General features: G+C 66.9%; 57 protein-coding genes, 1 tRNA gene and 1 pseudogene. 28 read left to right on the top strand and 31 right to left on the bottom strand.

What is annotated here, in order from left to right:
* The first annotated feature begins 61 nt into the window (after nt 1–61).
* A complete protein-coding gene (locus ACH0AE_RS12205) occupies nt 62–871 on the top strand; it encodes a SirB1 family protein (protein WP_294442791.1) in 810 nt (269 codons plus the stop codon).
* Nucleotides 872–880: 9 nt separating this feature from the next.
* On the opposite strand, the gene ACH0AE_RS12200 is transcribed toward ACH0AE_RS12205, so the two are convergent.
* The gene (locus tag ACH0AE_RS12200; RefSeq protein ID WP_294442792.1) at nt 881–1,654 is read right to left on the bottom strand and encodes an SDR family NAD(P)-dependent oxidoreductase; all 774 of its coding nucleotides are present in this window, start codon (nt 1,652–1,654) and stop codon (nt 881–883) included.
* 168 nt (nt 1,655–1,822) lie between these two features.
* On the opposite strand from ACH0AE_RS12200, the gene ACH0AE_RS12195 reads away from it, so the two are divergent.
* Nucleotides 1,823–3,034 (top strand): MFS transporter, encoded by a 1,212-nt coding sequence (locus tag ACH0AE_RS12195; protein WP_294442793.1) that lies wholly within the window; start codon nt 1,823–1,825, stop codon nt 3,032–3,034.
* 10 nt (nt 3,035–3,044) lie between these two features.
* Here ACH0AE_RS12195 and ACH0AE_RS12190 read toward each other — a convergent pair whose 3' ends face one another.
* Both ACH0AE_RS12190 and ACH0AE_RS12185 read right to left on the bottom strand, forming a co-directional pair.
* Nucleotides 3,045–3,866 (bottom strand): glycoside hydrolase family 16 protein, encoded by an 822-nt coding sequence (locus ACH0AE_RS12190; protein WP_294442794.1) that lies wholly within the window; start codon nt 3,864–3,866, stop codon nt 3,045–3,047.
* 1 nt (nt 3,867) lies between these two features.
* Entirely contained in the window at nt 3,868–4,161 is a 294-nt protein-coding gene (locus ACH0AE_RS12185; protein WP_294442795.1) for a 4a-hydroxytetrahydrobiopterin dehydratase, read from the bottom strand.
* Between the two features lie 61 nt (nt 4,162–4,222).
* Between ACH0AE_RS12185 and ACH0AE_RS12180 the strand changes: the two genes are divergently transcribed.
* Genes ACH0AE_RS12180 through ACH0AE_RS12170 form a run of 3 tightly spaced genes read left to right on the top strand, consistent with a single transcriptional unit; the run spans nt 4,223 to nt 5,864 of the window.
* Nucleotides 4,223–4,633 carry a metallopeptidase family protein gene (locus ACH0AE_RS12180; RefSeq protein WP_294442796.1) on the top strand — a complete coding sequence of 137 codons (411 nt, stop codon included), beginning with the start codon at nt 4,223–4,225 and terminating at the stop codon, nt 4,631–4,633.
* Nucleotides 4,630–5,232, top strand: a complete 603-nt coding sequence (gene ccmA, locus ACH0AE_RS12175) for a heme ABC exporter ATP-binding protein CcmA (protein ID WP_294442797.1) — start codon at nt 4,630–4,632, stop codon at nt 5,230–5,232. Before ACH0AE_RS12180 ends, ccmA begins: the two co-directional genes overlap by 4 nt.
* Nucleotides 5,229–5,864, top strand: a complete 636-nt coding sequence (locus tag ACH0AE_RS12170) for a heme exporter protein CcmB (protein WP_294442798.1) — start codon at nt 5,229–5,231, stop codon at nt 5,862–5,864. The genes ccmA and ACH0AE_RS12170 overlap by 4 nt, the downstream gene beginning before the upstream one ends.
* 9 nt (nt 5,865–5,873) lie before the next feature.
* Here the strand turns inward: ACH0AE_RS12170 and ACH0AE_RS12165 are convergent, their stop codons facing one another.
* The 8 genes from ACH0AE_RS12165 to ACH0AE_RS12130 all read right to left on the bottom strand — a co-directional run bounded on the left by ACH0AE_RS12165 (nt 5,874) and on the right by ACH0AE_RS12130 (nt 12,474).
* Complete coding sequence (locus tag ACH0AE_RS12165) at nt 5,874–6,782, bottom strand: cell wall hydrolase (protein WP_294442799.1); 909 nt, start codon at nt 6,780–6,782, stop codon at nt 5,874–5,876.
* Between the two features lie 236 nt (nt 6,783–7,018).
* Nucleotides 7,019–7,240 carry a hypothetical protein gene (locus tag ACH0AE_RS12160; RefSeq protein WP_294442800.1) on the bottom strand — a complete coding sequence of 74 codons (222 nt, stop codon included), beginning with the start codon at nt 7,238–7,240 and terminating at the stop codon, nt 7,019–7,021.
* A 454-nt stretch (nt 7,241–7,694) separates the two neighbouring features.
* Nucleotides 7,695–7,991, bottom strand: coding sequence for a hypothetical protein (locus ACH0AE_RS12155; RefSeq protein WP_406875764.1), 297 nt, complete (start codon nt 7,989–7,991; stop codon nt 7,695–7,697).
* 171 nt (nt 7,992–8,162) lie between these two features.
* Nucleotides 8,163–9,230 carry a chorismate synthase gene (aroC, locus tag ACH0AE_RS12150; protein WP_294442802.1) on the bottom strand — a complete coding sequence of 356 codons (1,068 nt, stop codon included), beginning with the start codon at nt 9,228–9,230 and terminating at the stop codon, nt 8,163–8,165.
* Nucleotides 9,227–9,751, bottom strand: a complete 525-nt coding sequence (locus ACH0AE_RS12145; protein WP_294442803.1) for a GNAT family N-acetyltransferase — start codon at nt 9,749–9,751, stop codon at nt 9,227–9,229. Before ACH0AE_RS12145 ends, aroC begins: the two co-directional genes overlap by 4 nt.
* Nucleotides 9,752–9,756: 5 nt before the next feature.
* On the bottom strand, nt 9,757–10,548 hold the full coding sequence (gene fabI, locus ACH0AE_RS12140; protein ID WP_406875763.1) for an enoyl-ACP reductase FabI: 792 nt from the start codon (nt 10,546–10,548) through the stop codon (nt 9,757–9,759).
* A gap of 8 nt (nt 10,549–10,556) precedes the next feature.
* Nucleotides 10,557–11,528, bottom strand: a complete 972-nt coding sequence (locus tag ACH0AE_RS12135; RefSeq protein ID WP_294442805.1) for a YihY/virulence factor BrkB family protein — start codon at nt 11,526–11,528, stop codon at nt 10,557–10,559.
* Nucleotides 11,529–11,559: 31 nt separating this feature from the next.
* Nucleotides 11,560–12,474: a J domain-containing protein gene (locus ACH0AE_RS12130; protein ID WP_294442806.1), complete on the bottom strand. Its 915-nt coding sequence runs from the start codon at nt 12,472–12,474 to the stop codon at nt 11,560–11,562.
* A 552-nt stretch (nt 12,475–13,026) separates the two neighbouring features.
* Between ACH0AE_RS12130 and dnaA the strand changes: the two genes are divergently transcribed.
* On the top strand, nt 13,027–14,403 hold the full coding sequence (gene dnaA / locus ACH0AE_RS12125) for a chromosomal replication initiator protein DnaA (protein WP_294442854.1): 1,377 nt from the start codon (nt 13,027–13,029) through the stop codon (nt 14,401–14,403).
* 89 nt (nt 14,404–14,492) lie between these two features.
* Here the strand turns inward: dnaA and ychF are convergent, their stop codons facing one another.
* The 4 genes from ychF to obgE all read right to left on the bottom strand — a co-directional run bounded on the left by ychF (nt 14,493) and on the right by obgE (nt 17,594).
* Nucleotides 14,493–15,593, bottom strand: a complete 1,101-nt coding sequence (ychF, locus tag ACH0AE_RS12120) for a redox-regulated ATPase YchF (RefSeq protein ID WP_294442807.1) — start codon at nt 15,591–15,593, stop codon at nt 14,493–14,495.
* A 74-nt stretch (nt 15,594–15,667) separates the two neighbouring features.
* Nucleotides 15,668–16,252, bottom strand: a complete 585-nt coding sequence (locus ACH0AE_RS12115) for a TIGR02466 family protein (RefSeq protein ID WP_294442808.1) — start codon at nt 16,250–16,252, stop codon at nt 15,668–15,670.
* Nucleotides 16,253–16,296: 44 nt separating this feature from the next.
* Nucleotides 16,297–16,560 carry a hypothetical protein gene (locus ACH0AE_RS12110; RefSeq protein ID WP_294442809.1) on the bottom strand — a complete coding sequence of 88 codons (264 nt, stop codon included), beginning with the start codon at nt 16,558–16,560 and terminating at the stop codon, nt 16,297–16,299.
* Nucleotides 16,545–17,594 carry a GTPase ObgE gene (obgE, locus tag ACH0AE_RS12105; RefSeq protein WP_294442811.1) on the bottom strand — a complete coding sequence of 350 codons (1,050 nt, stop codon included), beginning with the start codon at nt 17,592–17,594 and terminating at the stop codon, nt 16,545–16,547. The genes ACH0AE_RS12110 and obgE overlap by 16 nt, the downstream gene beginning before the upstream one ends.
* A gap of 413 nt (nt 17,595–18,007) precedes the next feature.
* On the opposite strand from obgE, the gene ACH0AE_RS12100 reads away from it, so the two are divergent.
* The 4 genes from ACH0AE_RS12100 to ACH0AE_RS12085 are packed head-to-tail and all read left to right on the top strand — an operon-like array spanning nt 18,008 to nt 22,053.
* The gene (locus tag ACH0AE_RS12100; RefSeq protein WP_406875762.1) at nt 18,008–19,876 is read left to right on the top strand and encodes a hypothetical protein; all 1,869 of its coding nucleotides are present in this window, start codon (nt 18,008–18,010) and stop codon (nt 19,874–19,876) included.
* A gap of 31 nt (nt 19,877–19,907) precedes the next feature.
* Entirely contained in the window at nt 19,908–20,222 is a 315-nt protein-coding gene (locus ACH0AE_RS12095; RefSeq protein ID WP_294442813.1) for a hypothetical protein, read from the top strand.
* A gap of 4 nt (nt 20,223–20,226) precedes the next feature.
* Nucleotides 20,227–20,976 (top strand): SDR family oxidoreductase, encoded by a 750-nt coding sequence (locus tag ACH0AE_RS12090; RefSeq protein WP_294442814.1) that lies wholly within the window; start codon nt 20,227–20,229, stop codon nt 20,974–20,976.
* 21 nt (nt 20,977–20,997) lie between these two features.
* Nucleotides 20,998–22,053 carry a zinc-binding dehydrogenase gene (locus ACH0AE_RS12085; RefSeq protein WP_294442815.1) on the top strand — a complete coding sequence of 352 codons (1,056 nt, stop codon included), beginning with the start codon at nt 20,998–21,000 and terminating at the stop codon, nt 22,051–22,053.
* A gap of 55 nt (nt 22,054–22,108) precedes the next feature.
* On the opposite strand, the gene ACH0AE_RS12080 is transcribed toward ACH0AE_RS12085, so the two are convergent.
* Together ACH0AE_RS12080 and ACH0AE_RS12075 are read right to left on the bottom strand one after the other, a co-directional pair.
* Complete coding sequence (locus ACH0AE_RS12080; RefSeq protein WP_294442816.1) at nt 22,109–23,101, bottom strand: beta-propeller fold lactonase family protein; 993 nt, start codon at nt 23,099–23,101, stop codon at nt 22,109–22,111.
* 61 nt (nt 23,102–23,162) lie between these two features.
* Nucleotides 23,163–24,056, bottom strand: coding sequence for a LysR family transcriptional regulator (locus ACH0AE_RS12075; protein ID WP_294442817.1), 894 nt, complete (start codon nt 24,054–24,056; stop codon nt 23,163–23,165).
* A gap of 172 nt (nt 24,057–24,228) precedes the next feature.
* Here ACH0AE_RS12075 and ACH0AE_RS12070 point away from each other — a divergent pair, with 172 nt between their 5' ends.
* The 7 genes from ACH0AE_RS12070 (at nt 24,229) to ACH0AE_RS12040 (ending at nt 31,291) form a co-directional block, all read left to right on the top strand.
* Complete coding sequence (locus ACH0AE_RS12070) at nt 24,229–25,281, top strand: NAD(P)-dependent alcohol dehydrogenase (RefSeq protein WP_294442818.1); 1,053 nt, start codon at nt 24,229–24,231, stop codon at nt 25,279–25,281.
* Nucleotides 25,282–25,500: 219 nt separating this feature from the next.
* A complete protein-coding gene (locus tag ACH0AE_RS12065) occupies nt 25,501–27,033 on the top strand; it encodes a fatty acid--CoA ligase (protein ID WP_406875761.1) in 1,533 nt (510 codons plus the stop codon).
* A complete protein-coding gene (locus ACH0AE_RS12060; RefSeq protein WP_294442820.1) occupies nt 27,033–27,770 on the top strand; it encodes an acyl-CoA dehydrogenase family protein in 738 nt (245 codons plus the stop codon). Before ACH0AE_RS12065 ends, ACH0AE_RS12060 begins: the two co-directional genes overlap by 1 nt.
* A 92-nt stretch (nt 27,771–27,862) precedes the next feature.
* The gene (locus ACH0AE_RS12055) at nt 27,863–28,348 is read left to right on the top strand and encodes an asparaginase domain-containing protein (RefSeq protein WP_294442821.1); all 486 of its coding nucleotides are present in this window, start codon (nt 27,863–27,865) and stop codon (nt 28,346–28,348) included.
* A 72-nt stretch (nt 28,349–28,420) separates the two neighbouring features.
* A complete protein-coding gene (gene sppA / locus ACH0AE_RS12050) occupies nt 28,421–30,292 on the top strand; it encodes a signal peptide peptidase SppA (RefSeq protein ID WP_294442822.1) in 1,872 nt (623 codons plus the stop codon).
* Between the two features lie 7 nt (nt 30,293–30,299).
* The gene (locus ACH0AE_RS12045; protein ID WP_294442823.1) at nt 30,300–30,725 is read left to right on the top strand and encodes a hypothetical protein; all 426 of its coding nucleotides are present in this window, start codon (nt 30,300–30,302) and stop codon (nt 30,723–30,725) included.
* Entirely contained in the window at nt 30,722–31,291 is a 570-nt protein-coding gene (locus ACH0AE_RS12040) for a GNAT family N-acetyltransferase (RefSeq protein ID WP_294442825.1), read from the top strand. The genes ACH0AE_RS12045 and ACH0AE_RS12040 overlap by 4 nt, the downstream gene beginning before the upstream one ends.
* A 73-nt stretch (nt 31,292–31,364) precedes the next feature.
* Here the strand turns inward: ACH0AE_RS12040 and ACH0AE_RS12035 are convergent, their stop codons facing one another.
* The 3 genes from ACH0AE_RS12035 to ACH0AE_RS12025 all read right to left on the bottom strand — a co-directional run bounded on the left by ACH0AE_RS12035 (nt 31,365) and on the right by ACH0AE_RS12025 (nt 34,767).
* The gene (locus tag ACH0AE_RS12035) at nt 31,365–31,991 is read right to left on the bottom strand and encodes a trimeric intracellular cation channel family protein (protein ID WP_294442826.1); all 627 of its coding nucleotides are present in this window, start codon (nt 31,989–31,991) and stop codon (nt 31,365–31,367) included.
* A gap of 43 nt (nt 31,992–32,034) precedes the next feature.
* Nucleotides 32,035–34,083, bottom strand: coding sequence for a TonB-dependent receptor domain-containing protein (locus ACH0AE_RS12030; RefSeq protein ID WP_294442827.1), 2,049 nt, complete (start codon nt 34,081–34,083; stop codon nt 32,035–32,037).
* A 150-nt stretch (nt 34,084–34,233) separates the two neighbouring features.
* Nucleotides 34,234–34,767 (bottom strand): hypothetical protein, encoded by a 534-nt coding sequence (locus tag ACH0AE_RS12025; protein WP_294442828.1) that lies wholly within the window; start codon nt 34,765–34,767, stop codon nt 34,234–34,236.
* Nucleotides 34,768–34,870: 103 nt separating this feature from the next.
* Between ACH0AE_RS12025 and glpX the strand changes: the two genes are divergently transcribed.
* The gene (glpX, locus tag ACH0AE_RS12020) at nt 34,871–35,842 is read left to right on the top strand and encodes a class II fructose-bisphosphatase (RefSeq protein WP_294442829.1); all 972 of its coding nucleotides are present in this window, start codon (nt 34,871–34,873) and stop codon (nt 35,840–35,842) included.
* Nucleotides 35,842–36,576, top strand: a complete 735-nt coding sequence (locus ACH0AE_RS12015; RefSeq protein ID WP_294442831.1) for a CPBP family intramembrane glutamic endopeptidase — start codon at nt 35,842–35,844, stop codon at nt 36,574–36,576. The genes glpX and ACH0AE_RS12015 overlap by 1 nt, the downstream gene beginning before the upstream one ends.
* 105 nt (nt 36,577–36,681) lie before the next feature.
* Here ACH0AE_RS12015 and nusG read toward each other — a convergent pair whose 3' ends face one another.
* The 6 genes from nusG to ACH0AE_RS11985 all read right to left on the bottom strand — a co-directional run bounded on the left by nusG (nt 36,682) and on the right by ACH0AE_RS11985 (nt 42,966).
* Complete coding sequence (gene nusG / locus ACH0AE_RS12010; RefSeq protein WP_294442832.1) at nt 36,682–37,218, bottom strand: transcription termination/antitermination protein NusG; 537 nt, start codon at nt 37,216–37,218, stop codon at nt 36,682–36,684.
* Between the two features lie 20 nt (nt 37,219–37,238).
* Entirely contained in the window at nt 37,239–37,436 is a 198-nt protein-coding gene (secE, locus tag ACH0AE_RS12005) for a preprotein translocase subunit SecE (RefSeq protein ID WP_294442834.1), read from the bottom strand.
* Between the two features lie 220 nt (nt 37,437–37,656).
* Nucleotides 37,657–37,733: transfer RNA gene (locus ACH0AE_RS12000), tRNA-Trp, on the bottom strand.
* A 37-nt stretch (nt 37,734–37,770) separates the two neighbouring features.
* On the bottom strand, nt 37,771–40,125 hold the full coding sequence (locus ACH0AE_RS11995; RefSeq protein WP_294442835.1) for a bifunctional diguanylate cyclase/phosphodiesterase: 2,355 nt from the start codon (nt 40,123–40,125) through the stop codon (nt 37,771–37,773).
* Nucleotides 40,126–40,217: 92 nt separating this feature from the next.
* On the bottom strand, nt 40,218–41,132 hold the full coding sequence (locus tag ACH0AE_RS11990) for a glutathione S-transferase family protein (RefSeq protein ID WP_294442837.1): 915 nt from the start codon (nt 41,130–41,132) through the stop codon (nt 40,218–40,220).
* A gap of 100 nt (nt 41,133–41,232) precedes the next feature.
* On the bottom strand, nt 41,233–42,966 hold the full coding sequence (locus ACH0AE_RS11985; protein ID WP_294442838.1) for a fatty acyl-AMP ligase: 1,734 nt from the start codon (nt 42,964–42,966) through the stop codon (nt 41,233–41,235).
* 109 nt (nt 42,967–43,075) lie between these two features.
* Between ACH0AE_RS11985 and ACH0AE_RS11980 the strand changes: the two genes are divergently transcribed.
* From ACH0AE_RS11980 to ACH0AE_RS11970, 3 genes are all read left to right on the top strand, one after another.
* On the top strand, nt 43,076–43,600 hold the full coding sequence (locus ACH0AE_RS11980) for a regulatory protein RecX (RefSeq protein WP_294442839.1): 525 nt from the start codon (nt 43,076–43,078) through the stop codon (nt 43,598–43,600).
* Between the two features lie 87 nt (nt 43,601–43,687).
* Nucleotides 43,688–44,260 carry a cold-shock protein gene (locus tag ACH0AE_RS11975; protein ID WP_294442840.1) on the top strand — a complete coding sequence of 191 codons (573 nt, stop codon included), beginning with the start codon at nt 43,688–43,690 and terminating at the stop codon, nt 44,258–44,260.
* 1 nt (nt 44,261) lies between these two features.
* Nucleotides 44,262–44,744, top strand: coding sequence for a DUF192 domain-containing protein (locus ACH0AE_RS11970; RefSeq protein ID WP_294442841.1), 483 nt, complete (start codon nt 44,262–44,264; stop codon nt 44,742–44,744).
* A 122-nt stretch (nt 44,745–44,866) separates the two neighbouring features.
* Here the strand turns inward: ACH0AE_RS11970 and ACH0AE_RS11965 are convergent, their stop codons facing one another.
* Entirely contained in the window at nt 44,867–45,136 is a 270-nt protein-coding gene (locus ACH0AE_RS11965; protein WP_294442842.1) for a hypothetical protein, read from the bottom strand.
* A 147-nt stretch (nt 45,137–45,283) separates the two neighbouring features.
* On the opposite strand from ACH0AE_RS11965, the gene ACH0AE_RS11960 reads away from it, so the two are divergent.
* Nucleotides 45,284–45,676 carry an NADH:ubiquinone oxidoreductase subunit NDUFA12 gene (locus tag ACH0AE_RS11960; RefSeq protein WP_294442843.1) on the top strand — a complete coding sequence of 131 codons (393 nt, stop codon included), beginning with the start codon at nt 45,284–45,286 and terminating at the stop codon, nt 45,674–45,676.
* 203 nt (nt 45,677–45,879) lie between these two features.
* Nucleotides 45,880–46,113 (top strand): annotated as a pseudogene (locus ACH0AE_RS11955) (DUF2155 domain-containing protein); the annotation flags it as partial.
* A gap of 35 nt (nt 46,114–46,148) precedes the next feature.
* Here the strand turns inward: ACH0AE_RS11955 and aat are convergent.
* Both aat and ACH0AE_RS11945 read right to left on the bottom strand, forming a co-directional pair.
* A complete protein-coding gene (aat, locus tag ACH0AE_RS11950; protein WP_294442844.1) occupies nt 46,149–46,883 on the bottom strand; it encodes a leucyl/phenylalanyl-tRNA--protein transferase in 735 nt (244 codons plus the stop codon).
* 68 nt (nt 46,884–46,951) lie between these two features.
* A complete protein-coding gene (locus ACH0AE_RS11945; RefSeq protein WP_294442845.1) occupies nt 46,952–47,335 on the bottom strand; it encodes a hypothetical protein in 384 nt (127 codons plus the stop codon).
* Between the two features lie 159 nt (nt 47,336–47,494).
* Here ACH0AE_RS11945 and radA point away from each other — a divergent pair, with 159 nt between their 5' ends.
* The 3 genes from radA to ACH0AE_RS11930 all read left to right on the top strand — a co-directional run bounded on the left by radA (nt 47,495) and on the right by ACH0AE_RS11930 (nt 52,011).
* Nucleotides 47,495–48,868 carry a DNA repair protein RadA gene (gene radA, locus ACH0AE_RS11940; RefSeq protein ID WP_294442846.1) on the top strand — a complete coding sequence of 458 codons (1,374 nt, stop codon included), beginning with the start codon at nt 47,495–47,497 and terminating at the stop codon, nt 48,866–48,868.
* A gap of 73 nt (nt 48,869–48,941) precedes the next feature.
* Nucleotides 48,942–50,438 carry a DUF4139 domain-containing protein gene (locus ACH0AE_RS11935; protein WP_294442847.1) on the top strand — a complete coding sequence of 499 codons (1,497 nt, stop codon included), beginning with the start codon at nt 48,942–48,944 and terminating at the stop codon, nt 50,436–50,438.
* 7 nt (nt 50,439–50,445) lie between these two features.
* Entirely contained in the window at nt 50,446–52,011 is a 1,566-nt protein-coding gene (locus ACH0AE_RS11930; protein ID WP_294442848.1) for a DUF4139 domain-containing protein, read from the top strand.
* Here the strand turns inward: ACH0AE_RS11930 and ACH0AE_RS11925 are convergent.
* Nucleotides 51,987–52,298, bottom strand: a complete 312-nt coding sequence (locus ACH0AE_RS11925; RefSeq protein WP_365927895.1) for a hypothetical protein — start codon at nt 52,296–52,298, stop codon at nt 51,987–51,989. The two genes, ACH0AE_RS11930 and ACH0AE_RS11925, sit on opposite strands and share 25 nt — an antisense overlap.
* A 67-nt stretch (nt 52,299–52,365) precedes the next feature.
* Between ACH0AE_RS11925 and ACH0AE_RS11920 the strand changes: the two genes are divergently transcribed.
* Entirely contained in the window at nt 52,366–52,794 is a 429-nt protein-coding gene (locus tag ACH0AE_RS11920) for a CBS domain-containing protein (RefSeq protein WP_294442850.1), read from the top strand.
* A 4-nt stretch (nt 52,795–52,798) separates the two neighbouring features.
* On the opposite strand, the gene ACH0AE_RS11915 is transcribed toward ACH0AE_RS11920, so the two are convergent.
* Nucleotides 52,799–54,262, bottom strand: coding sequence for a lipopolysaccharide biosynthesis protein (locus tag ACH0AE_RS11915; RefSeq protein WP_294442852.1), 1,464 nt, complete (start codon nt 54,260–54,262; stop codon nt 52,799–52,801).
* Nucleotides 54,263–54,399: the final 137 nt, after the last annotated feature.

Below are 54,399 nucleotides of genomic sequence, written 5' to 3'. Positions count from 1 at the left end.
CCTGCGTCAACGTCATTAGGGGTGGCCGGGAACTCGTCGGGGCGGCACACGTCTGCCCATCATGGAAGACGCGATTGCTCATCTTGGGCTGCTCGACGACGAAGCGATCCTGCTCGATGCCGACGCCCTGAAACTGGCCAAGCTCGATCACCCGGACGTATCGCTGACGCCTTACGTCGATCTGCTCACGGAGATGACGGAGCGACTGGTCATCACGGGCGGGGACGCGGAGACGGCGGCGCATCGTGCCGCGATCCTCGCTCAGGTGATTGCCGACGAATATGGCTTCATTGGGGATTCGGAGAGCTACGATGATCCGGACAATGCCGATCTGATCCGTGTCATTGATCGTCGGCGCGGCCTGCCGGTCAGCCTGTCGATCCTCTATGTCGCGGCGGCGCGGCGGCTCAGCTGGGCTGCGGATGTGCTGAACACGCCCGGCCATGTCCTGCTGAGGATCGGCTCGGGCGTGGAGTCGGTGCTGGTGGATGCCTTCGCTGGTGGCGTCATCGTCGACCCGGATCACCTCTCTGCCCTGCTTGAACGCGCGCTTGGCCCCGGCGTGAGCCCGACGAGCGAGCATCTGGCGGCGATGACGAACCGGGCGGTGCTGGTGCGCCTGCTGATGAACCAGGCAACGCGCGCGGAGGGGGCAGGCAATCTGGAGCGCGCCCTGACGGTCTATCGGCGCATCACCACAATCGCCCCGTCCTACGGCCATGGCTGGTGGGAGCGGGCGCGGCTGGAGTTGCTGCGCGGGAACGTCGCCGATGCGCGCTCCAGCCTCAGCGCAATGCTGGAGATGACGCGCGAGCCGAGCCTGCGCGCTCACATCTTCGCCGCACTGGACGCGCTATCTCACCGTATGTGAGGCAGCGCGCTAACGATCCTGACCACCGTCGACCGGAATCACCGCGCCGGTGACGAAGCTTGCCATCGGACTTAGGAGGAAGGAAGCGACGCGGCCGATCTCCTCCGGTCGTCCGAAGCGGTTCATCGGCACCTCGCGCTTGATCCAGCGGAGCCAGGTTTCCGACCGTGGGCCGTTGGCACGTTCCTCCCATTCGCCGCCCGGGAAAATGATGTTGCCGGGCGCGATTGCGTTGACGCGCACGCCAGACGGCCCGGCGATGACCGCCAATTCCTTCGACAGATGGTTCATCGCTGCCTTCGCGGTGCCGTAGGTGAGCGGTGTGCCCTTCGCGGCCAGCCCGGCGATCGAGCTGATCATCAGTACTGCGCCTTCCTGCCGCTGGGTCATGCCGCGTAGTGCCGCGCGGGCAAGGAAGAAGGCGGAATCGAGGTTCTGGGCGAAGCCGCCGCGCCACGTGGCGTCATCGACGTCGAAGCCCGGTGGGCAGGGGTGGAGTCCGACATTGGCGACCGCACCCCAGAGAGGCCCAAAAGCCGCTTCAGCGTCCGCCAGGGCTTCGTCGATCGTGGCGGAAAGCGTCATGTCGCCGGCGAAGCTGCGGATGCTGTCGGCACCATAGCGGTTCGCCAGATCGGCGTGGGTGGCCGCCAGTGCCTCCGCGCCCCGAGCGGTGATCGCAACGCGGGCGCCTTCGGTCATGCACGCCTCCACGATCCCGAGCCCGATGCCGCGGCTGCCCCCGGCGACGAAAATTGCCTTTCCGGCGAGCTGCAGGTCCATCCTCTTTCCCCTTCGTCTCGTTCGTTCACACAGCGATCGCCTGCGATGTCGGCGCTGTCCAGCCTTACCCGCGCGGTCGTCGTGTCCTCCGCTAGCACCGAGCGCCAAATTGCTTGTGTTCGGAGGCGGTTGTCGAACCTGCCCGGCGGGCGCACAACAAGGCAGTTCATGCCAGCTTCCCCCGCCCGTATCAGCCAAGACCGACATCGGTCGACGGGCTTTCTGCTACTCTATGCGCTGGCCTACACCGGCGGTGTCGTCGCTTATCTTCCGCTGCTCACGCTCCTCCTGCCGCTCAAGATCGAGGCGCTCGCCGGAGAGGCACGGATCGGGGTGTTCAGCGCGACGATCATTGCCGGCGCGTTGGCCGCGAGCGGTGCGAACGTGCTGTTCGGCTGGCTGAGCGACCGCAGCGTGGCGCGGGGACAAGGCCGGCGAAGGTGGCTGTGCTTCGGGCTGATCGCGACCGTCCTGTCCTATGCCGCTGTCGCCGCTGCGGCGTCTTCGGCAGCGATCATCCTCGCGGTAACGCTGTTCCAGGTGGCGGTGAACGCCATGCTCGCCCCGCTTCTTGCGATCATGGCCGACGAAGTGCCTGACGCGCAAAAGGGCGTGGCAGGAGGACTGCTCGCCGCCGCGGTGCCGGTTGCGTCCGGCGTTTCGGCGGCACTTGTCGGTATGCGTCTGCTGCCGGAGGCGGAACGGCTGACGATTGTGGCGGCGGCCGTATTCGTCTGTGTGACCCCGCTGCTGGCGACACGAGCGCGCAAGGCCATCGTTTCCGCGCCGCAGCCGACCGAGATGGAGCAGCGTCGGCGGGATTTGGTCGTCACCTGGGCGGCGCGGCTCTTGGCGCAAGTGGCGGGCAACGCGCTGTCGCTTTACCTGCTCTATTATTTCGAGAGCATCGTGCCGGACGCTGAGCCGGAAGATCTTGCGCCGCGCGTCGGGCATCTCCTGACGATCGTCTACGTCCTGTCGCTGCCGGCCGCTGTGGCTGCCGGCCGGATGTCGGATCATTTCGGCCGGCGCAAGCCGACGCTGGTGGCTGGCGCGTCGCTGGCGTCGGTCGGCCTGGTGATGATGGCATTCGCGGCAGACTGGCGGTGGGCGGCGCTGGGCTTTGCCGCTTATGCGATCGGGTCGGCAGTGTTCCTGACGCTTCACGCTGCGTTCGCGATGCAATTGCTGCCGGATCCCGCGCACCGCGGGCGAGATCTTGGCCTGCTCAACCTCACCAACACTTTGCCCGCGTTGCTCGGCCCGCTGCTGACCTGGTCACTCGCGACGCCGCAGGACTTCGGGGCCGTGCTGCTGACGCTGGCGCTGCTGACCTTTGCCGGTGGCGCCGCCATGACGAGCGTCCGCAGCCGGCGCTGAAGATCAGTCGTTATTTGCGCTGCCAGTAGCGAACGTAGTCCACGGTCATCCGCTGCGGGAAGGCGGCGGCGTCTACGCCTTGCTTTCCGCCCCAGTCACCGCCCACGGCTAAGTTGAGGATCAGATCGTAAGGCTTGGTGAACGGCCATGCGGCCTTGCCACCGGGCTGATCATTGACGACGCGCATGACCGCGCGGTCGTCGATGCCGATGGTGATCGTGTCCGGTTGCCAATCCAGCTGGTACCGGTGGAACGCCGTGCACGCGTCCGGCACGGTGCGTTGCGCGCCGCGTTGCGTCCCCTTCGCATGGTTGAAGGCATCGGTGTGAAGCGTCGCGTGGATCACGTTGGGGTCCCAGCCGACCATCTCCATCACATCTATCTCGCCGCCGCCCGGCCATTTGTCGCCGATCGGAAGCAGCCAGATCGCCGGCCAGCTGCCGCGCCCGCATGGCAGCTTCGCGCGTACTTCGTAGAAGCCGTAGCCGTGCCGCTGCTGCGTCACGAGCTTCGCTGAGGTGTACCGCTGGCCACCGGTATCGGGAAACTGCGCCTTGTCCGCTACTTCGGCATGCGCCTCGATTACCAGATGGCCGTCCTCGATCCGGGCATTCTTCGGACGATCGGCCGAGTAATATTGAAGTTCGTTGTTGAACCAGCCCTTGGCGTTGAACGCGGTGTCGTAGCGCCATTTGCTCTTGTCGATGGCCGGGCCTTCGAACTCATCGGCGAAGCTGGGCGTTGCTACGGGCGCCTTCATCGGTGCGTCGGCGGCGTAGTTGGTGGCACCAAGCGTCGCCGCCTGCAGCGCGAGCGTGAGGAAGATCCCCATGTCAGCCGTCGAGGATCGAATCGATTGCGCCGGCGAGATCGATATCGCGTTCGGACAAGCCGCCCGCGTCGTGCGTCGTCAGTGTGATTTCGACCCGGTTCCAGACATTGGTCCACTCCGGGTGGTGGTCGGCCTTTTCGGCGATCAGCGCGACCTGCGTCATGAAGCCGAATGCCTCGGCGAAATCGGTGAAGACGATGGTCCGCGTGATCGCGTCTCGCCCTTCGTCATAGTCCCAGTCCGGCAGGCTATCGAGCGCATCGGCGCGTTCCGCCTCGCTCAGCTGATCTACCATCGCGCGCTCCCCTTCAGACAAGCTTGTCCTGTGTGAAGCTCAACGCCTATGGCCAAAGGCGATGAGCGGACAAGACCTTCCGGGCGAACCGCCCTCGCTCGATGCGATCGAGCGCCATGCGCGGCATGTCATCGAGCGGCTTCCGGCGGAATTTCGCGCGCATCTCGGCGACGTCGTTCTGATCGTCGAGGAAGAAGCAGATGCGGAGACGCTCGCGAACCTTGGGATTGAGCATCCGCTTGACCTGAGCGGTGTATATCATGGCCGCCCGATCGGTGACAAATCCGCCTTTGAGTCCGGCGCGCTTCCCGATCGCATACACCTCTATCGCCAGGCGATCCTCGCCGAATGGTGCGAGACCGGCGTGCGGCTCGATGATTTGGTGGCGCACGTGACGATCCACGAGATCGGCCACCACTTCGGCCTCAGCGATGACGACATGCACGCGCTCGAGGACGCGGTGGGCGATTGAGCGGGGGGCTCGACGTACGCGATCTTGCCTGTCGGCGCAGCGGGCGCCTGCTGTTCGATCACGTCAGCTTCTCGCTGGCCGCCGGAGATGCGCTGATCATCAGCGGGCCGAATGGCTGCGGCAAATCGAGCCTCTTGCGTGTGATCGCCGGCCTGTTGCTGCCGTTCGCTGGCGATGTAACGGCGAGCGGCAGCATCGCTTTGATGGGCGAGGCGAGCGCTCTCGACAATGATCGGCTGCTCGCCGCGGCGCTACATTTCTGGGCGACGTTCGACGCGGCTGATGACCCCCGCAAACGGGTGGCGAAGGCACTTGCCGATGTGGGGCTGTCCGCGCTTGCCGATGTGCCCGTCAGGCTGTTGTCGACCGGGCAGCGGCGGCGGGCGGCACTGGCGCGGGTGATCGCTGGCGGCGCTGCGATCTGGTTGCTGGATGAACCCGCCACAGGGCTTGATGCGGGATCGATCCAGCTGCTGGAGGCGGCGATCGCAGCGCATCGCGCGAGGGGCGGAATTGCCATCGTCGCGACGCATCAGCCGATCGCCTCACCCGGCGCGCAGGCGGTCGATCTCAGCCACTTTGCGTCGGTGGACGCATGATCGCGCTCGTACGGCGCGAGGTTCGGCGGGGCTACGCGGGCGGCGGCGCGACGTTGATCGTCAGCTTTTTCCTTCTCGTCTCGGTGCTGTTCCCGTTCGCGATCGGGCCGGATGCCCGCGTGCTGGCGCGGGTCGGTGGCGGCGTGATTTGGGCAGCGGCCCTGCTAGCCGCGCTTCTGCCGGTGGAGCGTCTGATCGGGCCGGATCTGGACGCAGGCGTGTTCGACCAGCTGGTCGTGCGTCGCCACTCGCTCGTTGCGGCTGCAGCGGCGAAGATGATGGGCCATTGGCTGGTCTTTGCGCCGCCGGTGATGATGGCCGCATTGGTGTCCGCGGCGCTGCTGGGGATCGATAGCGCCACGTTGCTTGCGGTCGAGGCGGGCCTTCTGATCGGGACACCCGGGCTGGCCGCGTTGGCCGTAGCGACCGCAGCACTGACGGCGGGGTTGCGCGGTGCCGGCGCCGTAGCGGGGCTGGTGATGCTGCCGCTCGCCATTCCCTTGCTGATCTTCGGCGCTGGGGCGATCGATGGTGGCGGAGGCAGCCTGAAGTTGCTGGGTGCGGTGAGCCTGCTGCTGGTGGTCGGCGCGCCGATCGTCGCCGCTGCCGCGATCCGCATCGGGATGGAATAGGGCTAAGCCCTAGCGTAGCGGCTTGCCGGCATCCTTCCAGCGATCAAGCACTTGCGATTCCGGCAGCTTGTTCTGCGACGGTGTAACGAGTGCCGTGCCGCTATCCTCATGCTCGGGGCGCACCTGCGGCGCAGGGGCCGCGGCTGGAACCACCCGGACGGGATGAGAGATAGCGATGATTGGGGAAATGGAGGCCGGCGCGGCCGGCCCTGCCAAAGGTTCGCGTCCCACATAACGTTGGGGGAAGGCGAGCGGCGTGCCCCAGAATCCCTTCCAGCGATGGAAGAAGTGGGCGCCAATCGCGTCGGTCATCACCAGCGTGCGGTTCCACGCCGGTGTGACCGCGTAGGTATGGTAATGGGTGGCGAGCCCGACAGGCGAAAAGACATACCCGCTTAGCGCAGTGGCCGCGATCCGCGCGGCCCGCGCCCAGCCGGCGCGCGAGGGAATACGCGCCGATGCGCCATCGCAAGCAAAGCTGAACTGGCAGCCGGTGCCCCGGTGCGCGCCCTGATAGACGACGCCGCACACGGTGGACGGAAAGGCGGGGTGCCGAACGCGGTTGAGCACGACCTGCGCCACCGCCCGCTGGCCATCGTCGGGTTCGGAAGCGGCCTCATAATAAATAGCCGCGGTCAGGCACTCGGTGGCACGCGCGCGATCGAGCGGGTTGATACCCCGTATCGAGAACGGCAGCGCTGGTGTGACACCCGCGCTGGTAGTGAAAGCTAGTGCGCTGCCGTCGACCGGTTCGGGCGGTAATTCAGCGGTCCCGGTGACGCCTCGTCCCGGGGACGCGATCTGCGCCGCCCAGTTCGCATCCTTCGAGTTCGAGACCACGCCAGCTGACGTCTGGCCCCCACGCTGCGCCGATAGAAGCGAAGGCAAGGTGGCAATGACCGGCAGGCCGATGATCATGACGATCGGCGTCGCGACGGCCGCTGCTCGCGCCCAGGCGCGTCGCTGCCATCGCCGCCGCGCGAGGCGCAGGGCGGCGCGCTCGCTGGGATGCAGCGCGACGGTGCTCATCGACGATCCATGACCATGCCGAAGCGGGCCTGTAATGGATCAGCGTAGCTTTTTCGTTGCCAAAGTTGCTGCCGTCTCGCGGCGGCACAGATCGAGGTTAACGAGGCCGGAGCCGGGCCAGGCCGTTACTTCGGCTCGTTCGGCGGCGGAGAAGCCGAATCGTCGAGCATGTTGTCGGCGGAATTCATGCTGTCTTCGGCCGGTGGCGACGCGGGCGTGTCGCCCGGCCCGCCGACGTGGGCGATGATCATGTTGTTGCTCGTCTGCATCCCGGGGTTGCCGACCTGGGCAATCGCGGCGGTCGACAAAGCGAGGATCGCGATACTGCCGGCGGTGGCAATGCGCATGATGGCACTCCTTTGTCTTAGCGTGGTGGGAGAGGCTGGGCCGATGGCGCTGGCGGCGAGGCCACGCCGGATCCGATACGTTGCACGCCGGCAGGACCATCATTCAGCGTCGAGGCTGGCGGAAGCGATGCGCGTGCAGCGTCGCGTCCCTGCTGCTCCGCCCGTTCACGTTCCGCCTGCGAGAGGCTGTCGCGCGTCGCAGAGCTGCTAGGCGGCGGCGGGACCGCGGGGTCCAGGGCGTTCGGTTCAAGGCGCCGTGACAGGCTGTCGGCGAGTTGCGCCGAGGCTGGCGCCCCAATGAAGGCGGTACTGAAGAGAATAGCGGCGAAACGCATTGGATCGCTCCTCGGCTCTCTTCGAAGACGCACCCGTCGGTGGCGGGTTCCCCGGACTATATGCGGAAAGGCCCGACAGCTGAACTGCCGGGCCTTCCTGACCTATCGGTCTAGTCCGATTACCCCTGCGGCGGGGTCGTCGGCGTCGTCGTGGACGGATCGGTCGGGCTGGTCGTTGCCGACGGATCAGTCGTCGTCGTGCCGCTGTTCGGGCTCATCGTGTCGCTCGTGGAAGGCGAGGTGCGATCCGTGCGGCTGCTCGACGAGTCCGTCGTGGTCGATGACGGATCAGTGCTCGACTGCGGATCTGCCGACTGGGTCGTCGAAGGGGTGGTGGACTGGCCACCGGCGCTCTGGGCGATCGCAGCACCCGGAAGGACCAGGGCAGCAGCAGCCATCAGCATAAAGGGCTTCATGGGATATCTCCTATGTGTTTTCCCGTGACCCCATAATAACCGATCAAAACCGCAAAGGTTCATCGGCCGAACCTGCAAATGGCTCGCTTTACCATACGGTTTATCCCCAATCGGGAGATTCCCTATGCTTTTCTGATCTGGGTTAACCCTGTTCGTCGCCTGTGCGACGACTCAGCCACATTGCGCGCGGTGCAGCAGATATTGATCGGCGAGCACGAGAGCTACCATCGCCTCGACAACAGGCACGCCGCGGATGCCGACGCACGGGTCGTGGCGCCCCTTCGTCGCTATTTCGGTGGGCATTCCCGTGCGCGAAATGGTGGGAACTGGCGTCAGAATGGAACTGGTTGGTTTGAAAGCGACACGAATGCGCAGCGGTTGGCCGGTAGAAATACCGCCAGTGACACCGCCGGCATGATTTGCGAGGAATTCCGGCCCGTTTTCGCCCGGCCGCATCGGATCGGCATTCTCTTCGCCCGACAGCGCTGCGGCGGCGAAGCCGTCGCCGATCTCAACACCCTTCACCGCATTGATCGACATGGCCGCGGCAGCAAGCTCGCTGTCGAGCTTGGCATAAAGCGGTGCGCCCCAGCCGGCAGGAACGCCGGTGGCCTCGCAGGCGACGACCGCGCCAAGCGATGAACCGGCCTTGCGGGCAGCATCGACCTTCGCTTCCCAGCGCAGCGCGGCGGCAGGATCGGGGCAGAAGAACGGGTTGGTGTCGATCACGGCATCGTCGAACGCAGCGTAATCGATCGTGTCGCCGCCGATCGCCTCGACCCAGGCGCGGATGCGCACCGCGGGGATCACCGCCCGCGCGATCGCGCCAGCCGCCACCCGCGCCGCCGTCTCGCGCGCGGACGAGCGCCCGCCGCCGCGATAATCGCGGAAGCCGTACTTCGTGTCATAGGCGTAATCGGCATGGCCGGGTCGATAAGCCACAGCAACGTCGGAATAGTCCTTCGAGCGCTGGTCCACATTCTCGATCATCAGGCTGATCGGCGTGCCGGTGGTGCGACCCTCGAAAACGCCGGAGAGGATGCGGACCTGATCCGGCTCGCGGCGCTGGGTGGTGAAGCGCGAGGTGCCGGGGCGCCGCTTGTCGAGCCACGGCTGGATGTCGGCCTCGCTGAGCGTGATGCCCGGGGGGCAGCCGTCGACCACCGCGCCGAGCGCCGGCCCGTGCGATTCGCCCCAGGTGGTGAAGCGGAAGACGCGCCCGAAAGTATTCCAGCTCATGACGTTCCCAGTCGCGCGAAGGCGGGTGCGTGATGGGCAGCCTCGCGTACCCCGCATGGGACCAGGCCGCCCTGCAGCGGCAGCGCCATGAATGCGTCGCCCGCATAAGGAGAGGTGAAGTTGCGCGCGACCGCGGCATCATAGCCGAAGCGGCCGTAGAATTGAGGATCGCCGAGGACGAAGCTCAGCACCACGCCGGCAGCCTCCAGCCGTTCATGCGCGCTGGCGACCAGCGCCTCGGCCACATCCTGGCGGCGATAGCGCGCGGCGACGGCGAGCGGCGCCAGCGCGACGGCAGGCACCGACCGGCCATTCACCGTCACGTCCATGCGGCTGAACACGATCGTGCCGGCAAGATCCCCGCCGTCCTCGTCATCCGCCACCAGCGTCAGCACCATGTCGCCCGCAAGGCACAGTTCGCGCACGAGATCCGCTTCCTCCGGCGCGGGGAAGCTCGCGCGCAGCAGGGCGTCGATACGGGGCACGTCGGCCGCCGCTGCCGGACGAATCGCAATGGCCACGAGGATCAGACCAGCGCGATATCCGGCGCGTCTTCCGCCTTCATGCCGATGACATTGTAGCCCGCGTCGACGTGATGGATCTCCCCCGTCACGCCGCTGGCGAGATCGCTGAGGAGATACAGGCCGGCGCCGCCGACCTCGTCGATCGTGACGTTGCGCTTGAGCGGCGAATTCAGTTCGTTCCACTTCAGGATGAGGCGGAAATCGCCGATGCCGCTGGCGGCGAGCGTCTTGATCGGGCCGGCGGAGATCGCGTTGACCCGGATATTGTCGCGCCCGAGATCGACCGACATGTACTGCACGCTCGTCTCAAGTGCCGCCTTGGCGAGACCCATCACGTTGTAATGCGGGATGACCTTTTCCGCGCCGTAGTAGCTCAACGTCAGCAGGCTGCCGCCGTTCGGCATCATCTTCGCGGCGCGCTGCGCCACGGCGACGAACGAATAGACGCTGATGTTCATCGTCATCAGGAAGTTGCCGAGGCTGGTATCGACGAAGCGGCCGCGCAACTCGTTCTTGTCGGAGAAGCCGATGGCGTGGACCACGAAGTCGATCGTCGGCCAGGTCTCTGCGAGTTTGGCGAACGTATCGTCGAGCGCGCCCATGTCGCTGACGTCGCAATCGAACAGGTGCGAGCTTCCCAGCTGCTCGGCGAGCGGGCGAACGCGCTTCTCCATCGCCTCGCCCTGATAGCTGAACGCGAGCTCGGCGCCTGCTTCGGAAAGCTTCTTGGCGATGCCCCAGGCGAGGGACTTGTCGTTCGCGAGGCCCATGATGAGACCGCGCTTGCCTGCCATCAATGAATTCACGGTGCTGCCTTCGCTCCGGTTCCGGTGGGCGCCTGCTCTAGCGCGGTCTCTGGGGGTTCCGCCAGTGCTGCGTTGAGATGAGCGCCGAAGACCAGCCCCAAACCGATCAGATAGAAGAACAACAGCATCACCACGACGCCGGCGAGGCTGCCGTAGGTGAGATCGTAACCGCCGAGGCTGGAGAGAACCACCGGCAGCCCCGCCGTCATCCCGATCCACCAGATGGTGGTGAACAAGGCGCCCGGCCATTTGCGGCTATCGCTGTAACGATAGCGCGTCGGCGTGACGAAGTAGAAGAGCATGTACAGCGCGCCGAACATGACCAGCCCCGGCACCGCGCGGCTGATCCCGATCCATCCCGCGACATCCTCCGCCCACGGCAGCAGCCGGTAGATGAATTGTTCCGCGGCGGTGAGCAGGCCCTGCACCAGGAACGAAACCAGCGCGAGAATGACTGAGAGGACGATGCCGAGGCTGAGCCCGAGCCGCGCGCGCCACAGCGACTGCGAACTGGTGGTGCCATAAGCGCGGCGGAAAATGTCCCGGATAGTCTCGACGAAGCTGCCGACCGTCCACAGGCCGACGAACCCGCCCAGCCACAAAAGCGAGCCGGTGCGGGCCTTCAACACGTCGTTGATCGGCTTGCGCAAAATGTCGGCCACGTCGGGCGGCAGGACGTGGAGAAAGGATTCGACCGCCTGGCGCGTTTCGTGATTCTGGCCGAAGATCGACAGCACCGCCGCTGCGACGATGAAGAACGGGAACACCGTCATCAGCGCGAGATAGGCAAGGTTGCCGGCGTGGATGAAGCCATCGTTGTACACGCCGGTTGCCGCCCGGCGCAGCACCTCGAAGGCGTAGCTGCCGGGCTTCACCTTGGCGATCTGGTGGTTCAGCCGTTCCCGCGCATGGGTGCGCGCATGATGCGCCCGATCCTCCGGCGTCAGCGTGGTGGGCCTGTCGCTCACCGATCCCCTTTCCCCTGTTGTGGGTTAAGGGTCAGACGCCCATGCCGGCACGCGGGTTCCCACCGCCGGTCCAGCTCTCCAGGAACGTCTCCAGCGCGGCATCGCCGGACGGCACGTCCACCATCAGCGTGACGAGCTGATCGCCGCGGGTGCCATCCTTGCGATGGAAGCCCTTGCCCTTGAGGCGCAGGGTACGGCCCGAGGTGGAGTGCTTGGGCACGGTGAGCATCACCGCCTTTTCCACGGTAGGCACCTTCACTGGCCCGCCCTTCACGGCCTCGTTCAGCGTAATCGGCAGATCGAGCCGGACGTCGTCCCCATCGCGGGTGAAATAGCGGTGCGGCTGGACGTCGATGGTGACGATCGCGTCGCCAGCACCGCCAGGGCCCTGCTCGCCCTTGCCGGGGAGGCGCATCTGCGTGCCCGTCTCGACACCCGGCGGCAGCTTGAGATCGATCGTCTTGCCGTCCGCGAGCGTGATTCGCTGCGGTGCGAGCGCGGCGGCATCGACGAAGGGGACCCGAAGGCGATAGGCGGTATTGGCGCCGCGGGGGGGCGGCTGGCGGCGACCGAAGCCGCTGGAGAAGCCGCCGCCGCGGCCGCCAAACAGGCCTTCGAAGATGTCGGACATGTCGACGCCCTCGGCGCCGCCGAAATCCTGCTCGCGAAAGCCGCCAGCACCGGGCCGCGCGCCGCCGAAGCCGGCACCGAACGGCGAGGTGGGGTTGCCATCCGCATCGATCTCGCCGCGGTCGAACCGGGCGCGTTTGTCCTTGTCGCTGAGCAGATCATAGGCAGCCGTTACCTGGCTGAACCGCTCCGATGCCTTGGGATTGTCCTTGTTGCGATCGGGATGAAGCTCCTTCGCGAGCTTCCGATAAGCTTTCTTGATGTCCGCCTCGGAGGCGCCACGCGCCACGCCGAGGGTAGAATATGGATCCGCCATTGTAGCCCCGGTTGGTGTGTTACCCGGCTATGTGGGGGACGGGCGCTGTGAGTGCAATCGGATTGCCGCGAGCGCGTGCATGCCCCGCGTCGGTGCCGCGTCGGCGGTTCGCAACAGGGCGCCACCGCGCGTTAACTGCGGCCGGGATTTTGCAAGTCGGAAGGACCCGTAGACGGCCCGATCACGGCCACTTTGTCCCGGATCGAGATTCGCTAGGATTCTCCGCGATTCGCGTTGTAGCGGATTGAATGCATGGCAGTTTACGCTAGCAAAAACAGTAACTTGTAAGAATTTCGACGGATTTGCGCGGCCCGATGCGAGTCAAGCCGCTATATTTCGGAAATGTGGCAGGTGGCGGTCTTGATCGACTCACCGGGCTGTTCCTAAACCATGGCTGTCGCGACGGCGCTCTGCCTTTCGCGCCCAAACGAATCCGCGTCGTGACCGACCGTGGCGGGGGCCACATCGGGGGACTTTTTTGTGTTGTCGATCTGTGGCTGCGCGCTTGCGTCGCGGCCCGAGGAGAGCTGCGTGCCGTTGTCATCGTATCGAATGGCGGATGAAGGAAGCGAGATTGCACGGGCTTGGGCGCGTGTGCGCGCCAACCTGCGCGAATCCGCCGGCAGCCGGCTGTTCGATCAGTGGCTGAAGCCGATCGTCCTCGACGATAATGGCGACATGGAGCATGTCCGCCTGACGCTGCCGTCGGCGTTCATGACGAACTGGGTGCGCAATCACTACGCCGAGCGGCTGGTGCACGAGTTTCGTGCCGTGCTGCCGCAGGTGCGCGGCGTCTCGATCGAGACGGCGAGCGCGGTCGCCGCGCCGGCGGTGATCGCCGCGCCGGCCCCTGCCGTCCTGGCGGCGCCGACGAGCGTGCCTGCCGCGGACGTGCCGGAGAATGAGGCGCCGGTGCTCGACCCGCGCCTGACGTTCGATCGCTTCGTCGTCGACGCGTCGAACAAGGTGGCCTTCAATGCCGCGCGCGCGCTGGCCGAGCCTGGCCCGGTGCGGTTCAGCCCGCTGTTCCTTCATTCCGGCACCGGCCTCGGCAAGACGCACCTGATGCACGCCATCGGCCACGCCTATCTCGCGGCCGTGCCGGGGGCGCGGGTGATCGCCATGTCGGCCGAACGCTTCATGTTCGACTTCGTCTCGGCGCTGCGGGCGCGGGACACCTATGCCTTCAAGGCGCGGCTGCGCTCGGCGGACCTGCTGCTGATCGACGACCTTCAGTTCATCGCCGGCAAGGACGCGACCCAGGAAGAATTCTTCCACACCGTCAACGAGATCATGGCCGCAGGCAAGCGGCTGGTGATTTCCGCCGATCGCTGCCCGCAGGCGCTCGACGGAATCGAGCAGCGGATCGTCGGTCGCATGGCGATCGGCCTCGTCGCCGACATCAAGGCGCCGTCGCTGGAGCTTCGCCGCACGATCCTGCAACGCAAGCTCGCCGACCTGCCGGGCGCCCGAGTCCCGGCCAATGTGCTCGACCTGCTGGCCGGGCGGATCACGGGCAGCATCCGCGAGCTGGAAGGCGCGCTTAACCGGGTCGTCGCTTATGCGCAGCTGACCGGCGAGACGATCGACCTTGACTTTGCGGTGGCGACGCTGGGTGACGTGCTGCGCGGGGCGCAGCGGCGGGTGACGATCGACGAAATCCAGAAGCTGGTTTCGGCGCATTTCGACCTGAAGCCGGTCGACCTCGTCTCGGCGCGGCGCGCGCGGGCGGTGGCACGGCCGCGGCAGATCGCGATGTACCTCGCCAAGCGGCTGACCACGCGGTCGCTGCCGGAGATCGGCCGCAAGTTCGGGGGGCGCGACCATTCGACCGTGATCCATGCCGTGCGCCGAATCGAGGAACTGCGCGACAGCGATCGCGACGTCGATGGCGCGGTGCGTACGCTGATGCGCGAGCTGGAGGGCTGAGGAAGCCTCGGCGCGTCGTAGCGCCGAATGCTGGTCGGATTAGAAAAAACCGCCGGGAGCATCGAGGCTACCGGCGGCTTTTTGTCTGATCAGACGTTGAAGCGGAAGAGCATCACGTCGCCGTCCTGGACGACATATTCCTTGCCCTCTTGTCGCAGCTTGCCCGCCTCACGCGCGCCGGCCTCGCCGCCACAGGCGACATAATCGTCAAAGGCGATCGTTTCGGCGCGGATGAAGCCGCGTTCGAAATCGCTGTGGATCGCGCCCGCAGCCTGCGGCGCCTTCGATCCCGCCGGGATCGTCCAGGCGCGCGCTTCCTTCGGGCCGACGGTGAAGAAGGTGAGGAGGTGGAGCAGCTTGTACCCGGCGCGAATCACGCGGGCGAGGCCGGTTTCCTCCAGCCCCAGCTCGGACAGGAACTCGCCGCGGTCCTCGACCGGCATGGTGGCGATCTCCGCCTCGATCGCGGCGGAGACGACGACCGCCTCGGCGCCCTCGGCCGCGGCCTTGGCAAAGACGCGCGCGGACAGCTCGTTGCCGTCGGCGGCATGCGCCTCATCGACGTTGCAGACGTAGAGCACCGGCTTGGCGGTGATCAGCTGCGCCTGTGCGAAGACGCGCTCCTCCTCGGCATCCTTGGGCTTGGTGAGGCGCGCGGGCTTGCCGTCGCGCAGCAGCTCGAGCGCCTGGCCCAGCACGCTGGCGCCGATCTTGGCCTCCTTGTCGCCCTGCTGGCCCTTCTTGATGAGGTTGGGCACGCGCTTTTCGAGGCTTTCGAGGTCGGACAGCATCAGCTCGGTCTCGACCGTCTCGGCATCGGCGATCGGATCGACCTTGCCCTCGACGTGGGTGACGTCGCCATCCTCGAAGCAGCGCAGGACATGGACGATCGCGTCCACCTCGCGGATGTTGCCGAGGAACTGGTTGCCCAGGCCCTCGCCCTTGGAGGCGCCGCGCACCAGACCGGCGATGTCGACGAAGGCGAGCTGAGTCTCGATGATCTTGGCGGACTTGGCGACGGCGGCGAGCTTCTGCAGCCGGGGATCGGGGACGCCGACGTTGCCGACGTTCGGCTCGATCGTGCAGAACGGATAATTCGCCGCCTGCGCCGCGGCCGTTTCGGTCAGCGCGTTGAAGAGAGTGGACTTGCCCACATTGGGCAGGCCCACGATGCCGCAGCGGAAACCCATGTCAGATCCTTGAGATTAGGTGTGGCGGCGGCCTTAATGCGGCGGCGCGCCGGAAGCCACCCTGACCGCCAAGACTACCAGCGATAGTTGAAGCTGACGCTGATCCGATCTTCCTTCGCGCTGCTCGGCATCACTTCGTGGCGCAGCCAGCTTTCCCACAGGAAGATCGTGCCGGGGCGAGGTTCCGCATGGACGAAGGTGGCGTCGCGTGGCGGAGCGGCCATCATCAGGCCGAGCCGGGGATCCTCGAGCCGGAGCACGCCGGCGCCCGGTGGCACGCTGACGTAGAAGGTGCCGGAGACGACGCTGTGCGGGTGGATGTGCCCCGAATGCGCGCCGCCCGGCTTCAGGAGGTTCACCCACAGGCTGTCGAGCTTCAGCTTGCGCCCGCCCAGCTGGAAGCCGCACTCGGCGGCGAAGCGCGCAACGTGCCGATCGAGGTGGCGCTTCAGATCCGCAAAAGCGGGATCACGCTGCGGCAGATCGTCGAGAGAAGCATAGGAGGTGTAGCCGCGATAGCCGTGCTCCTTCGACCAGCGCTTGCCGGCGGTATCCTCGATGGCGAAGGCGCGAACCGACGCTTCCAGCTCCTCGAGCAGCGCGGCATCGTTGAGCGATTCCTCGTAGAAGAGGGTCGGGAACAGGGAGCGGACGGCCATGGCGGCGACCTAGGCCGGCCGCCGTGGCTTGCCAAGCCGGGCGCTCAGCCGCCGAGCAGCCGATGGATCAGCGCAAGGCCGGCGACCAGCAGCGCGAGCACTGCAGCGATCATCAGCAGGAGCACGTAGAGCACGCCCCAGGTGCCGACGCCATCGTCCCGCCGTGCGACCCACCAGATCGAGAGGAGGATCGCGCCGAGAAGCGCGAGTCGCGGCGCTACGAAGGCGAGCGCCGCCAGGCACGCTGCCGCTGCCGCCGGTGCAAGCCACCGGCGGGCGCGGGCGCTGCGGTTCAGACCGGAGACCACTCCACCGGTTCCTCGCCCTCGTCATCTTCCGAGACGCGGGCGTGATCGGGGCCGATCGCCTCCAGCAGCTTGTCGAGTACCCAGTCGACCCCGGTGCCGCTGGCGCCGGAGATCGGGATCACTTCGGCGCCGCTGGCTTCCTGAAGCTCGGCTGAGAGGGCCTCGATCAGCTCGTCGTCGAGCGTGTCGATCTTGTTCAGCGCGACGACGACCGGCTTGTCTTCCAGCCCGCCACCGTAGGCCATGAGCTCGTCGCGGACGATGCGGTAGCTCTCCGCCACGTCGGCGTCATTGGCGTCGACGAGGTGCAGCAGGACGCGGCAGCGCTCGATATGGCCAAGGAAGCGATCGCCGATACCGGCACCTTCGGCGGCGCCCTCGATCAGACCGGGGATGTCCGCGACGACGAACTCCTGGCCCTTGTGCCGCACCACGCCGAGCTGCGGGCGAGTGGTGGTGAAGGCATAGGCGCCGACCTTCGCCTGCGCGTTGGTCACCGCGTTGATGAAGGTCGACTTGCCGGCGTTCGGCAGGCCGACGAGCCCGGCGTCGGCGAGCAACTTCAGGCGCAGCCACACCCAGGCTTCCTCGTGCGGCCAGCCCGTGCCGTGCTGGCGCGGCGCACGATTGGTGGAGGTCTTGTAGCTCGCGTTGCCGCGGCCGCCGTCGCCGCCGCGCAGGAACACCTCGCGTTGGCCGACCTCGACCAGATCAAGCAGCAGGGTGCGCTCCTCGTCATCGGCGAGCACCTGGGTGCCGACCGGCACCTTGATCACCAGATCCTCGCCGCCGGCGCCGGTGCGGTTCGAGCCTGCCCCGCCGTGGCCGCGCTCGGCCCGGAAATGCTGGGTGTAGCGAAAGTCGATCAGCGTGTTCAGGCCGGCCACTGCTTCGAAGATGACGTCGCCGCCCTTGCCGCCGTTACCGCCGTCCGGGCCGCCATATTCGATGAACTTTTCACGTCGGAAACTGACCGCCCCGGGGCCACCGGCGCCGGAGCGAACGAAGATCTTTGCTTGATCGAGGAAATGCATGCCAGCCGCTTAGCGTGTCGGCGCCAGTAAAGCGACCAAGGAGCGTTGCCCGAAACACGAAGGGCCGCTCCTTTGCGGGAGCGGCCCTTCCATTGTCAGCCAGTGACGGCCGTCGTCAGGCGAGGACCCCCGCGGTGGAAGTCGCACCCATCAGCGTTGCCGTCAGCGGCGTGAGACAATGAGACATTCGACCACCTCCTTTCCGTTGTTGAACAGTGAAGCGGATGTGGGGAGTGCGGGCGCAAATTCAATGACTTGCGACGAAGTGCCGCGGACAGTGGGCTCAGGAGACAAGTCCGCAACGCGAGCGGAACAATCTTCTTAACCTGAGTCACGAGCCAGCTGAAACGGCGGAACCCTGAGGCCGTGATCAGATTTCGATCAGATCGGACATGGCTTCGAGGGCATGCGCATTGACCACCGACATCCTGCCACCTGACCTGAATGCAGAGACCCCTTCGCTCCTCGCGTTCCGTGAAGCCGCGTCGCACGGATTGGGCAAGCGCATCGGGACACTTCGCCTGGGGGAGCTATCCGTCGAAGCGCGCGCCGCGGACGATTCGGTGTGGGTGATCGTGCGCCGGGCGGGGCATGGCGGCTTGGCCGTACGGGCGGCGTATCTCGGCGGCGCCTTTGAGTATGCCAAGACGCAGCCGAGCGATGCGCAGGCGGTGGAGTTCGAGATCACCAGCCTGCTTGGCACCCACCGCGTGACGGTGAAGGCGTGCGGCGCAGCGCTGGACAACCTGCGGGTGACCACCCTTTTCACCCCGGCGGCACCGATCATCCTGCCTTATACGCCACGCGACCTTTACCCGCTGGATGCGGAGGATGATCCCCTCGGCGCCGTCGGCAAGGTGGAGGCGCAGCAGCGCGGACCGAACAGCGGGCTCCTGTATTTCCATATCCACGAGCCGGCGTTCGGCCGGGTGCTGTACTTCCAGAACTTCACGGCGCTGAACGGCTATTTCACTGCCACGGGCACCGACCCCGTCGAAACGGTGGGCGGGAGCTGGCCGGAGCTTGGCTATCTCATGCCGCCGGCGACGGACGCGGAGCATCCTTTGCCGGCCGGCGTGGAGGTCACGCTATCGGATGCGATCCTGGTGTTCCGTTCCGATCCGCCGGAAGACGAACGCGGCTCCGCGCGGCAGTTCCTGCAGATGCTGGGCGCGGTCTATCGGACGCTCGAATTGCCCGGCACTACCTATCGCGACTGGGTTGCGCGATCCGAGCGAACGTTGCGCGACCTCGATGAAGCGCCGGAAGCGACCATCCGGCATTATGGCCATCGCTACCTGCACCCCTATACCGCGAGCGAATACCCGGACAGCATGGTGCAGCTGTCGGTGGCCGCCGCCATCCACGACTGGGGCGCGTGGCGCGGGGAGCCGCACCCGCTGGAGCGCGAGCTGACCGCGGGGCTCGCGAAATTCTACGACGCGAAGCTGAAGACGATCCGGCGTTACCTGCCCAATGTCGGCAAGGACAAGGACGCGAACGAGGTCGACAGCTGGTACCTCTATCACCCGCTGCTCAACCTTTCGAACCTGGCGCTGGCGGGCGACGAACAGGCGCGCAAGCTGTTCTTCGATTCGATCGACTTCGGGATCAAGGCCGCCCATCACTTCAACTACACGTGGCCGATCCAGTATGACGTCACCGACTTTTCGGTGATCACCAAGACGGCGCCCGTCGACCACCGCGGGCAGACGGATGTTGCCGGCATCTATGCCTGGGTGATGCTGCAGGCGTTCGAGCTGAGCGAGGAGGAGTGGTTCCTCAGCGAAGCGCGCAAGGCGCTGGATGCCGCCATGGGGCTGCGCTTCAACCTCAACTACCAGGCGAACCTGACGGCCTGGGGCGCGGCCGCCTGCATGCGGCTGTGGCGGGTGACCAACGAGGAAGTCTATCGCGACCAGGCCTATGTGTTCCTGGCGAGCTTCTTCCACAACGCGCAATTGTGGGAGAGCGAGATCGGCCACGCCCGGCATTATTCGAACTTCATGGCGGTGACGTGCCTGCAGGACGCGCCGTACATGGCGATGTACGAATGTTTCGAGACGTTCCTGGCGTTCGAGCGCTTCCTGAAGAGCAGCGGCCCTGAACTGGATCCGTCGGTGCGGATGCTGGTGTCCGAATATTGCCGCTACGTACTGTACCGCGCCTGGTATTATTATCCCGACGCCCTGCCGCGCGACACGCTTGCCGACGAGCAGCGGGACAGCAACGGGCATATCGACGTCAAATTGTCCTTCCCGGTGGAGGATCTGTACCCCTGATGGCCAGGAAGCGGGGCAGGTCGGGCAGGAAGTGTATGGCGCTGGCGCGGCCTTCGTCTTCGCGACGCGCGCGTTCCACCTGATCGAGGGCGCGCCGTTCCAGCTTTATTGCGATCACTTCCTGGGGGCCACCGAGCGGACCGCCGACAAGAGCTTGGCACTGACGCTGGACGGGGGAGACGCCTGCGTTGCCCTGCTCAGCATCGTCCGGCTGAAACGGCGCAAGCTGCCCCCGGTGAAGGTGATGACCGCGCTGGGCGATGTGATCCGTCCATTCGGCACCGAAAAAGACCGCTTCGATTTCCACGTGCCGGCGAACGGCCGGGTGATCCTGATCTGGGAGTAGCGTAATGACCGTGAGACGAACCTCGCTGCAGGGAAAGCGGATACTCCTTACCGGTGGGACGACCGGGATCGGCCGCGAGACGCTGGCGCTGCTGGTCGGCGCGGGCGCGCGCGTGCTCACCTTCGGCCGGCACGAGAAGAGCCTCGCGGATGCGCTGGCCTATGCCCGGGAGGGCAGCAGCACGGGCGAGGCGATCGGCCTGACGGCGGATGCCGCGACGCGCGAGGGGATCGAGAAGGTGTTCGCCGCGGTCGACCAGAAGCTGGGCGGGATCGACATGCTGGTCGCCAGCGCAGCGCTCGGCGCGGACCCGATCCACGAGATGGAGGAGGACGACTGGCGCTACGTGATCGAGGCCAATCTGATCGGCTACCTTTCCGCCGCGCGCGCGGCGATCAAGCGGATGGAGCCGCACGGCGGCGGGCACCTGCTGTTCGTCGGATCGATCAGTACCGAGATCAAGGCCGAGGGCGAAAGCGTCTATTCGGCCACCAAGGCGGGCGTGCAGGCCTTTGCCGAGACGCTGCGCAAGGAAGTGGCCGGCATGAACATCAAGGTCAGCGTCGTGCAGCCCGGGTCAGTCGAAACCGACATGCAGGAGTGCAGCGAGGAAGAGAAACGCGCGGCGGTGGCGAACGACCAGATGCTCCATGCGGAGGAAGTGGCCGATGCGATCGTCTGGGTACTCACCCGCTCACCGCGCACCGATGTGGTGGACCTGCGCATCGAGCCGCGGGTGCAGAAGACCAGCTGAACGCGCAGGAGCAATGCTGCAATGAAAGCCGCGCTGAAAACGGCCGAGGGGACTTTCGACGTCACCGAGACGGAGCGCCCGATCATCCCTGCCTCGAACTTCGTGCTGGCGCGCGTTCGCGTCGCCGGCATCTGCGGCACGGATCTGCGCCACTGGAAGAAGCACGAGCCGGAGCTCGAATGCCACATCATGGGCCACGAACTGGCCGGCGAGGTGGTGGAGGTGGGCGAGGACGTGACGAACGTCCGTCCCGGCGACCGTGTGGTGATCGAGACGGTGATGGGCGACGGCGTGTGCGACTATTGCCGCATCCAGCGCTACAATGTCTGCGAGCATCTGTACGACGTGCGCACGCAATATGTATCGCGCGCCTATGCGGAATATGTCGTCGGGCCGGCCGAGAAATTCTATCGCCTGCCCGATCACGTCAGCTTCGAGGAAGCGTCGCTGATCGACACTTTCTCGGTCTGCTTGCACGCCCAGCATCTGTCGGGGCTTGGCATCAATGACAAGGTGGCGGTGATCGGTGCCGGGCCGATCGGCCTTGGGCAGATGATGCTGGCCAAGGCGAGCGGCGCCGACGTGATCATCTGCGATGTGGTCGACAGTGCGCTGGCGCTGGCGAAGGCGCTTGGCGCCGATGCGGTGGTCAACAGCGCGAATGAGGATCCGGTCGAGCGCGTGAAGGCATTCACCGGCGGGCGCGGCGCGGACATCGTGTTCGAGTGCGTCGGCGGCGAGATGATGCCGCGCACGCTGCCGCAAGCGACCAGGATGGTGCGGCGGGCCGGCAAGGTGGTGATCGTGGGCGGGTTCGACGATGGCGAGACGTCGATCCCGCTCGAATGGCAGCGGCTGCAGATGAGCGAGGTGCAACTGATCCTGAGCGCAAGCTTCGCGATGCACGACATCTATCGCGAGCAGGGCATGGTGCTGGACCTGATCGCGAAGGGGCGGATCGACGTGAAGAAGATGATCACGCACCGTTTCCCGCTCGATCGGATCAACGAGGCGTTCGATACCGCGCAGCGCAAGGAAGAGACCGGCGCGGTCTTCGTGGCCATCACGATGGACTAAGCCGGCGGCGGACGCGCTGGTCCTATACCTCGGCCAGGAAGACGGCGCCCGGAATTTAAATCACTTGCGGATGTGGCGTAAGTCGCCCGTCCGCCTCGATCGCGAAGGCGGCGACGGTGCCGCCCTCCTCGTTGGCGACGAGCAGGCGCGCGGCCGCTTCCAGCAGCAGGATGTGGCGCGGCGAGGCGCCAGCGCTTGGCACGTGCTGGAGGAGGCGAAGCTCGGCGCCGTCGAGGGAGAAGACCGCAATGCTGTCATGGCCGCGATTGGTGACGTAGACGCAGGTGCCGGCGCGGTTGATCGCGATGGCGCCGCCGAGGCTGTCGGGATCGTCGGCGGGCAGGGTGGAGACGGTGTGCAGGGGCGCGAAAGTGCCGTCTTCGGCAAGGCGCAGCTCGGTGAGCGTCGAGGCGAGTTCGCTGATCAGGAGCGCGAAGGGCGTACCAGGGCGGTAGGCGAGATGGCGCGGACCGGTGCCGGATGGCGCACGATAGGCGACGAATGGTTCGGAAAGGTCGTCGTTGGTCAGCGAAAAGCCAATGATGCGATCGCCGCCGAGATCAACGCAGTGAAGCCGCTGACCTGTGCCGTCGAACCCGACCCAATGCGCGTGCGAATGTTCCTGCCGCTCGCGGTTCGGCCCTGATCCAATCAACTGGCACAGGGCCGGCGGCGTGATCGGCGTGCCGTCCTCGGCGAGCCGGAAGAGCCCGACGCTGCCGCTTTCGTAATTAGCGACGGCGAGGCGATCCTGGGCGGGGTTGAGCGCAAGGTGGCAGGGCGCTGCGCCCTCTGTTGGAACGCGGGCGGTGCGATGCCAGCCGAGCGGCGGCCCGGCGTGACTCGAGACGCGCCCCACGTCCGCTTCCTCGACGAAATAGTGAAGCTTGTGGCGGGCCGAATGGACGCCGAAGGAGGCGTTGGTGATCGGGGCAGGCTCTCCGAGTGTCCAGCGGTCAGCGGCGGGATCGTAGGTGAGCGGGATCAGGCCGCGCCCGCCAAGGCGCCTATAGGTGCCGACGACCAGGTCGATCCGGGTGCTTGGCATCGCTCTCGCTCCATCGCCCGCGTCTCCTTTACCGGGAATGTCGCTGGCGGATGGCAGTTCCCTATCCGCGGTAGCGCAATGCCTCGAGCACGAGGGCGAATGCCGGCGTCGGCTGGCGTCGGCTGGGATAATAGAGATGGTAGCCGGGGAAGGCCGGCGAGTAGCGGGACAGCACGATTTCGAGCGCGCCGCTGTCGAGGTGACGCTGCACCAGGGCCTGCGGCAGATAGCCGATGCCGAAACCTTGCACGGCCGCCATCATGATCGAGAAGACCGACGAGAAGGTCAGCTGGCCTTCGACCCGCACCTTGCGTTCGCGGCCGTCCTCCTCGAATTCCCAAGCGTAGAGCCCGCCATAGGTGGGAAGACGAAGGTTGATGCACTGGTGGGCGGTGAGCGCCTCCAGCGTCTCAGGGCGGCCGTGCACGTCGAGATAGGCGGGGGAGGCGATGGCCACCATCCGCTCGTCCGGGCCGATCGGCACGGCGATCATGTCCCCGGCGATGATCTCCCCAAAGCGAACGCCGGCATCGAAGCGCTCGGCCACGATGTCGGTGAGGCGATAGTCGGTCGCGATCTCGACATGGATGTCGGGATAGTCGCGCAGCAGCGGGGCCAGGCGCGGCCAGAGGACGGTGGTGAAGGAGTTTTCGTCCGCGCTGATCCGCACCGTGCCGGCGGGCTTGTCGCGCCAGGCGCTGAGCGCGGCGACTTCCGCCTCGATCTCCGCGAAGCGCGGCGCGAGCGACAGGAGCAGGCGCTCGCCCGCCTCGGTCGGGGTGACGCTGCGGGTGGTGCGGTTGAGCAGGCGGACGCCGAGCCGCTCCTCCAGCGCGCGCATGCTGTGGCTGAGCGCCGAGGGCGTGACGCCGAGCTGCGCCGCCGCACGGGTAAAGCTGCGTTCGCGGCCAACCGCGAGGAAGGCGGAAAGCTCTGCCAGATGCTGCCGGTTCATTGCTGAGCTGTGTTCACAACCACGTGCAGATCATAGCGGCTAATCGACGGGGTCCGCCATCGCTATCTGGGCGTCGCGAGGAAGGCGGGCCGCTGAGAAGCGGCAGCCGACCAAGACCTCGGGACATGGCCGATCCGGCCGCCCGATCCATTTCAGAAGGAGGAACCTGCCCATGACCGTCATGGCCTATGGCGCCTATGCCGCCGACAAGCCCGTCGAGCCGATCACGATCGAGCGCCGCACCCCCGGCCCGAACGACGTGCAGATCGATATCGCATATTGCGGCGTCTGCCATTCGGACCTGCACCAGATCCGGTCGGAATGGAGCGGCACGATCTACCCTTGCGTGCCGGGCCACGAGATCGTCGGGCGTGTCAGCGCCGTCGGCAGCGACGTGACGAAATTCGTGGTGGGCGACGTGGTGGGCGTCGGCTGCATGGTCGACAGCTGCCAGCATTGCCATTCGTGCGCCGAGGGCGTGGAGCAATATTGCGAGAACGGCTTCACCGGCACCTATAATTCGCCGACGCCGGATGCACCGGGCCACACGCTGGGCGGCTATTCGCAATCGATCGTCGTCAGCGACAAGTTCGTGCTGAAGGTGCGCCATTCGGAGGATCAACTGGCCGCCGTCGCGCCGCTGCTGTGCGCCGGCATCACCACCTGGTCGCCGCTGCGCCACTGGAATGTCGGCCCGGGCAAGAAGGTGGGCATCGTCGGGATCGGCGGGCTTGGCCATATGGGCGTGAAGCTGGCGCATGCGCTGGGCGCGCATGTGGTTGCCTTCACCACGTCCGAGAGCAAGCGCGCGGATGCGCTGGCGCTGGGTGCGGACGAGGTGGTCGTGTCGCGCAACCCCGACGAGATGGCAGCGCACGAGAACAGCTTCGACTTCATCCTGGATACGGTGGCGGCAAGCCACAACCTCGACGCGTTCACCGCGCTGCTGAAGCGCGAGGGGACGCTGACGCTGGTCGGCGTGCCGGAGCATGCGCATCCGTCGCCGGACGTATCGGCGCTGATCTTCAAGCGCCGGCATATCGCCGGCTCGCTGATCGGCGGCATCGCCGAGACGCAGGAGATGCTCGATTTCTGTGCCGAGCACGGGATCGTCTCCGAGATCGAGATGATCGCCGCGCAGGAGATCGACGCGGCATATGAGCGGATGCTGCGCAGCGACGTGAAGTACCGCTTCGTCATCGACATCGCGACCATGCGGGGCTGACAGGCCCGGCGGCGCGGCCCGCTCGGGGCGCGCCGCTCCGCTTGGAAGGTACTGGCGCGGCCTGCCCGGGCCGCGCCGCTCCCCTTCAAAGGTATTGGCGCGGCCTGCCCGCCGCGCCGGCGCCCCTTGCAATCGCTGGCGCGGCTGGCAGGCTTGCCAGTAGCGCGAGGGTAGGATCGCAAGGCTAAAGGCCTGCGACAAAAGCGAGGGAGAGGGCAGATGACGGATCTTCCGCCGACATTCGGCGAGGCGCTGGCGCGGCATGCGGCAGAGCGGCCGTCGCAGGTGGCGCTGCGGTTTGAGGATCGCGTCACTGATTATGCCACCTTCGACCGGCATGCGAGCCAGATCGCCAACGGCCTGATCGCGATGGGCCTGCAGAAGGGCGACCGCATCGCTTATGTCGGCAAGAACAGTGACTGGGCGGTGGAACTGGCACTGGGCGTGGCGCGCGCCGGCATGGCGCTGGTGCCGGTGATCTGGCGGCTGGCGCCGGCCGAGATCGACGGGATCCTGCGTGATGCGGCTGCCGCGGTGCTGTTCGTCGAGCCCGCTTTTTCGCGCGATTATGGCATCGCCGAGACGATCGTGCTGGACGAGGGCTTTGCCCGCTGGCGCGACGCGCAAAGCGATGCGCCGCCACCCGTCACGGTCACCGAGGACGATGTCGTCCTGCAGCTTTACACGTCCGGCACCACGGGCGCGCCGAAGGGCGTGATGCTGAGCCACGCGAACGGCATCCGCCAGCGCCGGGCGCAGATCGAGGCGGGGATCGACTGGCTGCTGGCCGAGCCGGGCGACGCGACGATCATCGCCATGCCGTATGGCCATATCGGCGGTGTCGGCGTGGCGCTGGGCGCGGTGAACAGTGGACAGGAACTGATCATCCATGCCGAATATGATGCCGGCGACGTGATGGACGCGATCGCCGCGCACCGCGTGCGGCGGCTGTTCCTGGTTCCCGCTGCGATCGGCCTGATGTTGCAGCATCCCAAGGCGGCGACGGCCGATTTCTCGTCGATCGAGACGCTGTCCTACGGAGCGAGCCCGATTCCCCTGCCGCTGCTTCAGCAGGCGGTGGCACGGATCGGCTGCGGCTTCGTGCAGGTCTATGGCATGACCGAGACGTGGGGATCGATCGTCGCGCTGCCGCCCGAGGATCACCTGCCCGGGCGCGAGCACAAAATGACGGCGGCGGGCAAGCCGCTGCCGGGCGTCGAGATCAGGATCCTGGACGAGAACGGAAATGATCTGCCGCCGGGCGAGATCGGCGAAGTCGCGATCCGCAGCCCGAACAATACGCGCGGCTATTGGAACAAGCCCGAGGAAAGCGCGAAGGCGCTGATCGGCGACGGCTGGCTGCGCACCGGCGACGCGGGGATCCTCGACGAGGAGGGTTATCTCCACATCCAGGACCGCATCAAGGACATGATCATCACCGGCGCGGAGAACGTCTATCCCGCGGAGGTGGAGAGCGCGATCTACGGCCACCCGGCGGTGGCGGACGTCGCGGTGATCGGCGTGCCGGACCCGAAATGGGGCGAGGCGGTGAAGGCGATGGTGGTGCTGAAGCCCGGCGCAGAAGCGGACGAGGCAGCAATCATCGGCCACGCCCGCGAGCGGATCGCCGGCTTCAAATGCCCCAAGAGCGTCGACTTCATCGAGGCGCTGCCGCGTAACCCGTCCGGCAAGATCCTGCGCCGGACGCTGCGCGAACCATTCTGGGCCGGACTCGATCGGAGGGTGAATTGATGAGCTTTGCACGCAGCGATGAACAGCGGATGCTAGCCGAGAGCCTGGACGCCTCGCTGGCCGATGGCGGGGCCGACTGGAACCGCACCGTGGTCGCGGCCGGGCTCGACGGGCTTGGCGTGGCGGACGACGAAGGCGGGCTTGGCACCGAGCTGCGCGATGCGGCCGTGGTCGCGGCGGCCTTCGGGCGTGCCAATGTCATCCTGCCCTGGGCGGAGCATTGGGCAGCGACGCGGCTTGGCGCGCGCGGCGGCAATGGCCCGCGCGCCGATACGCCCGGAGCGGCGCTGGCGCTGGCCAATGACGCGGATCGCCGCGGCTGGGCGGAGGATGCGCTGACGGTGCTGCATTGCGCCGAGATTGTCGGCCTGTGCCGCACGATGCTGCGCGACGCGGCGACCTTCTCCAAGGAGCGCCGCCAGTTCGGCGTCGCGATCGCGAGCTTCCAGGCGCTGCGCCACCGCATGGCGGACATGGCGATGATCCTGGAGCAGGCCGATGCCATCACTGGCGTGGCGATCGACGCGATGGAGGGCGAGGACCGCACGCGCGCCGTTTCCGCAGCGCGCGTGGTGTGCGACGATGCGGCACGCATCGTGGGCGAGGGCGCGGTGCAGATCCATGGCGCGATGGGGCTGACGGCCGAGCTTCGGCTGGGTGGATTCTTCCGCCGCGCGCGGGTGCTGGCGCAGGGCGATGGGACGGCGCGGGCGCACATCCGGCGCTATGCCGCGTGAGCGATCCGGCCGGAAACGCACGATAATGGCGTTTCATCGGTAGCCGATGGTCGGCTATGGCGCGGCTTTGACGGGTAACGACGGAGCCGCGCGTGGCGGAAGTGCTGATCCTCACCACCGGTGGGACGATCGACAAACTCTATTTCGACGCGCTGAGCACGTACCAGATCGGCGACAGCGTGGTTGACCGGCTGCTGCAGACCGCGCGGGTGACGCTGCCCTATCGGCGCGTCGAGCTGATGCGCAAGGACAGCCTGGAGCTGACCGACGACGATCGCGCCGCGATCGCCGCCGCGGTGCGCGAGGCGCCGGAGCGGCACATCGTGATCACCCATGGCACCGATACGATGACCGGGACCGCGCAGGCGCTGGCCGGCATCGCGGACAAGACGATCGTGCTGGTCGGCGCACTGGCGCCGGCGCGCTTTGCGGAAAGCGACGCGACCTTCAACCTGGGCATGGCCTTCGCCGCGGCGCAGGTGGCACCGGCGGGCGTGTGGATCGCGATGAACGGCACGATCTTCGCAGGCGACAAAGTGCGCAAGGACAGGACAGTCAACGCGTTCGTTGCGGATTGACGGCGCGCCGGCCGTATTGTTGATGTCATACACCATCGGCTAGACCAGTCGGCGGCAAGGCAGGAATTCTGGATGAAACTGGTTCGCGGCGCGTGGAAACTGCTGGTCGGCATCAAGGACGCGCTGGTGCTGGTGGCGATGCTGCTGTTCTTCGGCCTGCTGTTCGCGGCGCTGAACAGCCGCCAGTCGCCTGCCGCCATCAAGGACGGCGCGCTGGTGCTGGATTTTGCCGGCCCGATCGTCGAGCAGCCGGAGGAAACCCCGCCGCTCGCCTTTGCGACCGGCCAGGAGATCGGCCAGCAATATCGCCTCCGCGACGTGGTCCGCGCGATCAACAAGGCGAAGGACGACAACCGGGTGAAGGCGATCGTGCTGGATCTCGATCGCTTCGGCGGCGCCTATCCGGCGACGCTGGGCGAGGTGGCCGATGCGCTGGCGCAGGTGCGGCAGGCGGGCAAGCCGGTGCTGGCCTATGCCACCGGCTATACCGACGGCGGATACCGGCTGGCGGCTGCGGCGAGCGAGATCTGGATGGATCCGCTGGGCGGCACCTATTTCCGTGGCCCGGGCGGCACGCAGCTTTACTACAAGGGGCTGATCGACAAGCTGGGCGTCACCACCCACGTCTATCGCGTGGGCAAGTTCAAATCGGCGGTCGAGCCCTATACCCGCACCGACGAGAGCCCCGAATCGCGCGAGGCGTCGCTGGCGCTGTACGGCAACCTGTTCGAACAGTGGAAGGAAGCGATCGCCAAGCATCGGCCGAAGGCGAAGTACGCCGACTGGCTCACAGTGCCGGACAAGCTGGTGCGCCAGGCGAACGGCGACATCGGCCAGGCGAACCTGGCGACCGGCCTGGTCGACAAGCTGGGCGATCGGCTGGCGTTCAACCAGCGCGTGGCGAAGATCGCGGGCACGGAAACGGGCAAGCCGGTTAACTGGTACAAGCAGATCAAACTCGACGCCTATATCAACGCCGATCCGCTGCCGGCGAAGGGCGAGGTGGGCGTCGTCACGGTCGCCGGCGAGATCGTCGATGGCAAGGCGGGCCCTGGCACCGCGGGCGGCGATACGATCGCCAAGTACATCTATGACGGGCTGGCGCAGAAGAACCTGAAGGCGCTGGTGGTTCGGGTCGATTCGCCGGGCGGTTCGGTGACCGCGTCGGAGAAGATCCGCGTCGCACTGATGGAGGCGAAGCGGCAGGGGCTGCCGATCGTCGTCTCGATGGGCGGGCTGGCGGCGTCCGGCGGCTATTGGGTGTCGACGCCCGCTGACGTGATCTTTGCCGAGCCGGGGACGATCACCGGATCGATCGGCATTTTCGGCATCATCCCGACGTTCGAGAACACGCTGGCCAAGATCGGCGTGACCACCGACGGCGTGAAGCTGACGCCGCTCGCCGGCCAGCCCGACGTGCTGGGCGGGATCGACGCCGAAGCGAATGCGATGATCCAGTCAACCGTCGAGCACGGCTATTCGCGGTTCCTGGCCTATGTGTCGCAATCGCGGAAGATGCCGGTCGCGCGGGCGAACGAGATCGCGCAGGGCCGGGTGTGGACTGGCGGCACCGCGCGGCAGATCGGCCTCGTCGACCGGTTCGGCACGGTGAACGATGCGATTGCCGAGGCCGCGCGCCGGGCGAAGCTGGATCCGGCCAAGGCGAAGCCGGTGTATCTGGAGAAGAAGCCGAGCTGGGCCGCGCAGCTGGCGCGGCAGATCGGCAGCGAGGAGGACGATGCGGCGGCGCCGACCGACGTGCTGGCGCGGATCGCTTGGGAGCAGCGGCAGGTGCTGGCGAAGGCCGTGGGCGACGTTCGCCGGCTGGCGATGGGCGGCGGCATCCAGGCGCGGTGCCTGGAATGCGGCGGGCTGGGGCCGGTTTCGGCACGCACCGGCGATGTGACGCTATTCGAGGCGGTGCTGGCCCGCGTGGGGCTGTGAGCGGGCGATGAGCCTGCTCGCGTTGCTGCTGGCGCAGGCGGCGCCGGGCGTGGGCACCGCGCCGCCCGCGCCAGTGGCCGGGGTGCAGCCCGCCTCGCCGCGGACGCTGAGCGGGCGCTTCACCTGTCCGGCCGAGATCTATGAGATCCAGGTGACGGCGGCGCCGCTGGCGGGCACCGGCGCGGTGCTGGACCGGCTGACCATCGGCGGCCAGCCGGTGGATGCCGGCTCGCTTGCCGAAGCGCGGCGAATGACGGCGCGGCTGGCGGATATCCAGTCGCTCGACGTGCGCTGTCTGCCCGACGGCGGGGGCGAGCTGAGCGTCTATGGCACGCAGGCAACGCCGGGTGCGCCGCCGCGGCGGGCGCGGATGCGCGGCACGCTGAAGAGCGGGCGGGTATCAAACCTGGTGGTGGGCGTGGCGCAGCGATGACGATCGCGATCCGCGCGGCAAGGCCCGAGGATGCCGCCGCGATCGCGACGATCTACGCCCCGTTCGTGACGGACGGCGTCGTCTCGTTCGAGGCGACCGCGCCCGGGCCGGCGCAGATGCGCGAGCGGATGGCCTCGTCGGACGGGTTCTATCCCTGGCTGGTCGCGAGCGACGCCGGTAACGAGGGAGAGCCGGTGCTGGGCTATGCCTATGCCGGTCGCTTCCGGGAGCGGGATGCCTATCGCTATGTCACCGAGACCTCGATCTATCTCGCCGGCGCCGCGGAGGGGCGGGGCGTGGGCCGCGCGTTATATGGTGCATTGCTGGCGACTCTGCGGGTGCAGGGATTCACCGAGGCGATGGGGGTGATCGCGCTGCCCAACGATAGATCGGTGCGGCTGCACGAGGCGCTGGGATTTCGCCGCGCGGGTGTGCTGGAGGCGGTGGGGCGCAAGCACGGCCAGTGGGTGGACATCGGACTGTGGCAGTGCGCGCTGGCGGCGCGCGGTGCGGCGCCGGCCGAGTTGCGGCGGTTCGTCGATGTGGGGGCGCGGCAGAGCGCTTAGGGCCGACTTTCCGGGAAGGAGCGGGACCCCGGCTTAGGGCCGGGGTGACGGTTCCTTGGGTACGCGGGAGGACTCAGCGCTTGCCGCGATAGGCGGGCAAATGGATCTGCCAGCGGATTGCGGCGGCGCGCAGCGCGAAGCCAGCGACGGCGGCGATGATCGCGGCGGCGACCGGCGGCATGCCCAGCAGGGTCATCGCGACATAGAGCGCGGCGGCGAGCGCCGCAGCGGTGACATAGAGTTCCGGCCGCATCAGGATCGACGGCTCGCCGGCCAAGACGTCACGAATGATGCCGCCGACACAGGCCGTCACCACCCCCATGACGAACGCGGGCACGGGCGGCACGCCATAGCGCAGCGCCTTGGACGCACCGTAGACGGCGTAGGCTGCCAGCCCGACGGCGTCGAACCAGTCGAGCGCGGCGCCGCGCCACCAGCGTTCTGGCGTGATCCAGATGATCATCGCGACCGTGAGGCAGGCGGTGGGCACGCGGCTGTCGACGATCCAGAATACCGGCGCGCCGATCAGGAGATCGCGCACCGTACCGCCGCCGACGCCGGTGATCAGCGCGAAGAAGACGAGCGTCACCATCGTCTGCCCGCGCCGCGCCGCTGCAAGCGCGCCCGAGGCGGCGAACACCGCCATCCCGGCAAGATCGAACCATGGCGCGAAGGCGGGAACGAGAGTGTCGGGCGGCATGCCGGGACCGCTATCAGATCAGGCGCGCCGCCGGGAGGCGTGCTCAGCTGAAATTATGCTTGAGCGTGAGGTACGGCAGGATGTGCTGATTGCGGACGCGATCCTCGACCCGATAGGGCAGGGGCGTGCGGCGATCGGGCTGGAAGAACAGCCGTTCGCGCCGCGAGGAAAGATTGCCGAGATTGTCGACGCCGAGCGTGACCGTTGTGCTTCTGCTGGGGCGATATTCGACGAACGCGGTGACATAGGGATTGCCGGGATAGAGCGTGTCCAGCTCGTCCTGGCGATAGGTGGTGTAGGGATCGTCGCCCTGGAAGCCGACGCCCCAGGCGAAGCTGCCGAGATCCTGCCGCCAGTTCACTTCATAGACGAAGGGCGAATTGCCGGAGTATTTGCGGTGGCGGCCGGTATAGGGATCGCGTACCGAGGTGCCGACATAGGACAGCCGGCCCGAGATGCGGCCGCCCTTGATGCCGAACCGGCCGACCGGGATGTCGAAGGTGGCGCGCGCGATCTTGCTGGTGCCGTCGCCAAGGTTGCCCGGCGCATCGAAGCCCTCGGGCGTGGGCACACGATCCTGCACCAGCGCGGTACGGGTATAGCCGAGCTCGATCTTCACCTGGCCGTCGCCCAGTACCTGCTTCTCGATCGTCGCCAGCGCTTCCCATGACCGTTGCGGCAGAAGATCGGGATTGCCGCCGTTGACGCGCTCGTTGGAAAGCTCCGCGGCGCTGATGAAATCCTCGAACTGGAGCTGCGCGACGGTGCGGGCAACCGAGGCCTGGGCGCGCCAGCCATCGCCGATCCGCCAATCGACGTTGATCTTGGGCTTCAGGAAGCGGAGCGAGCGCTCCGCCTCGGCATCGCCATCCACCGTCAGGCGGGAGAATTCGTAATTAAGCGCCAGATCCATGCGCAGCTTGGGCGTGAGCGAGCGGCTGGCGTTGGCGAACGCCTCGACGCGATATTCCGTGACGGTGGCATCGTCGACCGGCAGATCGATGCGGGTGCGCACGCCGTCCGCGCCGAAGCCGAACAGATCGACTTTGCTGCGCAGGCGATTGAGCGCGCCCTCGACACCGGTCTCTACCGACCAGTCACCCAGATCAGGCCGCGTCCACAGGCCGCGCAATACCGCCTCGTCGCGCTGGCTGCGAACGTTCTGCTGATAGCCGTCGGTCACATTGCCGCGCACGCGCAGCAGCGACACTTCGCGATCCGTCCGGTCGCGCCGGGTGGCGAGGCCGATCAGCTTGAGGCCGCCGCCCATGAAGGGGCGCTGGACGTCGCCGCCGACTTCCCACTCATCGAAGTAGAAGCGCTGGTTGAGGCGATCGTCGCGGACGGGGCCGAAGGCGGGGAAGACGTCGTTCGTCTGATCGAGGCGGAAGCGATCGAAGGCGTAGCGGGCGTTGAAGCGCGCGGTTTCGAACTGCGATGCCTTATAATCCCACGATCCCGAGATGTAGGCGTTGGGATCCTCGATCGCATTGAACTTGCGGCGATATTCCACCTCGTCGCCGGACGGGAGGGCGCGGACGCGGTCGTAGCCCTCCTCGCTCGTCTGGTTGTTGTTGACGCCGATCGCGGCGTTGAAGGTGGAATTGCCGCTCCGCTTCAGTGCGGAGACGCTGCCCTCGGGAAGGAGCTTGCCGTCGAACTGGCGGCGCACGCTGCCGGTGACGGTGCCGGCAACCCCGCCGCCACCGGCGAGGATCAAATTCACCACCTGCGCCTTGCCGCTATATTCCGCGCCGAACAGCGTGCCGGGGCCGACCTCCACCCGCGCCACCTGGCTCGCCGGGATGCGCGCGAGGACGACGTCGATCGTGTCGCTCTTTGACGACGGACGCTGGCCGTTGATGACGACGTTGCCCGCGGCCTGGCCGAAGCCGCGCACTTCCTCGCTGCTGAGTTCCAGCGTGAAGCCGGGGACGCGGCGGACGATCTCGAGCGCGTTGGCCGGCTGGAAGCGCTGGAAGAAGGCAGCGTCATAGGTGGTGCGGCCAGCGGCATCGACCGTTTGCGCGGCGGCCGGGGAAGGCGCGAGGGCAAGCACCAGCGCAAGCGTGCTGGCCAGTTCGATACGCATTACTCACATTCCCCGTTCGCGACCCCTCGCAGCGCCGACATACGCAAGGGACGGGCCAAGCGCCATCAGCGTTACGGCGGTAGGGAATTGGTGTGCGGCGGAGGGGAACCGTGTCCGGAAGCGGACGAGAACTGTTCGATTGCGGACGGTTCAGGCGTCGCGCCAGTCCTCCAGCGCCGCGTCATAATCGTCGCGCGCCTTGATCCGCTTACGATCCAGCGCGGCGCGTTCGGCGACCTGTGCCTTGTCGAGGGCGCGACGCTTGGCGGCGAGCGCTTCCTCCTCGCGCTTCAGGGCTTGGCGTTCGGCTTTGTGCCGGGCTTCGGCGGCGTCGAGCGCTGCCTCCGCTTCGTCCAGCTTCGCGCGCGACGGCTTGGGCCTGGCCTTGGGTTTCGGCTCTGTCTTGGGCGCGGGGCGGGCAGGGGCGGTCGATTTTTTGGCGGATGGCTTGCGCGGTTTCGGCGCTTCCGGCTCGTCCGGCGCCGTGCGGGGGACGCGGATCACCTCGCCGGGGCGGGCGAGCGGTTCAGCGGTCAGCGCCGGATCGGACACGACTTCCGCGATGCCGCGCGCGAAGAGATCCGCGTCGCTGCCCCATGCCTTCAGCGCCGCCTTCTGGCTGGTCGCCGCGACATAGGCATCGTGGAACCCCGCAGGGGTGCGATAGACCTTCAGCTTCGCCATGCGCCCGCTTGTCGCCCGGCCGCGGCAAACCGGCAAGCGCCGTCTCGACACCGCCATATCAGCCGCCTATCGGTCTCGCGACATAAGGATTTTGGGGGAAAGAATGCCGACAGCCAGCAAGGTGCTCGATCGCGTCCTAGTGCTCGAAATGGTTCGCGTGACGGAGGCTGCGGCGATCGGCGCCTCCACGCTCATCGGTCGCGGCGACGAGAAGGCCGCGGATGCGGCGGCGGTCGAGGCGATGCGCGAGGCGCTGAACACGCTCGACATCGACGGCACGGTGGTGATCGGCGAGGGCGAGCGCGACGAGGCCCCGATGCTGTACATCGGCGAGAAGGTGGGTGCGGCGCAGGGCACCGGCCCGAAGATCGACATCGCGCTCGACCCGCTGGAAGGCACCACGATTTGCGCCAAGGCCGGGCCGAACAGCCTCGCCGTGCTGGCGATCGGCGAAGAGGGCTGCCTGCTCAACGCGCCCGACGTGTACATGGACAAGCTGGCGGTTGGACCGGGCCTGCCGGAGGGGATCATCGACCTCGACAAGACGCCGACGCAGAATGTCGAGGCGATCGCGGCCGCGAAGGGCGTGAAGCCCAACGAGATCATCGCCTGCGTGCTCGATCGCCCGCGCCACGAGAAGCTGATCGCGGAGCTTCGCTCGATCGGCTGCGGCGTGGTGCTGATCGGTGACGGCGACGTTGCCGGCGTGATCGCGACCACCAACCCCGACACGACGATCGACGTGTACATGGGTTCGGGCGGCGCGCCGGAAGGCGTGCTGGCCTGCGCGGCGCTGCGCTGCGTCGGCGGGCAGTTCAAGGGCCGCCTCCTCTTCCGCAACGAGGACGAGCGCGCGCGTGCTCGCAAGTGGGGCATCACCGACCTCGACAAGCAGTACGACCTGAAGGAGCTGGCGAAGGGCGACTGCATCTTCGCCGCGACCGGCGTCACTGACGGATCGCTGCTGGAGGGCGTCAAGCGCCGCGGCAAGACGATGACCACCGAGAGCGTGGTGATGCGCGCCTCGTCCGGCACGGTGCGCTGGGTGAAGGGCGAGCACCGCCTGGATCGCTGATGCTTCCCGCGCTGCTGCTGGCGCTGGCGATTGCAATGATCGTCGGCGGGTGGTGGCGCAGGAAGAGCCTGGCGTCGATCATTGCCGAGCGATTGCGGGGCCCGGTGCCTTCGCGGCCGCGCTCCTCGCTCGCCTGGGCGGCGGGGATCCTCGTCATGTACGGCGCGACGTCACTGGTGGCGCTGGCGCTGGTGGGGCGGCTCGACGCGCTGGTGGTGTTGCCCCCGGAACTGGTGCCGGCGGTCGCGACGCTAGGCATCGCGCCGATCGACCTGGCGGAACTGGGACGGCTTGGCGTGGCGATCGGCGGCGGCTTCGTGCTGGGCGCGGCGCTTGTCGTGCTGGCGCTGAAGCGCGGATGGCGCTGGCTTGACCCGCCCTATCGATCCTCCGCCGTCGCGATGCGCGGGGACGAAGTTGGCGCGGCGCTCGCGCTGTCCGCCGCGGCGGGGATCGGCGAGGAATTGTTCTTTCGGCTGACCGTGCCGCTGTTGGCCGCGAGCGTCTTGGGCAATGCGGTGGCGGGTTGCGTTCTCGGCTGGGCATTGTTCACGCTCGCGCACCGCTATCAGGGGCGCGGCGGGATGGTCGCGGTCGGCGTGGTGGGTGCCGTACTCGGGTGGCTGTATCTCGCGACCGGACAGCTGTGGGTGGTGATCGTGCTGCACGCGCTGGTTGATGCGAATGCGTTGGTGGTGCGACCGTGGCTGGAGCGGCGGCTGCGGCGCGGATAGATGCGCCGGAAAGTAGGGAGGAGCGGGACCCCGGATTCAGTCCGGGATCAAGGCTCATCTGCCGAGGCTGCCGTCCTTGCCCTCGGCAAGAACGGCGCCTGAAGTTTACTTGCTGCGCTCGACCTGTTCGAAGTCGAGCTCGACCGGCGTGGCGCGGCCGAAGATCGACACCGACACCTTGACCTTCGACTTGTCGAAATCGAGTTCCTCGACGGTGCCGTTGAAGCTCGCGAACGGGCCGTCCAGCACCTTGACCGAATCGCCGATCTCGAAATCGACCTTGACCTTGGTCTTCGGCGCGGCGGCGGCTTCTTCCTTGCTGTTCAGCATGCGCGCGGCTTCCGCCTCGCTCACTGCTTGCGGCTTGCCCGACGAGCCGAGGAAGCCGGTGACCTTCGGGGTGTTCTTGACGAGGTGATAGACCTGATCGGTCATCTCGAGCTTGGCGAGCACATAGCCCGGCATAAACTTGCGCTCGACCTGGATCTTCTTGCCGCGGCGCGCTTCCTGCACCGTCTCGGTCGGCACCTCGATCTGCTCGACGAGGTGCTCCAGCCCCATGCGCGCGGCCTCGGCCAGGATCGAATCGCGCACCTTTCCTTCGAAACCGGAATAGGCGTGGATGATGTACCAGCGTGGCATGTTGCTGACGCGTCCTTTTCTTACTTGGCCAGGCTAAGCAGCGCGTTGACGATCGCGTTGAAGATCGTGTCCACGCCCAGGAAGAACAGCGCGAGGATCGTCGTCATGATCATCACCATGACACCAGTCATGATCGTCTCGCGCCGGGTGGGCCAGACGATCTTCTTGGTCTCGGTGCGGACCTGGTTGATGAACTCGATCGGAGTCGTCTTTGCCACGTGCCTTGCCTTCAATCATTCGAGCCGAAAACGAGGCATAAGCTCTCTACCGCTTTCCCGTCTAAGGGAACGGTGAGTGGCTGTCCGCGCTGTCGGATGCGTCGCGCGAGATAGCGTTGCAGGGGCGCGAGGGCAAGAGCAGCGGGTTGCGGAACGTGGCCGCAGCGGCATTACTGCCGAATCCGTTCGACCAAGTCGCTGACCAACTTCGCGGAAGGGCTGGCAGGGGAGCTCGGATTCGAACCGAGGGCCTTCGGTTTTGGAGACCGACGCTCTAACCAGCTGAGCTACACCCCTGCAGCGACACCGCCCTTAGCGGGCAGTGCGGCGCTGTTCAAGCGGCGCGGGATGCGGATCGACTGCGCACCGCCACGGCGCGTGCCTCGTCCACCGGCAACGGCCGCCCGTAGAAATAGCCCTGCACGCGCGAACAGCCGAGTTCGCGCACCATTGCCAGTTCCTCCGCCGTCTCGACGCCTTCCGCGATCGTCGCCAGATCAAGGCTGTTGGCCAGCGCGACGACCGCGCGGATGATCGCCACCGCCTCTCGCGTGCCCTGGGATGCCGCCTGCACGAAGCTGCGGTCGATCTTGATCGAGGAGAAGCGTGTGCGGGAGAGATAGCCGAGCGAGGAATAGCCAGTGCCGAAATCGTCGAGGCTGAGCCGCACGCCGAGATCGAGCACGCGCTGCAGCACGGTGGCGGCCTGCGCGCCTTCCTTGATGAAGACGCTTTCGGTGACTTCGAGCTCCAGCCGGTGCGGCGCCAGGGCGGAGGTAGCGAGCGCCTGGGCGACGACGGTGACGAATTCGGGATTGTGCAGCTGTTCGGGCGATACGTTCACCGCGACGCGGGTGTCGCCGGGCCAGCGGGCGGCCTCCTCGCAGGCGGTGCGCACCACCCATTCGCCGATCGGGCCGATCAGCCGGGTCTCTTCGGCAAGCGGGATGAATTTGGTCGGCGGAACGAGGCCGAACTCCGCGCTGCGCCAGCGAAGGAGTGCCTCGAAGCCAGTCAGGCGCTCGCCGGCAGCATCCACCACCGGTTGGTATTCCAGGTGAAGCTCGCCCTTCTCAAGAGCCTGGCGCAGTGCGATCTCGAGGACGCGGCGCTCCTCCGCCTCGACGTGTAGCTGGGGCTCATAGGCGTGGAAGACGCCGCCGCCGGCGTCCTTTGAGCGGTAAAGCGCGAGATCGGCCGAGCGGATCAGCGTTTCCGCGGTGCGGCCGTCGCGGGGCGAGCACGCGACGCCGATCGAGGCGCCGATGTACAAGGTGTGCTGATCGACCTCATAGGGCCGGGAGAGCGTGTCGATGATGGTCTGCGCCAGCCGCGTGATCCGGCTGGCCTCCGTGGCGTCGTTGATCACCACTGCGAATTCATCTCCGCCCAGCCGACCGATCAGTTCATTGTCGGTGATAAGCTGGTTGAGCCGTTCCGAGACGCGGCCGAGCAGGCGATCGCCGATCGGATGGCCGAGCGTGTCGTTCACTGCCTTGAAGCGATCGAGGTCGATCATCATGAAGGCGGCGCGAGTGCCCCATTTCTCCGCCTCGGCCAGCGCCTTGGCGAGCGCCTCGTTGACGAGCAGGCGGTTGGGGAGGCCGGTCAGGGCATCGAACCGCGCCATGCGATTGATCTTGTCGACCGAGGCGCGTTGCTCCGTGACGTCGGAGCCGACGCCGCGGAAGCCGGCAAAAATGCCGCGATCATCGATTCGGGGGCTGGCGGAGATCTCCCACCAGCGCTCCTCGCCCGCGATGACGACCGGCAGCGACAGGTGGCGGATGCTGTCGCGATGCTTCAGCTTTTCGGCGAGAAGGCGCAGGCCGGCGGAGAAATCGCCACTCTCCCATGCGGGGCCGGCGAGCGCCTGGAACAACGGCATGCCTTCCAGCTCCGCGGTGCTGCGGCCGAGCGCGGCCGCGAAGCGCGGCGTGACGTTGACGAGGCGGCGCTGCGTATCCGTCTGCCACAGCCAGTCCGAGCCGCCTTCCTGATATTCGCCGAGGAGCAGGCTGACGGTTTCATCGCGATCGCTGAGCGAGAGTTCGGAGCCACGCAGCAGCACCAGCGTGCGCGCGCGGGAGATGCAGGCGGCGGTGAGCAGCCCGGCGAAGAGCAGGGTCGCGGCGGCGGCAAGGTAGCTCTGCTGCAACACGAGAGGGACGGCCATGGCGAGCGCGAGGCCGAGCACGAAGCTGAGCGCGCCCAGCACCAGCGAAGCCATGGCGACTGCCGCCGCCGTCATCAGCACGCACAGCACCGTCCACAACGGGAGGAGCGTATCGGGCGCCGCCTGTGCCCCGAACCAGAGGGGAGCGATGCTCCACACGGTGGCGAGGACGATCCCCTCCACTCCGGTGCCGCGAAGCTGCGCGAGCGAGGCGTGGCCCTCCTCGAAATGGGCGGTGCGCAGCCGCCGCAGCGTGACGACTGCGGCCGCGAGCGCTACCGTCATCCCCCAGCCGATCAGCCACGGGAGCGGCAGCTGGCCCGCGAAAAGCTGCATGACCAAAGCCGCGGCAATAAGGTTCGCTGCGAGCAGGACCAGCGCCAGTTGGCGACCGCAGAACAGCTGAGTCGCGCGGACCCGGCCCCACAATATGGGATCGTCGCCTTCGCCCAGGCCGAGCAGGAGGCGGAGCGGAACGGGCGACGTGCGCACTGCTTCTGGCGAGGAGGTCACAGATGTAACCGGTAGCGCGCTACGGTTTACGGATCCTTTCAGTCGTCCGAAAAAGTGCAGCAATACTGGCTTTTAGCGCCGCTCCGGAGCGATCACGTCGCGGGCGCCAGGGCGAAGCCAATGCGGGGAACGTGGATCACGACCTCGCCCGTGCGCGAATCGCGGTGGCGCACGGCAAGGTGGTGCGGCGACGAGCCAACAAGCGTACCGCTGATCGGCTCGCGCCCGTAATCGGTGGCGGAGACGGTGACTTCCCTTCCCGCGAGCGCGGCATCCCGGGCAGCGACCTCGGCTGCTTCCGGCTTCGAATCGCGGGCGATGGCGATCGCCTCTTCGCGAGTCGCGCTGCTGCGCTGGCCGTGGCCGATGGCGCGCACGCGATCATACCAGTCGCCGAGGCCGGGCAGATCCTCGAACGCGTCGGCTGCGGCAGCGTGGAAGGAGCGGACGAACCAGAGGTTGTAGTAAGCGTTGGCGTCGAGGAGGCCGGGGCGATCGCCCGACAGGAAAGCGCGGCCGTCCGCGAGCTGTTCGCTGACCAAGGCGGCGTGGCTGCGTAGTTGATCCGCCATGTGCGGCACGGCGGCGCGCATCGCGGCGGGATTGAATGGCTGGCCGCTGAGCTTTTCGCGGTCCCGCTTGAAGGCTTCGTCCACCGAATCGCCCAGGCCGCCGAATATCACCGTCACGGCGGCCTGGAAGAAGGCGCGATCGGTCCACTGTGCGGTTGCCTGATCGATGCCAAGGCTGCCCGACGGGAACAGGGTGGGCGTGGGGAAGCGGCGTTCCAACTCGCGGACGATCAGGACGCTGTCACAATAGATGTCCGCGCCGATCTGCATCACCGGAATGCGGCGGTAGCCGCCGGTCAGGGCAAGCAGATCGGGCTTGGGCATGATGACCGGCTGGTCGACCGCGGCCCAGGCGAGGTTCTTGATGCCCAGGCACACCCGCACCTTCTCCGAGAAGGGCGAGCTATCATATTGATGCAGCAGGATCGTCGTCATCAGCCCTCCACGCGCGCTGCTCAGCGGCAGCGTTGGTGGAAGGGGTAACGTGTGCGAGGATTAAGTCGATCGTTTTCTTTTGGCCGACCGAACCCAGCGATCAGGCAGCAACGGCGTAGGGCTTGATCTCACCCGAGAGGTACAGGTTGCGGGCCTTGGCGCGGCTGAGCTTGCCCGAACTGGTGCGCGGCAAGGTGCGCGGCGGGATCAGTTCGATGACGCAGTTCATGCCGGTGACGGCACGGACGCGGTCGCGAATCTCGTTGCGCAGGCGGCTACGCTCGGCATCGTCGGACGTGCGGCACTGGACGAGCACCGCGGGCGTTTCCTCGCCGCCCGGCGTGGTGATCGCGAAGGCGGCAATGTCGCCCTGCTTGAAGCCGGGGAGCTGCTCCACGGCCCATTCGATGTCCTGCGGCCAGTGGTTGCGGCCGTTGACGATGATCATGTCCTTGGCGCGGCCGACAATATAGACGTAGCCGTCCGACAGATATCCCATGTCGCCGGTATCCAACCAGCCGTCTGCCATGCAGGCCTCGGTCGCTGCGTCGTCACGGAAATAGCCCACCATCAGCGACGGCCCGCTGCACCAGACCTTGCCGATCGCGCGCTCGGGAAGCGGCGTGCCGTCTTCCTCGCGGATTTCGACCGCCATGTCCTTCACCGGCTTGCCGCAATTGACGATCGCACGGTAGCGCTGCGGGCGATCCTGGCCGGCGGGAACGCCGGAGAGCTGCGTCTCCTCGACCAGCTCGACGCGGATCCCCTCACCCGGCGGCATGATCGAGACGGCGAGCGTTGCTTCCGCGAGGCCGTAGGAGGGAAGGAAGGCGCTGGCCTGGAAGCCGGCATCGGCAAAGGCATCGACGAAGCCCTGCATCACGTCCGGCCGGATCATGTCCGCGCCATTGCCGGCGAGGCGCCAGCGGGAGAGATCGAACCGGTCGGCAGCCTTGGTCTGGCTCGACATGCGCCGGGCGCAGATGTCGTAGCCGAAGGTCGGCGAATAGCTGATCGACGTGCCGGGATTGCGGCTGATGAGATCGAGCCACGCCAGCGGACGGCGGGCGAAATCCTCGGTCTTCAGATAATCGACCGACACCTGATTGGCGATCGGCGACAGGAAGCAGCCGACAAGCCCCATGTCGTGATACCAGGGCAGCCAGGAGATGCAGCGATCGGTCTCGATCAGCTCCATGCCATGGGCGTGCGCCGCGAGGTTGTTGAGCAGCGCGTGGTGAGTGATCGCGACGCCGTGCGGGAAGCGCGTCGAGCCGCTGGAATATTGCAGATAGGCGATGTCATCGCCCGATGCCTTCGGCAGGTCCACGGCATTCGCGTCACGCGAGAGCAGGTCAGCCCAGTCGATCCCCTGCGTCCCGACCGCGGCGGCGGCGGCGCCTGCCATCTCAGACAGTTCGGGCGGGTAGATCAGCATCTTCGGATCGCAGCTCGTCAGCTGGACGCGCAGTTGATCGATGTAGGATTCCTTGCCGCCGAACGAGGTCGGCAGCGGCAGCGGCACTGGCCACGCGCCGGCATAAACGGTGCCGAAGAAGAGTGCGGCGAATTCGGCGCTTGTTTCCGCGACCAACGCAACCCGGTCCCCCGGCGCGATGCCGGCCGCGATCAGCCGATAGGCCGCGGCCTTCGCATCGGCCTGAAGTTCGCGGAAGGGGTAGGGCCGAACCAGCGTGCCGCGCGCATCATGGAAATTGAGCCCGCGTTCGCCCCCGGCGGCATAATCCAGCGCCTGCCCAAGCGTTTCGAACTCGGAAAAGATGCGCGGCTGCGCATCGCTGCTCGGGGTAGGCAAAAGGGTCGCGGTCGTCATGTGTCTGCTCAAGTCTCATGGGCGGTGCACGGATGCACCGACATTTGGCCCCAGCCGTGAACGGTCGCCGCGTTCAAAATCCGATGGCAGTGTGGCAACAACAAGGCGCATGTCTACGCCGCGCCGCCCGCCGCCCCCGCTCGATACTGCTGCGCTGGAGGCGCTGGCGCTCCGGTACGTCGAGCGATTTGCCACGACAAGAGGAAAGCTGGCGGCATATCTGTCGCGCAAGGTGCGCGAGCGGGGGTGGACCGGTGCGAGCGCCGACCCGCAACAGATCGCAGATCGGATGGCGCAGCTTGGCTATGTCGACGATCACGCCTTCGCTGAGGCCAAGGCGCGGTCGCTGGCACGGCGTGGCTATGGCACGCGCCGTGTATCGATGGCGCTACGCGCGGCTCATGTCGGTGAGGAGGATGCCGCCGACGCGCTCGAGGAAAGCGCCGACCAGGCATTTACCAGCGCGCTGGCGCTCGCCCGGCGGCGGCGTTTCGGCCCCTTTGCCGCGGCGGTGACGGACGAGCGCACGCGCGAGCGGCAAATCGCCGCTCTGGTCCGCGCCGGGCATAATTACGCGCTGGCGCGGCGGATCGTAACGGCAGAACCCGGCGATATACTTGAGCCCGATCAATAAGGCGCCGGATCAACTTCTCCGTTTTGCAACGAGACGTTTGTGCGATGCGTCAACCGTGCTAGCGTCGGCACGGGGAAGCAGAGAGAGATGCGCAGCCAGCCGTTTGATGCCGCGGACGACCGCGAAGGGCCAGCCGACGTCGACGCGCAAGCGGCGGACGAGGGGGTGGCCGTATCCGGCACGCTCAAGTGGTTCGACGTGACGCGGGGCTTTGGCTTTCTTGTGCCCGACCAGTCGGAGTTCGGCGACGTTCTGATCCACTTTTCGGTGTTGCAGCCGCTTGGGCGGCGCAGCATCCCGGAAGGATCGCGGATCGAAGCGATCGCGGTGCGCCGCGAGCGCGGCTACCAGGCGCGCGAAATCGTGTCGCTCGACCTCAGCACCGCCGTCGAGCCCGCCCCGCGCACGACGAACCGCGTCGATCCCGTTAGCCTGATCGGCGAGGCGGGAGACTGGGAGCCGGTGACGGTGAAATGGTTCAACCGCCTGAAAGGCTATGGTTTCCTGGTGCGAGACGATACGCCGGGTGATATCTTCGTTCACATGGAAACGCTGCGCCGCGGGGACATCGTGACGGTCGAGCCCGACCAGCGGCTGCGCGCACGCGTCGTCGAAGGGCGCAAGGGGCCGATGGCGGTCAGCGTCGCGCAGGAGGATTGAAATGAAGTTCCATGGTCTGGCAGCGATCGCGCTGCTGATCGGCGTATCCGCCTGCACCGGCCAGGACGCGGCGGCATCGGCGGGCAACGAGGCGGCGAAGGCGCCGCTGACCACCGTTACGGTGACGAGCCAGACCGGCCGCCACGTCTTCAAGGTGGAGATGGCGCGGACCCCGGCGGAGCAGGAACGCGGGCTGATGTTCCGCACCGACATCCCGAAAGATGGCGGGATGCTGTTCGCGCCTTATCCCGCAGACGGCGGCGGGCCGCGCGAGGCAAGCTTCTGGATGAAGAACACGCCGTCGCCGCTGGATATCATCTTCATTCGCGCGGATGGCACGATCGCCCGCATCGCCGAGAATACGGTGCCCTTCTCAGAAGCGCAGGTGCCGTCGGGCGAGCCGGTGGCGGCGGTGCTGGAGATCAATGGCGGCCGATCGGCTGAACTGGGCATCAGCGAAGGCGACAAGGTGAGCTGGAAGTAGCATCCGCCAGCGCCGCTGGCGGCGACGAGTAGCGGATACGCAAAAAAAAGGGCGCCCAAGCAAACTTGGGCGCCCTTGCTGTTTGACGGCCGGCGGACCGGGCCGGTCCGCCAATGGGTGATTTAGATCCCGTTCGCCAGGTTGGTGTCCGGATCGTTGGTGCGCAGGTCGTCCGCCTGATTCTCGCCCGTTGCGCGAACCGCATCCGCCTGGTTCTCAAGCGCGTCGCTGGCCACGTCCGACGAGACGTTATCGGCCATATCCTCAAGATTGTCGGCGCGGGCCTCGGCATTGGCTTCGATATTGTCGGCAGCCTGTTCGCGCGGGCTGGAATTGCACGCCGCGAGCGACATCACACCTGCAGCAAGACCGCCAATAACTAGCTTCTTCATCTGTTTACCCCTGTTCGTTTCGGTTCATCAACAGCAGCAATGGCCAAATCCCCGGCTTTGTTCCCTGGCATGCGGCGCATCGACCCGAGAAAGCACTGCCGCACGGCATTGAAGGGGCGAGCGCCAACCGCTAAGCGCGGGGCCGTCATGGGCATCAATCTCAACCCCTTCACCTGGTGGAACGGCGCCACCATCGGTACCTGGTTCGGCCTGCGCGGCAAGACGCGCGTCGGCGAGGACGCGCTTGGCAACGTCTATTGGGAAGGCGGGCGGGATACCGCCGGCAACCCGCGGCGCTGGGTGATCTACAACGGTCCAAACGATGCGAGCCGCGTCCCGCCGGAATGGTTCAGCTGGCTGCACCACCATGTGGACGGCGCGCCCGACGAGGCGCTGCCGAGCCCGCGGCCGTGGCAAAAGCCGGCCAAGCCGAACATGACCGGGACGCCAGAGGCCTATCGCCCGTCGGGCGCGCTGGAAAAGGGCGGCCATCGCCAGGCGGCCACAGGTGATTACGAGGCGTGGAGCCCCGACGCGTGAAGCCGGCGGTCGCGGCCGGCGGTCTTGCCGCCGCGGCGTTGATCGGCGTCGGCGTGTGGCAGGGTGCGCGCTGGCTGGGCGATGACACGCGCCAGACGCCAGTCGCCAGTCAGCAAGTGCCGGATGCCGCGGAGGCCGAAGTGCCTTCCGATGTGGTGACGGTCGAGGGAGATACGGGGCCAGTAGACGCCGGCAGCACGCCGATGGCGGAGCGCGTGGCGGTCGTCGGCCTGCTCAACAAGCGCAATGGCGTCAGCCGCGATCTGACGATGAAGCCGGGTCAAGCGCTGCGCGTCGGCGATACGATCGTCCGGCTGCGTGCGTGCGAGCGCACCGCGCCGTGGGAGCAGGAGCAGCTGACCGGCGCGTTCGTGCAGCTGGACGTGCGCGGTGCGGATGAGAAGTGGCGGCGGGCGTTTTCGGGATGGCTCTACAAGGAGCGTCCTGCGCTGAACGTCGTCCAGCACCCGATCTACGACGTCTGGGCCAAGAGCTGCACGATGTCCTTCCCGGACAAGGGGCCGGCGACAGAAGTGCTGGGAACGCCATCCACCGCCCGGAAATCGCCCGCACCCACGGCCCAGGAATCTCCCGCGGCTGCGGCACCGAGCACTTCCGAGAGCGCATCGCCCAGCAACGCAACGTAATCCGCGCGTTCGATCTCCACCGCGCCCATCGAGGCGAGGTGATCGGTCATGAACTGGCAATCGAGCAGGGTGAAGCCGCCAACCCGCAGCCGCGCAACGAGTGCCGCGAGCGCGGCCTTGGACGCGTCCGTCGTTCGGCTGACCATCGATTCGCCGAAGAAGGCGCGCCCCAGTGCCAGGCCATAAAGCCCCCCGACCAGCGAGTCGCCTTCCCAGCATTCGATCGAATGGGCGAAGCCGGCGATATGAAGCTGCCGGAAGACGCGTTCGATCGAGTGGTTGATCCAGGTTTCGGGCCGATCGGTGGCGGCTTCGGCGCACATCGCGATGATCTCGTCGAACGCGGTATCGGCGGTCAGCCGGAAGCGTTCCGACTTCAGCGTGCGGCGCAGCGAACGGGAAAGATGGAAGCCGTCGAGCGGCAGGATCGCGCGCTGCCGCGGTTCGACCCAATAGACGCCGGGCGCGTCGCGCGCATCCGCCATCGGGAAGACGCCGACAGCATAAGCGCTGAGGACGGTGGCGGGATCCAGCGACTGGCGTGGGCGGTGGCGGGCCATCAGGCCGGCACCATATCACATAACGGCGCCGCCGCATCCCGGGAGGAGCGGCGGCGTATTCGTTGCTCTTACGAGCGGCAGGTCTGCGAGCCCTTGCCCGGCTGCTCCAGCGTGATGTTCTCGGGCGTGCCGGTCAGCTTCCAGCCGCCGTCGGCAACCAGCGGATCGCCGGCGTTCGCAGCGGTCAGCGTGACGGGCGTGCCGTCCTTCTCGGTGCGGACGATCGCCTGCTTGTCACCCTGGAAGAAGGTGACATAGGCAAGGCTGTTGTCCTTGCAGCGCATCGTCTTCTCGGCCTTGATCGCCGGGGGAAGCTCAACCGCACCCGCATTGGCAAGCTCGGTCGCCATCGGATCCGGGTTGGTGTCGAGCACTTCGGGAGCGTCCGACTTGGAGTTGCAGGCAGCGAGCGCGAGGAGCGCCGCGGCGGCGAAATAAAGGGGGCTCTTCATAGCGGCAGCCCGCTTCGCGCATGCAGCAATCTACGTCAAGATCACTGCCGGACATATTGTATCAAAGTGCAGAATATTAAGCTTCTGTTCCCTTGTTGTTCCGACCCTGATACGAAAGTATAAGTCGCCCACGGCGCGTGTCGCACTGCAGGAATGAAGATGGCCAAGCTCCAGAAACGCTATGTCTGCCAATCGTGCGGTTCGGTCGCCTCGAGGTGGCAGGGACAGTGCGTCGACTGCTCGGAGTGGAACACGCTGGTCGAGGAAGCGCCGGCGGTGGTGACGCCGTTTCAGGCGAAGCACAATCTGCAGGGGGGCGGGCGCGCACTGACGATGGTGGCGCTGGACGCCGAGGTGCCGCTGCCGGCGCGCATGGCAAGCGGCATTGCGGAGCTCGACCGGGCGCTGGGCGGCGGCTTCGTCGAGGGAAGCGCGACGCTGATCGGCGGCGATCCCGGGATCGGCAAATCGACGCTGCTGCTGCAGGCAGCGGCGCGGCTGGCGCTGGGCGGGGCGGACGTCGCCTATGTCTCCGGCGAGGAAGCGGCCGACCAGGTACGGCTGCGCGCACGGCGGCTGGGGCTGGGGGAGGCGCCGGTGCGACTCGCTTCCGCCACGTCGGTGCGCGATATCCTGACCACTTTGGGAGCGGGGCGACCGCCGGCCCTACTGGTGATCGATTCGATCCAGACGATGCATTCAGATCTGATCGAGGGCGCGCCTGGCACCGTCAGCCAGGTGCGGGCCAGCGCGCAGGAACTGATCCGCTTTGCCAAGGAGCGCGGCACGGCGCTCGTGCTCGTCGGCCATGTCACCAAGGATGGCACGATCGCCGGCCCGCGCGTGCTGGAACATATGGTGGATACGGTGCTGAGCTTCGAGGGCGAGCGCAGCCACCAGTATCGCATCCTGCGCGCGATCAAGAACCGCTTCGGCGGCACCGACGAGATCGGCGTCTTCGCGATGCAGAGCGAAGGGCTGACCGAAGTGTCGAACCCGTCGTCGCTGTTCCTGACGCAGCGCGACGAGAGCGTGACGGGGGCGGTGGTGTTCCCGGCGCTGGAAGGGACGCGGCCGGTGCTGGTGGAGATCCAGGCGCTGGTCGTCCGGCTGGCGAGCGGGGCGACGCCGCGGCGGGCGGTGGTCGGCTGGGACAGCGGGCGGCTGGCGATGATCCTGGCCGTGCTCGAAGCGCGCTGCGGGCTCAGCTTCTCCTCGGCGGAAGTTTATCTGAACGTCGCGGGTGGATATCGCGTGCAGGATCCGGCGGCGGATATGGCGGTGGCAGCGGCGCTGGTGTCCGCGCTGTCGGAGCGGCCGGTGCCGGCGGATGCGGTGGCGTTCGGCGAAGTCGCTCTGTCCGGCGAGGTCCGAAGCGTCGCGCACGGCGCGCTCCGGCTGAAGGAAGCGGCGAAGCTTGGCTTCGGCCAGGCGCTGGTGCCGGCATCGACGACGGGTGAGAAAGCCGCGCTACGACTGGCGGGATTCCCGACGCTGGGCCGGCTGGTCGATCATTTGCTGGGCCGTGGATGACGGCAGCGCATTTCATGGGATGACGCCGGCTGGAGGCAACCCTAAGCTGTTGAGGAAACGGGGGAGAGGTCGCATGCGTCGGTTGGGCATGGCGATGACGCTGATCGCGTCGTCGGCGGCAACGCAGGTTTGGGCACAGGCTCCTACGCCGGGAGGTGGGCCGGCGCGAAGCGCGCAGGGCGACGTGGCCGTCACCATCTACAACAACAACCTGGCGCTTGTGCAGGACACGCGGCAGCTCAATCTTCCAAGGGGGGTGAGCCGGCAGGACTTCCCCGACGTGTCGAATGGGATCCGGCCGGAAACGGTGCGGCTGTCGACCGATGGCGTGACGATCATCGAACAGAATTTCGATTACGACCTGCTCTCCCCGCAGGCGCTGATGGAAAAGGCAGTCGGCCAGACGATCACGATCCTGCGCACGAACCCCGCGACTGGCGCGGAGACGCGCGAGCGGGCGACGGTGCTGGCCAATAATGGCGGCGTGGTGCTGCGGATCGGCGACCGGATCGAGGTGCTGCGCGACGACGGCCTGCCCGTGCGGGTGGTGTTCGATTCCCTGCCGCCCAACTTGCGCGCGCGGCCGACGCTGTCGGTGACGGTCGATTCCGCCCGCGCCGGGACACGGCCGGCAACGCTCAGTTACCTGTCGAACGGGTTCGGCTGGAATGCAGACTATGTCGCACTGTTCGATGAGGCGAGGAGCACGATTGACGTGCAGGGCTGGGTGACGCTGCGCAACAGCAATGACACGCCGATGGTGAACGCCGATGCGGTGCTGGTGGCGGGGGCGCCAACGGCCAATACATCGCGGCGGGCTCCAGCCGTCGGCAATTACGCGCCTGGCACCGCTGCTGGTACCGAGACGGCACCGCGCGGGCGGCTCGGGGACTTCTATCTGTACCCGCTGGGACACCGCACGACGATCGCCGCCAAGCAGCAGAAGCAAGTGAGCTTCCTCAACGTGTCCGCCGTTCCCGCACGCAAGGCGTACGAGTATCGCGTCCCTGCCCTCCACACGCAGAGCGAGCCCGGAAGCGCCTCAACCATCTTCGCCTTTTCCTCGTCCCGTACCGGTGGGCTGGGCGATGCGCTGCCCGCCGGGACGGTGCGGCTCTATATTCGCGATGCGGCCGGCCAGCCGCAGTTCATTGGCGAGCGTGCGATCGGCCATACGCCGATGGGATCCTCGCTGGCACTCGTCACCGGCGAGGCATTCGACGTGAAGGTTCGCCCCGAGGTGGTGAAGCGGGAAGAGATCGACGGCGACGAAGGGCGCCGCGTTGCTCGCTATCGCGTCACCGAGGATGGCGAGACGCGGACGATGGAGGTGGACCGCGCCACCCAATTCTATCGTACGACGATGAAGTACGAGGTGACCAATGCGCGCCCGGAGCCGGTGACGGTGGATGTCGTGCAGGCGGGGCTCGACAATCACTGGCGTGACACGCGTGTTTCCTCGGAGAGCCTGAAGGGCGAGCAACGTTCGCTGGACGAGCGGGTGTGGCACGTACCGGTGCCGGCCAACGGCAGCGCGACGCTGACCGCCGTCATCGAAACGCGTTACTGAGCGCGCGATGCGCCGCCGCGCTCCGCATCGTGCCCCGGGGATCGCGCGCCTGTGCAGCGGCGTGCTACTGGCTGTCGCCATACACGCGGGGGCGATCGCCCAGACAGTGGTGACGTCGACAGAGCCGGACCAGCTTTCCGTCACCCTGTACCGCGCGCCCGATCGTGCGCCGAGCACGCCGCTCAGCCGCACATCGGCGCAAGGTTTCGCACTCGTCACCGAGACGAGGACGGTAACCCTGCCCGCGGGGCCTTCCGTGATCCGCTTCGAGGGTGTGGCCGGGAACATCATGCCGGAAACGGCGATCGTCGCCGGCTTCCCGCAGGATGTGGTGGAGAAGAACCTCGATGCCGCGCTGCTCAGCCCGCGCAGCCTTTATGATCGCGCACTTGGCCGCCGGGTGCTGATCCGGCGAACCAATCCGGCGACCGGGCAGGTGATCGAGCAGCAGGCGACGATCCGCTCCGGCGCGGATGGCGCGGGAGTGATCGAGGTTGCAGGCGGCTTTGAGGCGCTGAGTTGCTCCGGCCTTCCCGAGAAGATCGTGCAGACCGATGTGCCGGAAGGGCTGAGCGCGCGGCCCACGTTATCGATCGCGACGACGGCGGCGCGGCCGGTCTCCGCCACGATCACCTTGTCCTATCTTGCCGGCGGGTTCGACTGGCAGGCGGATTATGTCGTGACGCTTGGTTCCGATGCCGAAGCGGAAGGCCGGGCGAGCCTTGCTGCTTGGGTGACGCTCGCATCGACCGACGTGACCAGCTTTCCCGATGCGCGCACGCAGTTGGTGGCGGGCAAGCCGAACCGCGAAAGGGCGCCATCGTTCGGCAACTACGACATGGGCTGGCTGGAGCTGAGCTGCTGGCCAACCCAGGTCGCCTATTCACGCGACGAGCGCTACGACATGGCTGGGGTGCTGCCTCCTCCTCCGCCACCGCCGCCTCCTCCGCCGGCCCCGGTGATGGTCACCGCGATGCGATCATCGGCGCCTGCCGCGGAAGTGATCCAGGGCGAGCTTGGCGACTTCAAGCTCTACACCGTGCCGGCTCCCACCACGGTCGCTGCGAAGGGGCAGAAGCAAGTGGCGCTGACGACGCGCAACGGGGTTCGGGTGCAGACACTTTATGTCAGTGACGGCTATTCGTCGGGGGTGCCGAACGCGCGCCGCGTTTTGCGCCTGCGCAACCGGAAGGCGGACGGGCTCGGTCTGCCGCTGCCGGCGGGTCGCGTCGTCGTGCTTCAGGAGGGTGGTGATCGCCCGATCCTGCTGGGAGAAACGTGGCTGGACGACAAGGCGGTCGACGAGGAGATCGAGCTCGGCCTGCCTGGCTCGCCCAGCGTCTCTGCCAGGATCGAGGAGTTGCCACGGCAAGGTAAGGCGCGCTCCTTCGTTCTCACCGTGAGCAACGCCAATCCCTGGCCGATCGCTTACGAGGCGCGGTTCGCGACCGGCACCGGGCAGATGAGGGCGGCGCGGCGGCTGGTGACGCGCAAGGGAAAGCAAGTTTGGGCGACCACCGTGCCGGCGAACGGGACGGCGACATTGCGCTATTTCTTCCGCAAACCCGGCTGATCGGCATCATCGGCCTGATCGGAGTCAAACGTATCCACCGCCTCGTCATGCCCGGTGCCCGACGACAGGAAGGTCAGCCCCATCAGCGCGCCGGCCATCAGCACCGACCCCGTCACGCCGCCGATCGTCGCCAGCGTCGCGATCCAGCCCAGTTCGCCGTAGGAGCGGCCGACCAGCCACACCGCGATCAGCGACGCCACAAGGCCGATGACGGCCGTCCAGGCCAGCAACCGGCGAAAACGGCGCCAGGCGAATTTTGCGTATTCGGGATCGTCCAGCTGGCTCATACTTTCCATCTGCTACGGAGAAGCGCATTCTTCCAGCAGAGAAGCGATTGATAAAAGGAGCGGAGCGATGACGATCGCGGCAATCCTGCACGGCAAGGGCGGAGAGGTGATCTCCACCACGCCCGATCAGACGGTGCGTGCGGCAGTCGCGCTGCTGGCGCAGCGGCGAATCGGGGCGCTGCTGGTGATGGAGGGCGACGAGGTCGCCGGCGTCTTCTCCGAACGCGACGTGATCTATTGCCTGAAGGACGGTGATACGGGCGTGCTCGATCGCGCGGTGCGGGACGTGATGACCGCGCCAGCCGTCACCGTGACGCCTGAGGATCCGGTGCTCGGCGCGCTATCGCTGATGACGCAGCGGCGGATCCGGCACTTGCCGGTGGTCGACGGCGGACGCGTGATCGGCGTCGTCTCAATCGGCGACCTCGTCAAATATCGCATCGACCGGGTGGAGGCGGAGGCCGAGGCGATGCGCGCCTATATCCAGCAGGCGTAAGCGATTAGCGCGGGCGGAGCAGCGCCAGCATCTCGCGCAGGAGCGCGCGACCGAAGACGAGCAGGCAGGCGGCATAGGTCGCCCCCCCGACCGCGACCAGCAGCGCGAGCCGCGGTAGTGGCGGCAGGTTAGTCGCGCGATCGGCGAGTACCACGGCCGCACCCATGATCGTGGCGGCGAGGAGCGGCGTCGCCACTGCGCGCGCAACGTCACCCAGCCGGGCGCCGATCACGGGGAGCGCGCGCCAGCAGCTGATCGCGAGATAGAGCGGGTAAGCAACGATCCAGGCGAGCGCGAGCCCGGTCACGCCCCAGCGCACACCGACGAGAAAGGCGAGCGCAAGGATCACCGATCCGGCGGCACCATTCTGCACCCCGATGCCGGGCCGGCCCAGCGCGTCGCACGCCGGGGAGAACAGCACCTGCAAGGTCATGAATGGCATGGCGAGCGCGAGCAGGCGGACGATCGGCGCGGCCGCGGCCCATTTTTCCCCCAGCATCGTCAGCACCAGCGGCTCGGCGGTTGCTGCGAGGCCGATGTAGAAGGGGAGGGCAGCGAACATCACGATCCGCACCCCCTTCACGAAGGCAGCGGCAGTGGCGACGCGATCGTGCTGGATCCGGGCATAGGCGGAAAAGGCGACCTCGTTCAGCGGCGGCACGAACTTCGAGACGAAGATCTGCGCCAGGAACAGGCTGGTCGTGTAGATCCCGAGTGCATGCACATCGAGCGTGCGGCCGGCGATGAACACGTCGACCTGGCTCTGCAGGAACCAGAACAGCTGGCTGGCGGCCATGACTCCGCCGAAGCGGGCAAGCGCCCCGGCGCCGCGGAAATCGAACAGCGGCCACATGAGCGACTTTGCGGCCATGGTCATGCCGATCGCGCGGGTGGCGAAGAGCGCCATGGGGGCAAACACCAGGGTCCACACGCCCCAGCCGGACAGCGCGCCGATCAGAGCCATGCCGGCACCGGCCAGGGAGGAGATAATGTTGACCCGCGCCTGGAGCCGGAAATCCATCGCACGGCTGAGCAGCGCCTGGGGCAGCGCCATAAAGGGGGTGCCGAGATAGATCAGCGCCTGGACGCGGAGCAGCTGCGCAACCTCGGGCTGGCGGTAATACGCCGCGGCCAGGGGGGCGAGCGCGACCTGGATCAGGGCGAGCGCCACGTTCACCACGATGAGCATGCCGAACAGCTGCCGGATCTCGCGTTCGGTCACCTCGGGTCGCTGGACGAGGCCGCTGGCGAGGCCATAGCCGTTCAGCATGTTGAGGAACGCCATGACGACGCCGGTCATCGCGAATAGGCCGTAATCGCTGGGTGACAGAATGCGGATGACGAGGAAGGTCGCGGCCCATTGCACCATCTGCGCCGCGATCTGGCTGCCCGAGCGCCATATCACCGCGTTACGCACCTGCCGGGCGAGCGATTCCGTCTGATTCGATGCGGCGGTGGGGGCGACCATGTCGGATTCGCTACGGGGTGGCGGCTTCACAAGCCATTAAAACCGGCGGGAAAGCGTGGTTTTTGGGGGTGTGTGTAAGAAAGTTGCAAAAAGGGTTTGACGGGTTGGGGTGGTTTACCTAGATGGGTGTCACCGCA

The sequence above is a fragment of the Sphingomonas sp. 179-A 2A2 NHS genome (assembly GCF_045371305.1).
Taxonomy (GTDB): domain Bacteria; phylum Pseudomonadota; class Alphaproteobacteria; order Sphingomonadales; family Sphingomonadaceae; genus Sphingomonas.
The sequence above is the reverse complement of the archived record's forward strand: the minus strand, read 5'-3'. Positions and strand labels throughout refer to the sequence as shown.

Bases quoted from the DNA above. Each gene is read 5' to 3' on its own strand.
- ACH0AE_RS11920 (WP_294442850.1), top strand. From the start codon at position 52,366: ATGACGATCGCGGCAATCCTGCACGGCAAGGGCGGAGAGGTGATCTCC.
- ACH0AE_RS12195 (WP_294442793.1), top strand. From the start codon at position 1,823: ATGCCAGCTTCCCCCGCCCGTATCAGCCAAGACCGACATCGGTCGACG.
- ACH0AE_RS12190 (WP_294442794.1), bottom strand. From the start codon at position 3,866: ATGGGGATCTTCCTCACGCTCGCGCTGCAGGCGGCGACGCTTGGTGCC.
- ACH0AE_RS12085 (WP_294442815.1), top strand. From the start codon at position 20,998: ATGAAAGCCGCGCTGAAAACGGCCGAGGGGACTTTCGACGTCACCGAG.
- dnaA (WP_294442854.1), top strand. From the start codon at position 13,027: ATGGCGGATGAAGGAAGCGAGATTGCACGGGCTTGGGCGCGTGTGCGC.
- glpX (WP_294442829.1), top strand. From the start codon at position 34,871: ATGCCGACAGCCAGCAAGGTGCTCGATCGCGTCCTAGTGCTCGAAATG.
- ACH0AE_RS12200 (WP_294442792.1), bottom strand. From the start codon at position 1,654: ATGGACCTGCAGCTCGCCGGAAAGGCAATTTTCGTCGCCGGGGGCAGC.
- obgE (WP_294442811.1), bottom strand. From the start codon at position 17,594: ATGCATTTCCTCGATCAAGCAAAGATCTTCGTTCGCTCCGGCGCCGGT.
- ACH0AE_RS12045 (WP_294442823.1), top strand. From the start codon at position 30,300: ATGAGCCTGCTCGCGTTGCTGCTGGCGCAGGCGGCGCCGGGCGTGGGC.
- ACH0AE_RS12160 (WP_294442800.1), bottom strand. From the start codon at position 7,240: ATGCGCATTGCCACCGCCGGCAGTATCGCGATCCTCGCTTTGTCGACC.
- ACH0AE_RS12185 (WP_294442795.1), bottom strand. From the start codon at position 4,161: ATGGTAGATCAGCTGAGCGAGGCGGAACGCGCCGATGCGCTCGATAGC.
- ACH0AE_RS11985 (WP_294442838.1), bottom strand. From the start codon at position 42,966: ATGACGACCGCGACCCTTTTGCCTACCCCGAGCAGCGATGCGCAGCCG.
- ACH0AE_RS12060 (WP_294442820.1), top strand. From the start codon at position 27,033: ATGAGCTTTGCACGCAGCGATGAACAGCGGATGCTAGCCGAGAGCCTG.
- ACH0AE_RS12025 (WP_294442828.1), bottom strand. From the start codon at position 34,767: ATGGCGAAGCTGAAGGTCTATCGCACCCCTGCGGGGTTCCACGATGCC.
- aat (WP_294442844.1), bottom strand. From the start codon at position 46,883: ATGGCCCGCCACCGCCCACGCCAGTCGCTGGATCCCGCCACCGTCCTC.
- fabI (WP_406875763.1), bottom strand. From the start codon at position 10,548: ATGGCAGGCAAGCGCGGTCTCATCATGGGCCTCGCGAACGACAAGTCC.
- ACH0AE_RS11960 (WP_294442843.1), top strand. From the start codon at position 45,284: ATGGGCATCAATCTCAACCCCTTCACCTGGTGGAACGGCGCCACCATC.
- ACH0AE_RS11965 (WP_294442842.1), bottom strand. From the start codon at position 45,136: ATGAAGAAGCTAGTTATTGGCGGTCTTGCTGCAGGTGTGATGTCGCTC.
- ACH0AE_RS11975 (WP_294442840.1), top strand. From the start codon at position 43,688: ATGCGCAGCCAGCCGTTTGATGCCGCGGACGACCGCGAAGGGCCAGCC.
- ACH0AE_RS11925 (WP_365927895.1), bottom strand. From the start codon at position 52,298: ATGAGCCAGCTGGACGATCCCGAATACGCAAAATTCGCCTGGCGCCGT.
- ACH0AE_RS12030 (WP_294442827.1), bottom strand. From the start codon at position 34,083: ATGCGTATCGAACTGGCCAGCACGCTTGCGCTGGTGCTTGCCCTCGCG.
- ACH0AE_RS12015 (WP_294442831.1), top strand. From the start codon at position 35,842: ATGCTTCCCGCGCTGCTGCTGGCGCTGGCGATTGCAATGATCGTCGGC.
- aroC (WP_294442802.1), bottom strand. From the start codon at position 9,230: ATGAGCTGGAATACTTTCGGGCGCGTCTTCCGCTTCACCACCTGGGGC.
- ACH0AE_RS11980 (WP_294442839.1), top strand. From the start codon at position 43,076: ATGTCTACGCCGCGCCGCCCGCCGCCCCCGCTCGATACTGCTGCGCTG.
- ACH0AE_RS11935 (WP_294442847.1), top strand. From the start codon at position 48,942: ATGCGTCGGTTGGGCATGGCGATGACGCTGATCGCGTCGTCGGCGGCA.
- ACH0AE_RS12165 (WP_294442799.1), bottom strand. From the start codon at position 6,782: ATGATCATCGGCCTGCCGGTCATTGCCACCTTGCCTTCGCTTCTATCG.
- ACH0AE_RS12075 (WP_294442817.1), bottom strand. From the start codon at position 24,056: ATGAACCGGCAGCATCTGGCAGAGCTTTCCGCCTTCCTCGCGGTTGGC.
- nusG (WP_294442832.1), bottom strand. From the start codon at position 37,218: ATGCCACGCTGGTACATCATCCACGCCTATTCCGGTTTCGAAGGAAAG.
- ACH0AE_RS12115 (WP_294442808.1), bottom strand. From the start codon at position 16,252: ATGGCCGTCCGCTCCCTGTTCCCGACCCTCTTCTACGAGGAATCGCTC.
- ACH0AE_RS12205 (WP_294442791.1), top strand. From the start codon at position 62: ATGGAAGACGCGATTGCTCATCTTGGGCTGCTCGACGACGAAGCGATC.
- ACH0AE_RS11945 (WP_294442845.1), bottom strand. From the start codon at position 47,335: ATGAAGAGCCCCCTTTATTTCGCCGCCGCGGCGCTCCTCGCGCTCGCT.
- ACH0AE_RS12130 (WP_294442806.1), bottom strand. From the start codon at position 12,474: ATGGCGGATCCATATTCTACCCTCGGCGTGGCGCGTGGCGCCTCCGAG.
- ACH0AE_RS12090 (WP_294442814.1), top strand. From the start codon at position 20,227: ATGACCGTGAGACGAACCTCGCTGCAGGGAAAGCGGATACTCCTTACC.
- ACH0AE_RS12035 (WP_294442826.1), bottom strand. From the start codon at position 31,991: ATGCCGCCCGACACTCTCGTTCCCGCCTTCGCGCCATGGTTCGATCTT.
- ACH0AE_RS11915 (WP_294442852.1), bottom strand. From the start codon at position 54,262: ATGGTCGCCCCCACCGCCGCATCGAATCAGACGGAATCGCTCGCCCGG.
- ACH0AE_RS12070 (WP_294442818.1), top strand. From the start codon at position 24,229: ATGACCGTCATGGCCTATGGCGCCTATGCCGCCGACAAGCCCGTCGAG.
- ACH0AE_RS11970 (WP_294442841.1), top strand. From the start codon at position 44,262: ATGAAGTTCCATGGTCTGGCAGCGATCGCGCTGCTGATCGGCGTATCC.
- ACH0AE_RS12155 (WP_406875764.1), bottom strand. From the start codon at position 7,991: ATGAAGCCCTTTATGCTGATGGCTGCTGCTGCCCTGGTCCTTCCGGGT.
- ACH0AE_RS12170 (WP_294442798.1), top strand. From the start codon at position 5,229: ATGATCGCGCTCGTACGGCGCGAGGTTCGGCGGGGCTACGCGGGCGGC.
- ACH0AE_RS12065 (WP_406875761.1), top strand. From the start codon at position 25,501: ATGACGGATCTTCCGCCGACATTCGGCGAGGCGCTGGCGCGGCATGCG.
- ACH0AE_RS12080 (WP_294442816.1), bottom strand. From the start codon at position 23,101: ATGCCAAGCACCCGGATCGACCTGGTCGTCGGCACCTATAGGCGCCTT.
- radA (WP_294442846.1), top strand. From the start codon at position 47,495: ATGGCCAAGCTCCAGAAACGCTATGTCTGCCAATCGTGCGGTTCGGTC.
- ACH0AE_RS12180 (WP_294442796.1), top strand. From the start codon at position 4,223: ATGAGCGGACAAGACCTTCCGGGCGAACCGCCCTCGCTCGATGCGATC.
- ychF (WP_294442807.1), bottom strand. From the start codon at position 15,593: ATGGGTTTCCGCTGCGGCATCGTGGGCCTGCCCAATGTGGGCAAGTCC.
- sppA (WP_294442822.1), top strand. From the start codon at position 28,421: ATGAAACTGGTTCGCGGCGCGTGGAAACTGCTGGTCGGCATCAAGGAC.
- ACH0AE_RS11990 (WP_294442837.1), bottom strand. From the start codon at position 41,132: ATGACGACGATCCTGCTGCATCAATATGATAGCTCGCCCTTCTCGGAG.
- ACH0AE_RS11930 (WP_294442848.1), top strand. From the start codon at position 50,446: ATGCGCCGCCGCGCTCCGCATCGTGCCCCGGGGATCGCGCGCCTGTGC.
- ACH0AE_RS12040 (WP_294442825.1), top strand. From the start codon at position 30,722: ATGACGATCGCGATCCGCGCGGCAAGGCCCGAGGATGCCGCCGCGATC.